Annotated in this window: 50 protein-coding genes (1 of these 50 cut by a window edge); 18 read left to right on the forward strand and 32 right to left on the reverse strand. The window is 61.8% G+C overall.

Going from position 1 to position 57,671, the window contains the following annotated elements; translation table 11 throughout:
- The 4 genes from clpX to ACFWHB_RS12080 all read right to left on the reverse strand — a co-directional run.
- Positions 1-304 carry the beginning of an ATP-dependent protease ATP-binding subunit ClpX gene (gene clpX / locus ACFWHB_RS12065; protein ID WP_005324108.1) on the reverse strand. It extends 971 nt beyond the left edge of the window, so 304 of the gene's 1,275 nt are visible here — the first part of the coding sequence; its start codon is at positions 302-304; its stop codon lies beyond the left edge, outside the window.
- Between the two features lie 70 nt (positions 305-374).
- A complete protein-coding gene (clpP, locus tag ACFWHB_RS12070; protein ID WP_005324106.1) occupies positions 375-998 on the reverse strand; it encodes an ATP-dependent Clp endopeptidase proteolytic subunit ClpP in 624 nt (207 codons plus the stop codon).
- A gap of 86 nt (positions 999-1,084) precedes the next feature.
- Positions 1,085-2,395 carry a trigger factor gene (tig, locus tag ACFWHB_RS12075; protein ID WP_106886931.1) on the reverse strand — a complete coding sequence of 437 codons (1,311 nt, stop codon included), beginning with the start codon at positions 2,393-2,395 and terminating at the stop codon, positions 1,085-1,087.
- A gap of 42 nt (positions 2,396-2,437) precedes the next feature.
- Positions 2,438-2,671: a hypothetical protein gene (locus ACFWHB_RS12080; RefSeq protein WP_395948498.1), complete on the reverse strand. Its 234-nt coding sequence runs from the start codon at positions 2,669-2,671 to the stop codon at positions 2,438-2,440.
- Between the two features lie 154 nt (positions 2,672-2,825).
- Here ACFWHB_RS12080 and ACFWHB_RS12085 point away from each other — a divergent pair, with 154 nt between their 5' ends.
- Positions 2,826-3,260, forward strand: coding sequence for a YccF domain-containing protein (locus tag ACFWHB_RS12085; protein ID WP_106886933.1), 435 nt, complete (start codon positions 2,826-2,828; stop codon positions 3,258-3,260).
- A gap of 90 nt (positions 3,261-3,350) precedes the next feature.
- Complete coding sequence (gene yfbR / locus ACFWHB_RS12090) at positions 3,351-3,941, forward strand: 5'-deoxynucleotidase (protein ID WP_395948499.1); 591 nt, start codon at positions 3,351-3,353, stop codon at positions 3,939-3,941.
- 100 nt (positions 3,942-4,041) lie between these two features.
- Here yfbR and lolE read toward each other — a convergent pair whose 3' ends face one another.
- From lolE to ACFWHB_RS12105, 3 genes are all read right to left on the reverse strand, one after another.
- Complete coding sequence (lolE, locus tag ACFWHB_RS12095; protein WP_106886935.1) at positions 4,042-5,283, reverse strand: lipoprotein-releasing ABC transporter permease subunit LolE; 1,242 nt, start codon at positions 5,281-5,283, stop codon at positions 4,042-4,044.
- A complete protein-coding gene (gene lolD / locus ACFWHB_RS12100; protein ID WP_042650389.1) occupies positions 5,283-5,981 on the reverse strand; it encodes a lipoprotein-releasing ABC transporter ATP-binding protein LolD in 699 nt (232 codons plus the stop codon). The genes lolE and lolD overlap by 1 nt, the downstream gene beginning before the upstream one ends.
- Positions 5,982-6,078: 97 nt before the next feature.
- Positions 6,079-7,314, reverse strand: a complete 1,236-nt coding sequence (locus ACFWHB_RS12105; protein WP_234570664.1) for a lipoprotein-releasing ABC transporter permease subunit — start codon at positions 7,312-7,314, stop codon at positions 6,079-6,081.
- 310 nt (positions 7,315-7,624) lie between these two features.
- On the opposite strand from ACFWHB_RS12105, the gene ACFWHB_RS12110 reads away from it, so the two are divergent.
- Together ACFWHB_RS12110 and mfd are read left to right on the forward strand one after the other, a co-directional pair.
- Complete coding sequence (locus ACFWHB_RS12110) at positions 7,625-8,200, forward strand: PilZ domain-containing protein (protein WP_106886938.1); 576 nt, start codon at positions 7,625-7,627, stop codon at positions 8,198-8,200.
- A gap of 40 nt (positions 8,201-8,240) precedes the next feature.
- Complete coding sequence (mfd, locus tag ACFWHB_RS12115; protein ID WP_395950200.1) at positions 8,241-11,693, forward strand: transcription-repair coupling factor; 3,453 nt, start codon at positions 8,241-8,243, stop codon at positions 11,691-11,693.
- A gap of 75 nt (positions 11,694-11,768) precedes the next feature.
- On the opposite strand, the gene fbp is transcribed toward mfd, so the two are convergent.
- Positions 11,769-12,803 (reverse strand): class 1 fructose-bisphosphatase, encoded by a 1,035-nt coding sequence (gene fbp, locus ACFWHB_RS12120; RefSeq protein WP_025326809.1) that lies wholly within the window; start codon positions 12,801-12,803, stop codon positions 11,769-11,771.
- A 361-nt stretch (positions 12,804-13,164) separates the two neighbouring features.
- On the opposite strand from fbp, the gene ACFWHB_RS12125 reads away from it, so the two are divergent.
- Positions 13,165-14,781 carry a peptide ABC transporter substrate-binding protein gene (locus ACFWHB_RS12125; RefSeq protein WP_395948500.1) on the forward strand — a complete coding sequence of 539 codons (1,617 nt, stop codon included), beginning with the start codon at positions 13,165-13,167 and terminating at the stop codon, positions 14,779-14,781.
- Between the two features lie 46 nt (positions 14,782-14,827).
- Here the strand turns inward: ACFWHB_RS12125 and ACFWHB_RS12130 are convergent, their stop codons facing one another.
- The 3 genes from ACFWHB_RS12130 to sixA all read right to left on the reverse strand — a co-directional run bounded on the left by ACFWHB_RS12130 (position 14,828) and on the right by sixA (position 16,753).
- Positions 14,828-15,748 carry a DMT family transporter gene (locus tag ACFWHB_RS12130; RefSeq protein WP_395948501.1) on the reverse strand — a complete coding sequence of 307 codons (921 nt, stop codon included), beginning with the start codon at positions 15,746-15,748 and terminating at the stop codon, positions 14,828-14,830.
- 197 nt (positions 15,749-15,945) lie between these two features.
- Complete coding sequence (locus tag ACFWHB_RS12135; protein ID WP_005324080.1) at positions 15,946-16,152, reverse strand: DUF1107 domain-containing protein; 207 nt, start codon at positions 16,150-16,152, stop codon at positions 15,946-15,948.
- Between the two features lie 133 nt (positions 16,153-16,285).
- Positions 16,286-16,753: a phosphohistidine phosphatase SixA gene (sixA, locus tag ACFWHB_RS12140; RefSeq protein ID WP_106886943.1), complete on the reverse strand. Its 468-nt coding sequence runs from the start codon at positions 16,751-16,753 to the stop codon at positions 16,286-16,288.
- A 162-nt stretch (positions 16,754-16,915) separates the two neighbouring features.
- On the opposite strand from sixA, the gene ACFWHB_RS12145 reads away from it, so the two are divergent.
- Positions 16,916-19,699 carry an insulinase family protein gene (locus ACFWHB_RS12145; protein ID WP_395948502.1) on the forward strand — a complete coding sequence of 928 codons (2,784 nt, stop codon included), beginning with the start codon at positions 16,916-16,918 and terminating at the stop codon, positions 19,697-19,699.
- Between the two features lie 313 nt (positions 19,700-20,012).
- Here ACFWHB_RS12145 and ACFWHB_RS12150 read toward each other — a convergent pair whose 3' ends face one another.
- The 9 genes from ACFWHB_RS12150 to ACFWHB_RS12190 form a co-directional block, all read right to left on the reverse strand.
- On the reverse strand, positions 20,013-20,660 hold the full coding sequence (locus ACFWHB_RS12150; RefSeq protein ID WP_395948503.1) for a thiopurine S-methyltransferase: 648 nt from the start codon (positions 20,658-20,660) through the stop codon (positions 20,013-20,015).
- A gap of 203 nt (positions 20,661-20,863) precedes the next feature.
- The gene (locus ACFWHB_RS12155; protein WP_395948504.1) at positions 20,864-22,225 is read right to left on the reverse strand and encodes a leucine-rich repeat-containing protein kinase family protein; all 1,362 of its coding nucleotides are present in this window, start codon (positions 22,223-22,225) and stop codon (positions 20,864-20,866) included.
- A gap of 515 nt (positions 22,226-22,740) precedes the next feature.
- Positions 22,741-23,727: a hypothetical protein gene (locus tag ACFWHB_RS12160; RefSeq protein ID WP_139745971.1), complete on the reverse strand. Its 987-nt coding sequence runs from the start codon at positions 23,725-23,727 to the stop codon at positions 22,741-22,743.
- A 162-nt stretch (positions 23,728-23,889) separates the two neighbouring features.
- A complete protein-coding gene (locus ACFWHB_RS12165; RefSeq protein WP_395948505.1) occupies positions 23,890-24,426 on the reverse strand; it encodes a hypothetical protein in 537 nt (178 codons plus the stop codon).
- 91 nt (positions 24,427-24,517) lie between these two features.
- Positions 24,518-25,309: a hypothetical protein gene (locus ACFWHB_RS12170; RefSeq protein ID WP_395948506.1), complete on the reverse strand. Its 792-nt coding sequence runs from the start codon at positions 25,307-25,309 to the stop codon at positions 24,518-24,520.
- 739 nt (positions 25,310-26,048) lie between these two features.
- On the reverse strand, positions 26,049-27,638 hold the full coding sequence (gene guaA / locus ACFWHB_RS12175; protein ID WP_005330318.1) for a glutamine-hydrolyzing GMP synthase: 1,590 nt from the start codon (positions 27,636-27,638) through the stop codon (positions 26,049-26,051).
- 83 nt (positions 27,639-27,721) lie between these two features.
- Positions 27,722-29,185, reverse strand: a complete 1,464-nt coding sequence (guaB, locus tag ACFWHB_RS12180; RefSeq protein WP_041205879.1) for an IMP dehydrogenase — start codon at positions 29,183-29,185, stop codon at positions 27,722-27,724.
- A 268-nt stretch (positions 29,186-29,453) separates the two neighbouring features.
- Positions 29,454-30,089: a YitT family protein gene (locus ACFWHB_RS12185; protein ID WP_106886946.1), complete on the reverse strand. Its 636-nt coding sequence runs from the start codon at positions 30,087-30,089 to the stop codon at positions 29,454-29,456.
- Between the two features lie 630 nt (positions 30,090-30,719).
- Complete coding sequence (locus ACFWHB_RS12190; RefSeq protein ID WP_395948507.1) at positions 30,720-33,926, reverse strand: alpha-amylase family glycosyl hydrolase; 3,207 nt, start codon at positions 33,924-33,926, stop codon at positions 30,720-30,722.
- 433 nt (positions 33,927-34,359) lie between these two features.
- Between ACFWHB_RS12190 and ACFWHB_RS12195 the strand changes: the two genes are divergently transcribed.
- The 5 genes from ACFWHB_RS12195 to xseA all read left to right on the forward strand — a co-directional run bounded on the left by ACFWHB_RS12195 (position 34,360) and on the right by xseA (position 38,957).
- Positions 34,360-35,127 carry an energy transducer TonB gene (locus tag ACFWHB_RS12195; protein WP_395948508.1) on the forward strand — a complete coding sequence of 256 codons (768 nt, stop codon included), beginning with the start codon at positions 34,360-34,362 and terminating at the stop codon, positions 35,125-35,127.
- A gap of 3 nt (positions 35,128-35,130) precedes the next feature.
- Positions 35,131-35,886: a MotA/TolQ/ExbB proton channel family protein gene (locus ACFWHB_RS12200; RefSeq protein ID WP_395948509.1), complete on the forward strand. Its 756-nt coding sequence runs from the start codon at positions 35,131-35,133 to the stop codon at positions 35,884-35,886.
- Positions 35,886-36,308, forward strand: a complete 423-nt coding sequence (locus tag ACFWHB_RS12205; RefSeq protein WP_234570431.1) for an ExbD/TolR family protein — start codon at positions 35,886-35,888, stop codon at positions 36,306-36,308. The genes ACFWHB_RS12200 and ACFWHB_RS12205 overlap by 1 nt, the downstream gene beginning before the upstream one ends.
- Before the next feature lie 208 nt (positions 36,309-36,516).
- Positions 36,517-37,431, forward strand: a complete 915-nt coding sequence (locus tag ACFWHB_RS12210; protein WP_395948510.1) for a DMT family transporter — start codon at positions 36,517-36,519, stop codon at positions 37,429-37,431.
- Between the two features lie 161 nt (positions 37,432-37,592).
- On the forward strand, positions 37,593-38,957 hold the full coding sequence (gene xseA / locus ACFWHB_RS12215) for an exodeoxyribonuclease VII large subunit (RefSeq protein WP_395948511.1): 1,365 nt from the start codon (positions 37,593-37,595) through the stop codon (positions 38,955-38,957).
- Positions 38,958-39,015: 58 nt separating this feature from the next.
- On the opposite strand, the gene hutW is transcribed toward xseA, so the two are convergent.
- The 12 genes from hutW to pspA form a co-directional block, all read right to left on the reverse strand.
- Positions 39,016-40,389, reverse strand: a complete 1,374-nt coding sequence (hutW, locus tag ACFWHB_RS12220) for a heme anaerobic degradation radical SAM methyltransferase ChuW/HutW (protein WP_395948512.1) — start codon at positions 40,387-40,389, stop codon at positions 39,016-39,018.
- Positions 40,390-40,653: 264 nt separating this feature from the next.
- Positions 40,654-41,142, reverse strand: coding sequence for an OmpA family protein (locus ACFWHB_RS12225; RefSeq protein ID WP_106887963.1), 489 nt, complete (start codon positions 41,140-41,142; stop codon positions 40,654-40,656).
- A gap of 34 nt (positions 41,143-41,176) precedes the next feature.
- On the reverse strand, positions 41,177-42,418 hold the full coding sequence (locus tag ACFWHB_RS12230) for a diguanylate cyclase domain-containing protein (RefSeq protein WP_395948513.1): 1,242 nt from the start codon (positions 42,416-42,418) through the stop codon (positions 41,177-41,179).
- Positions 42,415-42,963, reverse strand: coding sequence for a YfiR family protein (locus ACFWHB_RS12235; RefSeq protein ID WP_395948514.1), 549 nt, complete (start codon positions 42,961-42,963; stop codon positions 42,415-42,417). The genes ACFWHB_RS12230 and ACFWHB_RS12235 overlap by 4 nt, the downstream gene beginning before the upstream one ends.
- A 195-nt stretch (positions 42,964-43,158) precedes the next feature.
- Positions 43,159-44,706, reverse strand: a complete 1,548-nt coding sequence (tyrR, locus tag ACFWHB_RS12240; RefSeq protein ID WP_395948515.1) for a transcriptional regulator TyrR — start codon at positions 44,704-44,706, stop codon at positions 43,159-43,161.
- Between the two features lie 146 nt (positions 44,707-44,852).
- Positions 44,853-45,191, reverse strand: coding sequence for a 4a-hydroxytetrahydrobiopterin dehydratase (locus ACFWHB_RS12245; RefSeq protein ID WP_111910999.1), 339 nt, complete (start codon positions 45,189-45,191; stop codon positions 44,853-44,855).
- Between the two features lie 40 nt (positions 45,192-45,231).
- Positions 45,232-46,026 (reverse strand): phenylalanine 4-monooxygenase, encoded by a 795-nt coding sequence (gene phhA, locus ACFWHB_RS12250; protein WP_395948516.1) that lies wholly within the window; start codon positions 46,024-46,026, stop codon positions 45,232-45,234.
- A gap of 222 nt (positions 46,027-46,248) precedes the next feature.
- Positions 46,249-47,280: a YcjF family protein gene (locus tag ACFWHB_RS12255; RefSeq protein WP_395948517.1), complete on the reverse strand. Its 1,032-nt coding sequence runs from the start codon at positions 47,278-47,280 to the stop codon at positions 46,249-46,251.
- Between the two features lie 30 nt (positions 47,281-47,310).
- Entirely contained in the window at positions 47,311-48,717 is a 1,407-nt protein-coding gene (locus tag ACFWHB_RS12260) for a YcjX family protein (protein ID WP_395948518.1), read from the reverse strand.
- Positions 48,718-48,793: 76 nt separating this feature from the next.
- A complete protein-coding gene (gene pspC, locus ACFWHB_RS12265) occupies positions 48,794-49,195 on the reverse strand; it encodes an envelope stress response membrane protein PspC (RefSeq protein WP_106886959.1) in 402 nt (133 codons plus the stop codon).
- Positions 49,192-49,428, reverse strand: a complete 237-nt coding sequence (pspB, locus tag ACFWHB_RS12270) for an envelope stress response membrane protein PspB (RefSeq protein ID WP_106886960.1) — start codon at positions 49,426-49,428, stop codon at positions 49,192-49,194. The genes pspC and pspB overlap by 4 nt, the downstream gene beginning before the upstream one ends.
- A 3-nt stretch (positions 49,429-49,431) precedes the next feature.
- Positions 49,432-50,109 carry a phage shock protein PspA gene (gene pspA, locus ACFWHB_RS12275; protein WP_106886961.1) on the reverse strand — a complete coding sequence of 226 codons (678 nt, stop codon included), beginning with the start codon at positions 50,107-50,109 and terminating at the stop codon, positions 49,432-49,434.
- Between the two features lie 195 nt (positions 50,110-50,304).
- Here pspA and pspF point away from each other — a divergent pair, with 195 nt between their 5' ends.
- From pspF to ACFWHB_RS12310, 7 genes are all read left to right on the forward strand, one after another.
- Positions 50,305-51,348, forward strand: a complete 1,044-nt coding sequence (pspF, locus tag ACFWHB_RS12280) for a phage shock protein operon transcriptional activator (protein ID WP_106886962.1) — start codon at positions 50,305-50,307, stop codon at positions 51,346-51,348.
- 259 nt (positions 51,349-51,607) lie between these two features.
- Complete coding sequence (gene sapA / locus ACFWHB_RS12285; RefSeq protein WP_395950201.1) at positions 51,608-53,203, forward strand: ABC transporter substrate-binding protein SapA; 1,596 nt, start codon at positions 51,608-51,610, stop codon at positions 53,201-53,203.
- A gap of 76 nt (positions 53,204-53,279) precedes the next feature.
- Positions 53,280-54,239: an ABC transporter permease gene (locus ACFWHB_RS12290; RefSeq protein ID WP_395948519.1), complete on the forward strand. Its 960-nt coding sequence runs from the start codon at positions 53,280-53,282 to the stop codon at positions 54,237-54,239.
- Between the two features lie 242 nt (positions 54,240-54,481).
- Positions 54,482-55,375, forward strand: coding sequence for an ABC transporter permease subunit (locus tag ACFWHB_RS12295; RefSeq protein WP_005325348.1), 894 nt, complete (start codon positions 54,482-54,484; stop codon positions 55,373-55,375).
- Between the two features lie 82 nt (positions 55,376-55,457).
- Positions 55,458-56,456 carry a peptide ABC transporter ATP-binding protein gene (locus ACFWHB_RS12300; RefSeq protein ID WP_005325353.1) on the forward strand — a complete coding sequence of 333 codons (999 nt, stop codon included), beginning with the start codon at positions 55,458-55,460 and terminating at the stop codon, positions 56,454-56,456.
- The gene (locus ACFWHB_RS12305) at positions 56,453-56,794 is read left to right on the forward strand and encodes a hypothetical protein (RefSeq protein ID WP_395948520.1); all 342 of its coding nucleotides are present in this window, start codon (positions 56,453-56,455) and stop codon (positions 56,792-56,794) included. The genes ACFWHB_RS12300 and ACFWHB_RS12305 overlap by 4 nt, the downstream gene beginning before the upstream one ends.
- On the forward strand, positions 56,791-57,576 hold the full coding sequence (locus ACFWHB_RS12310; protein WP_111910994.1) for a peptide ABC transporter ATP-binding protein: 786 nt from the start codon (positions 56,791-56,793) through the stop codon (positions 57,574-57,576). The genes ACFWHB_RS12305 and ACFWHB_RS12310 overlap by 4 nt, the downstream gene beginning before the upstream one ends.
- The last annotated feature ends 95 nt before the right edge of the window (positions 57,577-57,671 follow it).

The following is a 57,671-nucleotide window of genomic DNA, read 5'->3' on the forward strand; positions in this document are numbered from 1 at the left end:
CGCTGCGCAGACGCTTGTAGTGGTTGTAGACGGCAACTGCCAGCACCTTCTTGGCGTACTCCTGCCCGATCACGTAGTCGTCCAGATGGGCGCGGATTTCATGAGGGGTCGGCAGCTCGCTACCATCGCGCTTGGGAGAGATCTCGCGGATCTCCTCGCGGATGATGTCGTTGCACAGCTCGACACACTCATCACATACGTAGACGGAAGGGCCAGCGATCAGCTTACGCACTTCATGCTGGCTTTTGCCGCAGAAAGAGCAATAAAGCAGCTTGTCGCCCTCACCCTTGCGTTTCTCTGTCATTCAGCGACCTCGTTTTATCAATAGAGGATGGATCGTCCTGTTGAGTTTACAACAGGACGGGATACCCTGCTCAGCCGCGCTGGCTCAGGATGCCGTCAACCAGACCATAGGCCACGGCCTGCTCGGCCGACATGAAGTTGTCACGGTCGGTGTCGCGTTCGATGGTGGCCATGTCCTGTCCGGTATGGAAAGCCAGACGATCGTTCAGGGTATTCTTGATTTTCAGGATCTCCTGGGCATGGATCTGGATGTCAGATGCCTGGCCCTGGAAGCCGCCCAGCGGCTGGTGGATCATCACGCGAGCGTTAGGCAGGCAGAAACGCTTGCCCTTGGCACCGCCAGCCAGCAGGAAGGCGCCCATGGAGCAGGCCTGCCCCATGCAGACGGTGCTGACGTCCGGCTTGATGAACTGCATGGTGTCATAGATGGACATCCCCGCAGTGACGGCACCACCCGGCGAGTTGATGTAGATGCTGATGTCCTGATCCGGGTTCTCGGACTCCAGGAACAGCAGCTGAGCCACCACCAGATTCGCCATGTGATCCTCAACCTGACCGGTCAGGAAGATCACCCGCTCTTTGAGCAGACGGGAATAGATGTCGTAGGAACGCTCCCCTTTCGCCGTCTGCTCGACCACCATAGGGATGAGCGCATTGCGTGGGGATTCAGTCACATCGTTATAGTTCTTGTACATAAGGCATTGTCCCTAAAATAAAATGGCCCGAGTGGAGATCACACGAGCCATTATACTTAACAGTTTTGACCTTAAGTCAAATGTTCTTAGGCAGCGGCACCGGACTTGTTGATCACTTCGTCGAAGGCAACTTCTTTCTCGGTCACTTGCGCCTTGGACAGGATCAGGTCGATGGCTTGATCTTCGATGGCCAGGTTACGAACGCCGTTCAGCATCTGCTCGTTCTTCTGGTAGTACTCGATCACTTCCTTCGGATCTTCGTAGGCAGTGGCCATGGACTCGATGATGCTGGTCACACGGGCGTCGTCAGCCTTGATCTCGTTGGTGCGGATGACGTCACCCAGCAGCAGACCGACGCGTACACGACGCTCGGCTTGCGCCTGGAACAGCTCGGCCGGCAGCTCGGGAGCGTTGCCGCCCTGGAAGCCACCGAAACGCTGCAGGGCTTGCTGACGCAGGGTGTCGATTTCCTGGGCAACGGCAGCCTTCGGCAGATCGATCTGGTTGGCTTCAACCAGGCCGTTCAGCACTTGCTCTTTCACGCTGTTTTTCAGGGCTTGAGCCAGTTCGCGCTCCATGTTCTTGCGCACTTCGGCTTTCAGCTCTTCAACGCTGCCGCTCTCGATGCCAAAACGCTTGACGAACTCTTCAGTCAGCTCAGGCAGTACCTGCTCTTCAACCTTGTTCAGCTTGGAGGCGAACTTGGCCGCTTTGCCCTTCAGGGCTTCGGCGTGGTAGTCAGCCGGGAAAGTCACCTCGATGGTGAACTCGTCGCCCGCTTTCTTACCCAGGATGGCGTCTTCGAAGCCAGGGATCATGCGGCCGGCGCCCAGTTCCAGAGTGAAACCTTCAGCCTTGCCACCGTCGAACTCTTCGCCGTCGATAGAACCAACGAAGTCCAGGGTGACACGCATGCCATTGGCGGCAGCGGCATCGACGTCAGACCAGGTGGCGTGCTGCTTGCGCAGGGTGTCGATCATGTTGGCCAGGTCGGCATCCTTGACGGAGGCAACCGGCTTCTCAACCTTGATGCTCTCGAGACCGGCAACTTCAAACTCCGGGTACACTTCGAAAGTGGCGGTGAATTCGAAATCCTGGCCTTCCTTGATCTCTTTCGGATCCATGGTCGGCGCACCGGCCGGGCTCAGTTTGCTCTCGATGATGGCCTTGATGAAGTTGTTCTGCATCATTTCATCGGCAACGCGGGCATGGGCCATGGCGCCGAACATCTTCTTGATGATGGCAACCGGAGCCTTGCCAGGACGGAAACCGTCGATGCGACGAGTCTTGGCCAGGCCATTCAATTCTTTACGCACGGCAGCGTCAACGGTAGCAGCCGGTACAGTGATGGTAAGACGGCGTTCCAGACCTTGGGTTGTCTCTACAGAAACTTGCATTCTTTTACCTCGTTCAACTCAGCACTGTGTGCTGACCCTTTATTACCCCTGGGCAAAGCCCGGAGTCTTCCTGTTTATAAAGACAACGACTGTCTTTGTGATGAGAAAATATGACGCGACATTATAGCGGCGCACATTGGTCGCGTCGAGCCGCACATCCCCCATCCGGGGCACAGACAGCACAATTTGCGCAAGACTGCCTCCTATATGGGGAAGCCTTGCGCCGAGTTCAAGCATCAGGTTCGCAATAATTTGCACTTGCTCACCTTTTTGCATGCCACCCTATGCTTTTTTCATCTTTCGGCGTCGCCGGGAGCGGTGCGCTCAGGGGGTCTGCGACCCAAATTGTCCGCCTTCTCGCATCAGCCATTGCGTCCCTCGGCGCCGCTCGCTATGGTGACTGCCAATTTATGAGTCTGGAGAGACCCACATGTCCTTTTTCCGCTTCTTGTTCAATCTGCTCTGGTTTGTACTGGGGGGCGTCTTTATGGGGCTGGCCTGGTGGCTGGCCGGGCTGCTCTGCTTCGTCTCCCTGATAGGGATCCCTTGGGGACGGGCCTGTTTCGTCATCGGTACCTTCACCTTCTTCCCGTTCGGCAAGCAGGCGGTCAACCGCAAGACAATGACGGGGCAGAGCGACATCGGCACAGGGGCCCTCGGGATGATTGGCAACATCCTCTGGTTCCTGGTGATCGGCGTCTGGCTGGCCATAGGCCACATCGCCTCGGCCCTGGCCTGCTTCGTGACCATCATCGGCATCCCGTTCGGCATCCAGCACCTCAAGCTGGCCCTGATTGCCCTGGCCCCCATAGGCCAGATGATAGTCACCAACCACGAGGCCGAATCCGGTCGCTATATTCGCTAAACAAGAATGCACCGCCAGGCTATGCCTGGGATGTCAAAAAAGGGCAGACTAGGGTCTGCCCTTTTCCATTGCCCCAGTTCGAGGTCCCCCATGCTGCCCAGCCACTTCTTCGCCAACCTCGCCCGCATGCGGCTCATCTACCGCTGGCCCCTGATGCGCAACATACAGCCGGAGAACATCGCCGAGCACAGCCTGCAGGTCGCCATGGTGGCCCACGCCCTCGGCGTCATCAGCAACCGGCTGTTTGAGGGCAAGGTGGATGCCAACCATGCCGCCGTCATGGCCCTCTACCACGACAGCAGCGAGGTGCTGACGGGCGACTTGCCGACCCCCGTCAAATACTTCAACCCCGAGATAGCCCGCGAATACAAGAAGATAGAGCTCGCCGCCGAGCAGCGTCTGCTCGGCATGCTGCCCCCCGAGCTGATGGAAGACTTTCGCCCCCTGCTCGACTCCGGTGCCCAGGACGACGCCCTCGCCCGGCTGGTGAAGGATGCCGACACCCTCTGCGCCTATACCAAGTGTCTGGAGGAGCTGAGTGTCGGCAACCGGGAGTTCGAGCCCGCGCGCAAGCGCCTCGAGCAGATGCTGGCCGCCAGGATGAACCCGGCCATGCGCTACTTTATCGATGTGTTCGTGGCGAGCTTCTCGCTGCCGCTGGATGAGCTCAACGCCCACTGAGCCAGCCCGAACGACCAGAAGACAGAGGGGCCCGCCGGTCTGCACCGGCGGGCCCCTCTTTTTCAGCATCTTGTCAGGCTTGGCAAACCTGGCCCTAGGATCAGTGGCCCAGCTCCCGGGAGGGCACCAGACCGCTCGCCCGCCAGGCGGGATAGAGGGTGGCCAGCAGACTCATCAGGATGGCGGCACTGGTCACAATCACCAGATCCTGCATGTGCAGCTCTGTCGGCAGGAAGTCGATGAAATAGATGTCCGGGTTCAAGAAGCGATGGCCGATGAGCTTCTCGATAACGCCCAGGATCTGGGTCAGCTTGCTCGAAAGCAGGCCCCCCAGCAGGGCACCGAGCAAGGCGCCCGCCACCCCGTTCACCATGCCCTGGATGACGAAGGTGAGCCGGATCTGGCCCGGGCTAGCCCCCATGGTCTTGAGGATGGCGATCTCGCTGCGCTTCTCGTTCACCGCCATCACCAAGGTGGAGACTATGTTGAAGCAGGCCACCGCCACCACCATCAGCATCACCACGTACATGACGGTGCGCACCATCTGGATGTCCTGATAGAGATAGCCCTGGCGACTCATCCAGCTGCTGATGTAGACGTAGTGCGGGAATTTGCGGGCGGCCGCCACAGTGATGGACTGCGCCTTGAGCACGTCGTTCACCTTGAGGCTGAAGCCCTCTACAGCGCTGCCCATGCCGGTGATGGACTGGGCATCGGCCAGGTGCATGAACCCGAGCACGCCGTCGAGCTGGCCGCCTATTTCCAGCAGCCCCACCACGGTCAGGGTCTCCCGCCGGGGATTCTTGATCCCCGTCTCGTCTCCCCCTTGGGGCAGCAGCAGAGTCACGGGGTCACCTATCTTGACCCCCAGCTTGTCGGCTATGGTCTTGCCGAGGATCACCCCGTGCTCGCCCGCCTGCAGTTCACGAAACCCCAGCCCCGTCATGTAGTTGCCCGCATCCGACAGGTTCGCCTCGAGCTCGGGCAGCACGGCACGCACCTGCACCCCCTTGATGGCGGAGCCGTGCTCCAGAAGGCCATCGAGGCGGATGACAGGGGCCGCGGCTTCGATCCCGGGCTGGGCCAGCAGGTAGTCCCTAAGCCTCGGCCAGTCCGGCAGTGGCGCCTCCATGCCGATGAGTTCCCCGTGGGGCACCACCGAGAGCACCCTGTTTTTAAGTTCCCGCTCGAAGCCGTTCATGGCGGAGAGGCCAAGAATGAGGGCCATCACCCCGAGAGCTATGCCAATCAGGGAGGAGGCGGAAATAAAGGCGATAAAGCCGTTGCGACGGCGGGAGCGGCTGTAACGCAGGCCCAGAAAGAGGGGCAGCGGCTTGAACATCAGGCGACCTCCGCCATGATGCCGCTCACCAGGGTCACCCGGCGGTGCAGCTTGGCGGCGAGGCTCAAGTCATGGGTGACCACCACGAAGGCCGTGCCCAGCTCCCGATTGAGCTCGCAGAGCAGCTCGTACACCGCAGTGGCGCTGGCGTGATCCAGGTTGCCGGTGGGCTCGTCCGCCAGCACCAGGCTCGGCTCGTTGACCAGGGCACGGGCGATGGCCACCCGCTGGCGCTCGCCACCGGAGAGCTCGGAAGGCCTGTGATTGAGACGATGGGAGAGCCCCACCCGTCCCAGCATGCGGGTCGCCTTGTCGGTGGCGCTCGCCACCGATTCACCCGCGATCAGCAGCGGCATGGCGGTGTTCTCCAGCGCGGTGAACTCGGCCAGCAGGTGGTGGAACTGGTAGACGAAGCCCAGCTCCTGATTGCGAAAACGGGCCTGGGTCTTGCTGTCCCAGTGGTGGATGTCCTGCCCCTTGAACAGCACGGCGCCGCTCGAAGGGTTGTCCAGCGCCCCCATCAGGTGCAGCAGGGTGGTCTTGCCCGAGCCCGAGCTCCCCACCACCGCCAGCATCTCGCCGGGGGCGACGCAGAGATCTATCCCCTTGAGCACCTGGGTTTCCAGATTGCCCTCTTTATAGACATGGTTGAGGGCCTGGCAGCGCAGCAGAGGCTCGCAGGACTGGGGTTCATTCATAACAGGGGCTCCACTTATACCGGTGACAACATTGGCACCGGCCACAACGCCGGCACTCGCACCGGAGGTAACAACAGAAGATGATGGATTCACGGCGCTATTCATAACGTAATGCCTCGGCCGGTTTGACCCGGGCCGCACGGGCCGCCGGATAGAGGGTGGCACTGAAGCTCAGCAGCACGGCACCCAGCAAGATGGTCATGACCTGGGCGGGTTCGACGATGACCGGCAGACCGCTGCCCCCCGCCGCCATATAGAGGTTGAGCCCCGCCGCATCGAGCAGGGGGTTGAGTCCGAACGACAGGGCCAGCCCCGCCAGACCGCCAAACAGGGCACCGATGACGCCGCTCGACGCCCCCAACACCATGAAAATCTTGACTATCCCCGACTCGCTCATGCCCATGGTACGCAGTATGGCGACCTCGCCTTCCTTGTCGGTAACCACCATCACCAGGGCGGAGAGGATATTGAAGGTGGCGACCGCGATGATCAGCACCAGCATCAGCCCCATCATGCGTTTCTCCATGGCCACGGCCTGGAAGAGTTCACCTCGCTCCCGGCGCCAATCCTGCCACTCCATCCCGTCCGGCAGCGCGGTTTTCACCACCTCGTCGGCGGCGAAGGGATCGTCGAGCCAGAGGCGGATGCCGCCCACCGTCTCCTCGGGCAGGCGCAGCAGGCGCTGGGCGTCCCCAAGGGCAATCAGCGCCACCTGGCTGTCCACGTCGGCACCGACCCCGAAGATGCCGGAGACGGTGAAGAGCCGCTGGGCCGGCACCCGGCCAAAGGGGGTGAAGCGGGTCCCTTCGGTCAGGATGAGACGCACCTCGTCGCCAATGGAGACCTTGAGGCGGTTGGCCACCCCCTGCCCCAGCACTATGTGGTATTGGCCGCGTTGCAGGCTGTCCAGCCGCCCCCCCAGCATCTGGGCATGGAGGATGTCATCCTTGGGCCAGCGGGCCGGGTCTATCCCCTGCACGCTCACGCCGGTGAGCTGGCCCGGGCTTTGCAACATGCCTTCGCTGTCGAGCATGGGGGCCGTGGCCACCACGTGGGGCAGCTTGTCGAGATCGGGCAGGCCTGGCGGATGGGCATCGATGCGCCCCGCCGGATTGGTCACCACCACGTGGGGGATCACCCCGAGAATGCGCCCCTTGAGCTGCCCCTCGAAACCGTTCATCACCGAAATGACCACCATCAGGGCCGCAACCCCGATGGCGATGCCAAAGGTGGAAAACAGGGAGATAAAGGAGACGAAGCGGTTACTGCGTCGTGAGCCTGCATAACGCAGGCCTATGGCCAGCGAGAGTGGCTGAAAAAGTCCAGTCTTCAAGGATATCTACGTTGCCAACAAAATAAGATGCCGGATAATAGGGTCTGTTGACGCCTCAACGCAAGCCGCGTTGCCGCAGCAGATGACGCAGGGGCAGGCGCAATGGCCCATTCTCCTGAGCCTTAAAGGCAGCCCATGGCGCCATGTTTCGCCCAATGCGCAGGCCCCCGCCGCCATGCTGCGCCCCGTCGTGACGGGAGCACCCAAGGTACGGCCAGACATGGCGTCTCACGCCAGGCCGGGGACGCCGCCGCGGGGCAAGGTCAACAGCGCCGTTAAAAATCGTCTATGACAACAAGGGATAGCCTCCATGCAGGAACAGTTCTTCAGCGTCACCCATGCCACGCCGGTCAATGTGATCCCCATGCCGGCCGACTTTCACCTGCCGACGCTGGAGGCCCTTGATGCCGAGCTGCCCGAGCCCTTTCGCATCGCCTCCGCCATCACCTCCATCGATCTGGTGAGCAGCCGCCTGCTGCGCAACCAGAACGAGTCCATGCACGACCTGGTGGAGATCATCAACCAGCAGTCCCGCAAGATCGACATGATCATGGGCTTCGTGCTGGCGGCGCAGGATCACCCCGAGCATCGCTTCCACACCCTGCGCTTTGGCGCCGGCCAGCTCACCTACCTGCACCCGCGCCAGGGCCACGGCGAGCCGCCGCAGCTGCACCAGCTGGTACGACTCAAGATCTTCCTGCGGGAAGAGGCCTCCGCCGTCTACTGCTATGGCGAAGTCAAGCAGCGGGAGCCCGGCGAGCACGGCACCCATGTGGTGCTCGACTATGTGCGGATCCGCGAGGATGACAGGGAGCTGCTGGTGCGTGCCAGCCTGCATGTGCAATCCAAGCAGCTCAAACTGCGTGCCCAAGAGCGTCAGCGCTAATCACAGCCAACGTCAACGTTAAAAGAATCGAACGATGCCAATGAAACTCCCCGCCTTGCCCGCCAAAGCGGGCCAGAAAATAACCCTGGGCCAGCTGGTCGGCAGCAGCCTGGCGCTGGTTGCCGCCCGCCTCACCCGGGAGGCCAACCGCCCCGTCCTGCTGGTGACCGCCGATACCCCGAGCGCCCTGCGCCTCGAACAGGAGCTCAGCTTCCTGCTGGCCGATCAGGGTTGCCCCGTGCTGATGTTCCCGGACTGGGAAACCCTGCCCTACGACACCTTCTCCCCCCATCAGGACATCATCTCCCAGCGGCTCGAGACCCTCTATACGCTGCCGCAGATGAGCAGCGGCGTGCTGATAGTACCCATCTCCACCCTGATGCTGCGCACGGCGCCCCAGGCCTATCTCGACAAATACAGCCTGATGGTGACCAGCGGCCAGCGCCTCAACCTGCAACAGCTGCGGGGACGGCTGGCCGAGGCGGGCTATGTGGCGGTGGAGCAGGTGCTGGAACACGGTGAGTTCGCCGCCCGCGGCTCCCTGCTGGATCTCTTCCCCATGGGCAGCAGCCGCCCTTATCGCATCGACTTCTTCGACGATGAGGTGGACTCCATCCGCCCCTTCGATCCCGAGAGCCAACGCTCCAGCGAGCCGGTCAAGAGCGTCAGCCTGCTGCCCGCCCGGGAATTTCCCACCGACGAGGCCGCCATCGAGCTGTTTCGCGGTCAGTTCCGCGAGCAGTTCGAGCTGTCGCGGGCGGAGGGATCCGTCTATCAGGAGGTGAGCAAGGGGCGCTGGCCCGCCGGCATCGAATACTATCTGCCGCTCTTCTTCAGCCAGACCGCCAGCCTGTTTGACTACCTGCCAGACAACACCCTGCTGCTCACCGTGGGGGAGATCTACCCGGCGGCCCAGCGCTTCTGGAACGACATAGGCCAGCGCTATGAAGACAGGCGTTGGGACAATACCCGCCCCCTGCTGCCTCCCCAGCAAATTTACCTGCCGGTAGAGCAGCTCTTCGCCGCCCTCGGCCAGTACGGCGCCGTGCGCCTGCAGGAGGCGGCTACCGACGGCGGCGCGGGCCAGCACGACTTGCCCATAGCCCCCCTGCCCGACTTGCAGCTCGATCACAGCAAGGAGCAACCCCTGCTGGCCCTCAGCCAGTTCCTGCAAGGCTTTGCCGGCCGCACTCTGTTCGCGGTGGAGTCTGAGGGGCGGCGCGAGGGGCTCGGCGATCTGCTCGCGCGGATCAAGCTGCAACCCAAGGAGTTCGCCTCCCTCGAGGAGTTCGTCGGTAGCAAGGCGCGTCATGGCCTGCTGGTCAGCCCGCTGGAGCGGGGCTTCCTGCTCGAACCCGCCGGGGCAGAGGCCCTGGCCCTCATCACAGAGACCGAGCTGCTCGGCGGCAAGATCAGAAGCAAGCGGCAGCGGGAGAAGAGCAAGAACCTAAGCTCGGATGCGGTGATCCGCAACCTCGGCGAGCTGACACAGGGCCAGCCCGTGGTGCATCTGGATCACGGGGTCGGCCGCTATCTCGGGCTCGAGACCCTGGATGCCGGCGGCCTGCCCACCGAGTTCCTCACCCTGGAGTACGCCGGTGGCGACAAGCTGTTCGTGCCGGTCACCAACCTGCACCTTATCAGCCGTTACACGGGTTCGGATAACCCCCCCAGCCACAAGCTAGGCGGCGAGGCCTGGGTCAAGGCGCGGCGCAAGGCGGCGGAGAAGGTGCGCGACGTGGCCGCCGAGCTGCTCGATGTCTATGCCATACGCGCGGCGCGGGCCGGCTTTGCCTTCAAGCACGACAAGGAGAGCTACCGCCAGTTTGCCGCCAGCTTCCCGTTCGAGGAGACAGAGGATCAGCTCAACGCCATCAATGCGGTGCTCGGCGACATGTGCCAGGCCAAGAGCATGGACCGGCTGGTGTGCGGCGACGTGGGCTTTGGCAAGACGGAGGTGGCGATGCGGGCGGCCTTCGTGGCGGTGCACGGCGGCAAGCAGGTGGCCGTGCTGGTGCCCACCACACTGCTGGCCCAGCAGCACTACGACAACTTCCGCGATCGCTTCGCCAACTGGCCGGTGCGGGTGGAGGTGCTGAGCCGCTTCCGCTCCGCCAAGGAGCAGACGGCCGTGCTCAAGGAGCTGGCCGATGGCAAGGTGGACATCATCATAGGCACCCACAAGCTGCTCGGCTCCGACCTCACCTTCAAGGATCTGGGGCTGCTCATCGTCGACGAGGAGCACAGATTCGGGGTGCGCCAGAAGGAGAAGATCAAGGCGCTGCGGGCCGATGTGGACATCCTCACCCTCACCGCCACCCCTATCCCGCGCACCCTCAACATGGCGATGTCCGGCATGCGGGATCTCTCCATCATCGCCACCCCGCCCGCCAAGCGGCTCGCCATCAAGACCTTCGTGCGCCAGCACGAGCCGGCGGTGGTGCGCGAGGCGGTACTGCGGGAGCTCAAACGGGGAGGTCAGGTCTACTACCTGCACAACGACGTGGAGAGCATAGATAAGTGCGCCAGCGATCTCGCCGAGCTGGTGCCGGAGGCACGCATAGGCATCGCCCACGGCCAGATGCGCGAGCGCGACCTTGAGCGCATCATGTCGGACTTCTACCACCAGCGCTTCAACCTGCTGGTGTGCACCACCATCATAGAGACCGGCATAGACGTGCCGAGTGCCAACACCATCATCATGGACAGGGCGGATCACCTGGGGTTGGCCCAGTTGCATCAGCTGCGGGGCCGGGTCGGCCGCTCCCACCATCAGGCCTATGCCTACCTGCTCACCCCCCATCCCAAGCTGATGACCAAGGATGCCATCAAGCGGCTGGAAGCCATCGCCTCCCTTGAAGATCTCGGCGCCGGCTTTGCGCTCGCCACCCACGATCTGGAGATCCGCGGCGCGGGCGAGCTGCTCGGCGACGATCAGAGCGGCCAGATCGAGTCGGTCGGCTTCACCCTCTACATGGAGATGCTGGAGCAGGCGGTGGAGGCCCTCAAACATGGCAAGGAGCCGTCCCTCGAGCAACTGATGAGCCAGCACACCGAGGTGGAGCTGCGCCTGCCCGCCCTCTTGCCGGACGACTACATCCCGGACGTCAACATGCGCCTCTCCATGTACAAGCGCATCGCCAGCGCCGCCGACGAGCAGGAGCTGCGCGAGCTGAAGGTGGAGCTTATCGATCGCTTCGGCCTGCTGCCTGAGCCGACCAAGACCCTCATGGAGATCGCGGCCTTCCGCCAGCGGGCCACGGCCCTTGGCATTCGCCGGGTGGAGATGAGCGATCGCGGCGGCTATCTGGACTTCACCCAGGAGACCCGCGTCAACCCGACCTATCTGGTAAAACTGCTCTCCAGCCAGCCACGTATCTATAAAATGGATGGACCTACCCGCTTGCGCTTCCAGGTACCGAACCAGGACAGGGCCATGCGCCTGAAACTGGTGGATGCCCTGCTGACGGATCTCGCCAACAACAGCCTCTAATGGCAGCGAGTGCCAAACAAAACGGGAGCCAAATTGGCTCCCGTTTTTTATTTGCTATCTGTCAGCTGCGTACTATCAGCCCTGGTTGGCCGGATCTTCGTGGGCGGAGAATTCCCGCATAAAGGCCTCGGCCCGCTCCACCATCCTGGTGGAGCCGACGAAGTAGGGGGTACGCTGGTGCAGCGCCGTGGGCTGGATGTCCATGATGCGGCCAAAGCCGTCGGACGCCTTGCCACCGGCCTGCTCCACCAGGAAGGCCATGGGGTTGCACTCATAGAGCAGCCGCAGCTTGCCGTTCGGGGAGTTGGTGCCGGACGGATAGATGTAGATGCCGCCCTTGAGCAGGTTGCGGTGGAAATCCGACACCAGAGAGCCGATGTAACGGGAGGTGTAGGGTCTGTGGGTCGCCTCGTCACGCTCCTGGCAATATTTCAGGTACTTCTTCACCCCGTCCGGGAACTTGATGTAGTTGCCCTCGTTGATGGAATAGATCTTGCCCTCCTCCGGGATGCGGATGTTCTCGTGGGAGAGGCAGAAGCAGCCGATGGAAGGGTCATAGGTGAAGCCGTTGACCCCGAAGCCCGTGGTGTAGACCAGCATGGTGGAGGAGCCATAGACCACGTAACCGGCGGCCACCTGGCGGTTGCCCGGTTGCAGGAAGTCCTCCAGGGTCACCCCGGCGCCCGGCTTGCTGACCCGGCGATAGATGGAGAAAATGGTCCCGACCGAGACGTTGACGTCTATGTTGGAGGAGCCGTCCAGAGGGTCTATCAGCACCACGTACTTGGAGTGACGGGAGAGCTCGGAATCGAAGGAGACGAAGTCCTCCTCCTCCTCGGACGCCATGCCGCACACCTCGCCACGAGCCTCCAGCGCCGCCTTGAAGCGCTCGTTGGCGTAGACATCCAGCTTCTGCTGCACCTCCCCCTGCACGTTTTCGGCCCCCATGGAGCCGATGATGTCCGCCAGCCCCGCCTTGTTGATCTCCCGGTTCACCACCTTGGCAGCCAGACGAATGGAGCTGAGCAAGGAGGTCAGCTCGCCGGTCGCGGTAGGGTAGTCCGCCTGCTTTTTGACGATGAACTCGCCCATGGTGATCATGTTTCGCATTCTTGTTCCTTTAAGATCGTTTCCGTTGGCCGTTGAAAACGTTTGCAAGTGTCGGCAAAAAAAGTGCCGATCCTCGGCAGCGTTGTTTTGTAACCTAATGTAACGCCTGTTTTTTGTTTTTGCAGCGAATTAAGCCGCCGTATAAATCGCCAGAAAACCCCGTCGACAGGGGGCCTAGCGCTGAAAAACGGGCTTCAATCGGCGTCTTTCATCATGTTAATTCGTGACAAGAATGCCATTTCACCCCGCCCCTCCCCATCCGGTTCTCTCCCCCGACGCCAGCCGCGCCCCCTCTTGAGATCTCCTCCTCAATCCAGCACACTGGCTCGGCTTTGGAAGCAAAAAAACATAAGGATATTCAATGAAAAGGACTCTCATTGCCGGCGCGGTTGCCGCCCTGATCTCCCTCCCCGCCCTGGCGGCCCAGGTGCCCGCAGGCACCAAGTTGCTACCCAGTGCCCAGCAAACCTTCGTGCGCAACATAGGCACAGAGCCCGCCTCCATCGACCCCCAGATGGTGGAAGAAAGCGCGGGCAGCGACATCGTCAACGATCTGTTCGAGGGGCTCTACACCCTGGATGGCGACGGCAAGCTGCAGGCGGCCGGGGCACTCGGTTACGAGCTAGATGACACCGGCACAATCTACACCTTCAAGCTCAGACCCGATGCCAAGTGGTCCAACGGCGAGCCGGTGACGGCGGCGGATTATGTCTATGGCTGGCAACGGGCGGCGGATCCCAAGAACGCCTCCAACTACGCCTGGTTCATCGAGCTGACCGGCGTCACCAATGCCAGCGAGGTGGTGCAGGGCAAAAAGAGCCCGGATGCCCTGGGGATCAAGGCGCTCGATGATCACACTCTGCAGGTAACCCTCAAGGCCCCGGTCCCCTTCTTCCTCAAGACCCTCTCCCACTACACCACCTTCCCGGCCCCCAGGGCCACCATAGAGAAGTTCGGCCACGAGTGGGTCAAACCGGGCAACATAGTCTCCAACGGCGCCTTCGCCCTCAAGGAGTGGACCCCCAACGAGCGGCTCATCGCCGAGCGCAATCCCCACTACTGGGACAATGAGCACACAGTGCTGAACAAGGTGATCTATCTGGAGATCGTCTCAGATACCGCGGCCTACAACCGCTATCGCGCGAGCGAATTGCACTACACCACCTATCCCCTGGAGCAGTATCAGCAGATCAAGCGCCAGAGCCCGGACGATCTGGTGAGCGCCCCCATGCTCGCCACCTACTACTACGTGTTCAACACCCAGCGCAAACCCTTCGACGACGTCAGGGTGCGCAAGGCGCTCTCCCTTGCCATCGACAGGGACACCATCACGGAGAAGATCCTGGGACAGGGGCAGCTCTCGGCATTCAGCCTGACCCCGCCGAGCGTCGATGGCTTCGAGCTCAAGCGCCCGGCCAGCGAGCTGATGAGCAAGGAGGCACGCATCACCCAGGCCAAGGCGCTGCTCGCCGAGGCGGGCTACGGGCCGCAAAACCCGCTGGATGTGGACATCCTCTACAACACCAACGAGGGGCACAAGAAGATAGCGCTGGCCATCTCCTCCATGTGGAAACACAACCTGGGGGTCAAGGCCGAGCTCAACAACATGGAGTGGAAGACCATGGTCTCGGCCCTGAACGAAGGGGATTTCGGGGTCAGTCGCTACTCCTGGAACGGGGATTACAACGATGCCTCCACCTTCCTCGACATCATGACCTCCAGCAGCAGCGCCAACAGCGGCAAGTGGTTCAACAAGGCCTATGACGCCCTGCTGGCCAAGGCCCATGACGCCAAGGATCCGGCCGAGCGCAACCGGCTCTATCAGCAGGCCGAGGCACTGATCGACGAAGAGGCCCCCATAGCCCCCGTCTACTTCTATGTGAAGTCACGGCTGCTCAAGCCCTTCGTCAAGGGCTACCCCTACCATAACCCGCAAGATCTGGTCTATGCCAAAGACCTCTATCTGACGGCGCAGTAAGCGCCCCCCAGATAGCAAAAGACCGCCTCCAAGGCGGTCTTTTCGTTCAATCTTCCTGGCAGCCGGCCATCGCGAGCCGGGCCCGCCGCCGCACCCTCACAGGTTTGACCAGCAGCTGTGCCAGCAGCACCCCCAGCAGTGTCATGCCGCCGCCGATCAGGTGATAGCTGGTGAGCGTCTCTCCCAGCCAGCTGATGGCCAGGGCTGCCGTCATCACAGGCAACAGGTTCATGAAGATGGCGGTGCGGCTGGCCCCGAGCAGGGCTATCCCCTGCATCCAGAGCCAGGGGGAGAGGGCCGAGGTCGGGATCCCCGCATAGAGGATGAGCCAGAGCGCGCTGCCATCAGGCCACTTGCCGTCCACCAGCAGGTAGAAAGGGGTGAGGAACAGCAGGCTGCAGAGCACCTGGCCGTAGAGCATGGACCAGTTGTCGAGCCCCAGATCCCAGCGCTTGAGCAGCACGCTGTAGAGCGCATAGGTGGCCGCCGACAGCAGCATGTAGACGGATCCGATGTGAATGCCCTGGGTGAACAAGCGGGTTGGATCCCCTTGCCCCAGCAAGATAGCGAGCCCCAGGATGGAGATGACACCTCCGACGAGGGCGCCCCAGGTGGGGCGCTCGCGCAGCAGCCAGATGCTGAGCAGCACCGTCATCAGCGGCGTCAGCCCCATCATCAGCCCGATCTCGGTGGCTCCCAGGGTCTGGGCCGCGTAGTAGCCGAAGGTCTGGTTCAACACCATGCCGAGCAGGGCCAACATGGCCAGCCGGGAGAAACCGGCCCGCAGCTTGTCACGCATGCGCCAGGCCCGCCGCGCGAGGAAGGGGGTCAGCACCAGGGCCGCCACCATCCAGCGCGACCAGGCCAGGGCGGCCGGCGAGAGCACCCCCACCGCCAGCTTGCTGACGATGCCGTTGCCGGCCCAGATGGCCATGCAGGAAAAGGGGAACAGGAAAGCAAGGGGCATCGCTATGTCCAGAGAAAGGGGGCGGATATTTCGCGGGAGTATAGAGAGGCAAACAGGATAAGCAAGCACCCTGATGCGGGACGCAGCAACCTTATTCGAAAATCGATTTAAGAGGCCTGAGAGGTGTCACAGAGGCCCAGATGCAATCATGCCCGCACTGGGCGGGCATGAGGGGGAGATGACACCATAGATGCGATTCAAGCGGCATCCATGTGCAGCCTCGATATCAGCTCGTTGACTTCGAGCACCGTCTGACGGTGGGGAATATCGGCTTGCAGTGGCATCATCAGCAGGCCCGACTGGAAATCGAAGCGCCCCCTGCCGTGGATGTAGATCCGTCCCTTGAAGAAGGTTTTTACATGCTTTGCCACCATCAGTGGCAGGTACTTCTTGAACACTCTCATCGTTTGCAACCTCTTGCAGTTGTATCCGTATGACAGCAGCTTATGCGAGATAATTCCGTTAAATTTGTATAAAAAACCGGAAAAATCGACTCTCTCTTCCCCAAAAAACCAATCTTTAACTTTTTATTAACTTTTACCGTATTGTATGCGGTCCTTCCAACCAGAGCAAGGCCCCCTTGCCATCTTGCCACTCGATGCAGGCCAGACCCGAGGTGGCAAACATGGGCGCACCCGCCGCCGGACAGAGGCTCTGCACCAGATACCCGACCAGGGGCAGGTGGCTGACCATCAGGATGTTGTCGTGGGTCGCCGCCAGCGCGGTGAGATAACTCGCCACGAAGGCCGGATCCCCATAGGGGGTGATCTCGCCGCTCTCCTCGATCTTGAGGGCCTCGGGCAGCTCGGCAGAGATGGCCTGCCAGGTCTGTCTGGCACGCAGGTAGTTGCTGTGGATCACCAGGCTCAGGGAGCCGGCCAGCTGAGGGGCCAACCAGCTCGCCATGTGGATGGACTCTTCGATGCCTTGCTCGGTCAGTGGACGCTGTTCATCAGTCTTTGCGTTCATGCCAGCCTGGCCATGACGCATGATGTAGATTTTCATTACAACCTCGCCCAGGGGGCCTGTTTAAATAGCGGGGGGATCTTACCCCGCCATGCAGGGGGAAACAATTGCGCTACCTCTCAGAAAAGGGTTTGCCTCGTGAGATAGCGGGGTCGATAATCATGTTTAAATTCAAATAAATTCACCGCGAGTCACGCCCCAATGAGCCCATATGCCAGTCCCAACGACCATCGGCGGTATCACTATCTGGAGCTGGCAAACCGGCTCAGGGTCTTGCTGATCTGCGATCCCGAGACCGATAAATCGGCCGCCTCCCTGGCCGTCAACACCGGCCACTTCGATGACCCTGTCGATCGCCAGGGCATGGCCCATTTCCTTGAGCATATGCTGTTCCTCGGTACCCGTACTTATCCCAAACCCGGCGAGTACCAGCAGTTCATGAGCCGCCACGGGGGCAGCAACAACGCCTGGACCGGCACCGAGTTCACCAACTTCTTCTTCGACATCGACAACGGCTTCTTCGAAGCGGGGCTGGATCGCTTCTCCCAGTTCTTCATCTGCCCCACCTTCGCCCCCGAGTGGGTCGACAAGGAACGCAACGCGGTCGACTCCGAATACCGCCTCAAGTTGCAGGACGATGTGCGCCGCAGCTATCAGGTGCACAAGGAGACGGTCAACCCGGCCCATCCCTTCTCCAAGTTCTCGGTCGGCAACCTGGATACCCTGGCGGACTTGCCCGGCCGGGATCTGCGCTCCGACCTTATTGCGTTCTACGAAACCCACTACAGTGCGGATCGCATGGCGCTGGTAATGCTCTCTCCGGCATCCATTGAAACCCAGCTGGCCTGGTGTGATCGCTTCTTCAGCACAATTCCGGATCGCCGCCTGGGCCCCCCCGCCCTCACGGCGCCCCTCTACCGTCTCGATGATCTCGGCATCCGCATCCAGATAGCGCCGGTCAAGGAGACCCGCAAACTGGCGCTGACCTTCCCGCTGCCGAGCGTGGATGCCCTCTACGACAAGAAGCCCCTCACCTTCCTGAGCCACCTCATCGGCTACGAAGGGGAAGGCAGCCTGCTCTCCCTGCTCAAGGCGAGAGGCTGGGTCAACCAGCTCGCCGCCGGAGGCGGCATCAGCGGCGCCAACTTCAAGGACTTCGGCATCAGCTTCGGCCTCACGCCCCTCGGGCTTGCCCATGTGGACGACATCATCGCCGCCCTGTTCGGCTACCTGAAACTCATCGAACGCCATGGCCTGCAGGCCTGGCGTTATGACGAGAAGCGCAGCGTGCTGGAATCCGCTTTCCGGTTCCAGGAGAGAGGCCGGGCGCTGGACACCGTCTCGGGGCTGGTGCTCAACCTATTCAGCTATGCCCCTGACGATCTGCTCCATGGCGACTACATGATGCGCGAGTACGATGAGCCCCTGATCCGGCGCTTCCTCGCCAAGCTGACCCCCCACAACCTGCGCGTGACCATACAGGCGCCGGAGGTGAGCACGGATCGCCTGGCCCGCTGGTATCAGACTCCTTACAGCGTCCAGGCCATCACCGAGGCCGAGAAGATCCGCTGGCAGCAGAGCGAGCCGGATCCCGCCCTGCATCTGCCCTCCCCCAACCCCTTTATCAGCAACCGCCTCGACGCCAGAACGCCGTCCCTCAGTGCCGACATGCCGGCCTGCCTGGTCGACCGCCCCGGCTTTCGCCTCTGGCACCTGCACGAGCATCTATTTGGGGTGCCCAAGGGGAGCCTCTATATCTCCATCGACAGCGAGCATGCGGTCAGAAGCCCGCGCCACATCGCCATGGCCAGGCTGGCGGTGGAGCTGCTCACGGATCACCTCAATGCCCTCACCTACCCGGCCGAACTCGCCGGGCTCGGCTACCAGATCTATGCCCATCAGGGGGGCTTTACCATCAACCTGAGCGGCTTTGCCGACAAGCTGCCTCTGCTGCTCGACATGATCCTCGGCAACCGTACCCTGGGCTACCCGGATCCGGCGCGCTTCAGCGAAATCAAGGAGCAGCTCATCCGCAACTGGGAGAACCAGTCCAAGACCAGACCCATCTCCCAGCTGTTCAACCAGCTCACCAGTTTGCTGCAACCGAACAACCCGCCGTTCGAGCAGTTGCTGCGCCACCTGCGCACCATAGCACTCGACGAAATGCCCGACTTCGTCGCCCGACTCTTTGCCGAGGTGCACATAGAGACCCTGGTGCATGGCGACTGGACCGCCGCCGAGGCGCTTGAGCTGGCCGCCCTGCTGGAGCGTCACCTCGGCGTCAGCAGCCAGCCCAGCGCCGAGACCCGCCGTCCCCTCATCTCCATTCAGGACAGAGGCACCCTCATTCGCGAGCAGGGGTGCGATCACGAAGACTCGGCGCTGCTGGTCTATTACCAGTCCCGCACCACCCGGGCGCGGGATCTCGCCTGCTTCACCCTGGCCAACCACATCATGTCCTCCACCTTCTTCCACGAGCTGCGCACTCGCCAGCAACTGGGCTACGTGGTGGGCGCCGGCAACCTGCCCCTCAATCGCCATCCCGGCCTCATCTTCTATATACAGTCACCGGTGGCGGGGCCGCAGATCCTGCTGGATGCGGTGGAGGAGTTCATCGATCTCTTCCCGCTGGCCATGCTGGAGTTCACCGAGCAGCAGTGGCAGGACAGCAAGGCGGGCCTGCAGGCCCAGCTCAGCGAGCGGGATGCCAACCTGCGCAGCCGTGGCCAGCGGCTCTGGGTCAGCATAGGCAACAAGGATCTGGGCTTCGATCAGCGGGAGCGGGTACGCGAGGAGGTGGGCAGGCTCAGCCGCGCCGATCTGGTGCGCTTTATCACCCAGCTGCGCTCGCGTACCTCGGATCGGCTGATCCTCTGCAGCTATGGCCTGGGCCACGAGCACGACGAGCACGACGAGCGGATCACCGGCCAGTTCATCGACGATCCCAAGGCGTTCCGGCTCAATGCCGCCACCTTCGAGGCCTGATCAGGCCTCGATACCCGCCCCATTTCCCCGTTCCACGGCAAATTGCAGACAATAAAAAGCCGACCCCTGGGGGTCGGCTGGAAAAACCAAAATCAATTGCGACCAGAGCCGCCAAAAGTGAACATGAGCGTGAAAATCAGACACTGAGTCGATGAACGGCCGAATGGTTCAAACCAGAGCGTATCGGTCGACACCTGCAGTGATTGAGAAACAGCCTTATCTTAGGCATTCCCCCGATTTGTCACGTTGATCTATGTCAAAGGAGGTAAAGAAGCGCGTTTCTCCTCTTCATTGACGGGATCACGCAGTCACCTCAGCCCCGACGGATCAGGCGATAGGCCACCTCATCGAAATAGGAGAGCTGCCCCGAGAGCACCCTGGGGTGATCCAGCTCGGCGGCGCGCCCCAGCACCTCCACGCTAAAGTCGCGCTCGAACAGGGTGCGCACCTCCATTTCACCCACCGAGAACGGCGGCTGCACCTGCTGCTCCGGCTGATACTCGAGGGTCACCAGCAGCACCTGACCACCAGCCTCCATCAGGCGGCTCATCAGGGTCGCATACTGGCGGCGCATGGCCGTCGGCAGGGCGATGAGGGCGGCCCTGTCATAGGCGAGCCGGTAGCGGCGCCCCAGCTCGGGGGCGGCGAAAAAATCCCCCTGATAGATGCGCAGGTCGTCGTGCTGGTGACACTGATAGGGGCCCACCTCGCTCAGGGTCTCGGTCAGGCCGTTCTCGCTGAAAAACTGGCTGATGGCCAGGGCCGAGAGTTCGAAACCATCCACCGGATGCCCCTGACCGCTCAGCCAGAGCAGGTCGCGGGACTTGCCGCACAGGGGTACCAGCACGGGCTCACCCTGCTGCTGGGCCGACCACCAGGATTGCAGCCAGCGGTTGAAATCTGCCTGATGAAAGCCAATCCGGTTCTCTCTCCACTTCTGATGCCAAAACGCCGCTTCCATCATCATCCTCTCGTCATCTGCAATGATGCATCAATATCACAACTTCATCGGGGCGGTGCAACCCTTGTAGCCCCCTGCCCCGCCTTTTTGCAAAACCGAGGGTTACAACAGTAACGGGGGCTGCAAAGAGTCGCTCCGAGATATTCATCCTGGTCAGGGTCTATATCGGGAGCGACGGCCCGGTGACGCCCAGGCGGCCTCACTCAGGCACAGATGGGCTCCACCGTCATGGTGGTCGCCACGGCGTCTATCCGGGCAGCAATCTCAGCAAACGAGGGGCGCTGCAACACAGCCGCCAGGAGACACTCTTCGGCCAGTGAGTGAAGCGCCCCAAGCGCCTCGACCCTGGGGTGGCAGCGCGCCAGCAGCTCCTCCAGCAGGCAGCCAAAGGCCCTGACTTCCAGGCGCTCAAGCCGGGCAGCCCGCTCACGGTCGGCGCTGTCATAACAGGAGGCGGCGCCGAAATCCCCGAGCAGCACCCGCCCCTGTTCCTGAACAGAGTGCAGCAGAGAGTGCAGCATGTTGTGGGCGTAGAGATCCCCGTGCAGTATCCCCCGCTCATGCAGATGGCGGGCGGCGGCGGCCACCCCCTGCACCATGGCAATCAGGGCGTTCGGGGTGAAGGTCAGATCCGCCGGATAGATATCCCGGGTGCAGGAGTCCAGACTCGGCGGCCCGGCCAGATTGACAAACCGGGGGTCTATCAGCGTCATCACCAGGGTCGGCATGCCGGAGGGGTGATCGCTGACTCGGCCCGCCACCCCGATGAGATTGGGGTGCCTGCCTGCGGCGAGCGACACCGCCAGCTCGCAGCGAGGCAGGCCATCGCTGGTCACGGCCCCCTTGAAGAGCTTGACCGCCACCCCCTGCGTCCCCTCATCGGAGCGCAGTGCTGCGCTGTGGATAACCCCGGACGCCCCCTGCCCCAGTTGCTCCCCCAGCGTCAACGCCTGCCAGGGGATCTCGGCCGCGGCTGCCGTCTCGCCGAGTCGGCGCTCTTGCTCGTCGCTAAAGGGGTTGCCTGCATAGGCCAGCCAGGCGAGGCGCGGCAAACCGAGCAGCCACTCGGGAAACGCCTCCAGCCGGTTGGCGGCGATGCGCAGCAGCTCGAGCCGATGGCAATTGGCCAGAGTCTCTGGCAAGGCGGTCAAGCGGTTGCCCGCCAGCATCAGCTTTTGCAGGGCGGCGCACTGGCCTAGCTCGTCCGGCAGTCGTTCGATAACGTTGTCGGTCAGGATCAACCAGCGCAAGCCAGCAGGCAGGGATGCGGCCGAGACAGTGGCAATCCGGTTGGCCTTAAAGCCCACCATGGTGAGCAACCGGCAGCGCCCCAGCACCTCGGGCAACTCGGTAAAGCGGTTTTCGGAGCAGAATATGATGCGAAGCTTCTTGAATTCGGCCAACTCGTCCGGCAGCGTGCTCAACTGGTTGCCGGTGAGATCCAGCACCTCCAGCGTCTCTTTAAGGCTCAGGATCTCGGGGGGGAAAACCGAGAGGTTTTCAGCGAGTTTGAGGTGGCGAGCGCCGCAGAGTTCGCCCGCGCGCAGCTGTTCCAGGGTATGCATAACCGTTTCTCAATCCTGATGACCGCTCTGACGGCGCAACCAGCCATCAGAGCGCGCCGAACCTGCGTCCAGCGGTTTTAAAGGGGGGCATTATAAAGAATTCGGGGCGCAGATCGCCCCTTTTGTTGCCTTGGCAAGGTATAGCGCTTAGCCCCCCAGCGGATTTACGAAACACGTAGGGTGCAATAAGCGCAGCGCATTGCACCATTTGCTGAACGGCTTTTGTGCACGATATGAGGCACAAAATTAGAGGTGCAATTTCATTGCACCCTACGGTACTGACAAGGGAAACACAGAGCGTGCGGGCATAAGGCAACAGACCATCAGATATCGCCGGACAATCGTCCGGCGATATCAAGGGGCATGATAGGGGGAGAAGGCCCCTTTCTGTTGCTTTATCACGGGGCATGGTTGTGTTCGGCCTGTTCCGCGAACATAAAGATGTTGAAAGAAAAACCAAATTGAACCAAAACCACCGAGCGTTGCGAATCCGTCTTAAACCGTTTGTTAGGTACTTATTCCCATGTGGCACTTTTTAATGTTGAGGCGAGAGCTTCGGGATTATCCCATTCTGATGAAAACTGCTTGAGGTTAAATATTCTAGCCCCCATAATACCGCCACTAGAGATTTTTTTAAAATTAGTTAACTGCAAATCTCCACAAAAAAACCTATGCCCAGAGCCAATACTGTAACCACAAACAACCTTTGCATCAGAAATGATACCCATGATCTTTTCATCATATTTATCTGTAGGTTCACAATCGACATACGACTTAATTAGCTTCCCATCTATAATATCAACATCAATAATACCATCTAATTCCCATAGAGCTTGCACGCACTTTTTTGCATATATACCTAAATAACGATGATCAGAATATCCTCGATCAGATGGTTGAAAATAGACACCATATTTTAGATTGATAGAGACACTATCCCCGCAAGGAACTACACGCATTGTATGACGAGTTCTATCAAAGAGGTGCGTATAACTACAATACTCGCGATAATCCTCAACCAACTCATTCATTTGATACTCATGGTCTTGGAAGAGACCTTCACACGCATTACAGATATCTTCGTAGGTTATGTGCTGGAAGACAACTGAAGGATGTTCTGACTTGACGGCAGTAGTAATTTTTTCGGATTTTGATTGGGTCAGAGGTGCTTTAGTTAAAAGTAATAGGATCTGAACCTCTTCACCTTTAAAACCTTTAGCATGACGAAGTAGCTGCCCTGCGCTTACTGGCGAATCCACTTTAGATTCAAGTAGTATTTTAAAACTTCTTTGCATTATTGTCGCATCAGGAACCGAGTTGGCTTCCTTCTGCTGCTGTGTGATTTCCAGACCAATTTCAATCGACTCGTCGGTCAAATCCGTCAATAGTTGGGAAGCCTTGATCGGTGAGTACTGATAGATCCGCGATATTAACTGTAGAGTATTATTTGTAACTGTATTTTCAACTGAACTATAACGCTGAAAGTAATGAATTTTTCCCATTTTCCCCTCGAATCCTGAAGTATACCTAACGCCCTGTTAGGGGGTGAGAAACGAAATACAAAAGGCGCCAGATACCACCTTAAAAACTTAAATCAACGCATGATAAAAATGCCACGCGTTGCGAATCAATCTTGAACTTCTTGTTATGTTACGGTCTGATTTTTATGCTAATTTTTGATTTAAGCGATCTGAAATACTCTTTGATACACCTAACCACTCCATTGCTTCAGTCTTAGTAAGATCAATTCCACTCACATGCACAATTTCATTTCTTAAACGATACATTTTTAAGATTAAATTGGCTAAGCCACTGTCAATTTTATATGAACTTTGTAATTGCTGAACTAATTTGTAAATTGGCTGACGCTTACCATCGGAACCCTTAGTTATAAGGATATTCTCGATATTTTGCCAAGATTGTAAAAAAACCCATTCAGGTGCTATCTGCACTAATTCCAAATCGCTAGCACTATAAGAAGAGCTAGGATAAGCAATCGTAATTCCGAGTTCTATTGCATCACCCTTGACCTCATTGATAGCTTCAACCAGATCAATTTCTATATCCCCATATTTTGCTTTTTTAACTCGTTGCAATAGCTTGGCTACATCTTTTTTGAAATACAAAAATGCGCCTCCAACTACTCCCGGCCAAACCAAATGACCTACAAGATCAACAACCAACTTAAAATACTCGATCATTTATTCTTCCACTTTAGTAAAATAACGCCGTGCTCCACGACAAGTCTAGAGCGAAACGAAAAATTGTCCGACAGCAGCACCTTGTTAGTACCTATTGCTCAGGTGTAATAAAGACTGTGACCGGAACACTATTAATTTCTTTTGTAAGGTCACTTTCAATCCCTCGGGGATTTGCGACACGCCCTTCCGGATCATAAACAAAGCATACTAAAGTGTTACAATCCGGATGAGCTTGATATCGCTGTGAGTCGATTATAAGCTGCTCACCAACTTCTTTTGCAGACAAACCTTGTCTAGTCTTCTTAATCTCGATAATTATTTTTTCTTGCTTCAGCAAAAAATCGACTCGCGACGAAGCACCCGCGTAACTGGGTGTGTACTCCTCAGCCCTTACATCATCAAAGTAGATTCGCAATAGAGAGTGAAAAAGGTCTTGAACATCATATTCATCTTCGATTTCGATTGTTTTTCTCGAACCGTGTCTAGATCGAAGCTGTCGTGCTACTCTGTGGAATCGGCGAATTAGCAATTCAACTTTATCAATAGCGAATGACTCTTGTATATAAGATTCTGGTTCATTCTCCCAATATTCTTTCACCTCATCGATTAGTGACTCCAATACAGAGATAGCAGTTCTTACCCCACCACGATAGGCATTTTCAAATGAGGAATCTGGAGTCCCTGATGTAAACATCATTAATGAATAGTGGATGTCTGTAAAATCTTTCAAATGCCTGGTCCCCTCACCAAAAATACGCTCTATAGCCACTTCCGTATCTCGGTGCCATTTTTTGAAGTCTTGACTCCCTCTTGGCATGCTAGCTAATTGAGCGGCTCTCGCCTTTAAACTATCTAGCCTTTCAACAGCTTCAGATTTGTTCAATTCTTATTCTCCTTGAATACTAACAGTAATTAGATAGAATGCGGTACTAATCCAATAGCAGAACCTTCCGTATAATTCCGCTTCATCTTCATAACCTTCAAATAATTCATTTAAAATAATAATATTACCAAACTGTCACTGGTATCAGACCGCATTCTATTCCATCCACTACGGTCCTACTGCACTCGGGGTGCTCGCGCTTATCCTGAATAACAGCAAGGGCTACCGCCCGACAGCGTCCAGTTTGCAGCCTTTGATCCACGAGATGTCGCTGGCGTGACTCATAGGTGACTCCAAAGAGGCCATATCCAGACGGCTATCCTAGCGAGCGTGAGAGACAAGAAAAAGAGTAGGGTGAGCGTTTCCCAAGCCAGATCAAGAAATTAACCCATCTTGGGGGCGTATCAGCAGCTCGCGTCACCATCCTGCATCAAGATGGGGCATCGAAGCGGCGGGTATCCGGCGCCATTGCCCGCATGGCACCTGGCGGACAGGGGGAGCACCCCCTCCCCTGTTTGGATAAACCACAGCCTGCCGCCATATGTGGACGCATAGATGATGCTCTGCCGATCGACTCAGGAACTCACCACGACAACATCGGCAACACGGCTTCCATCCTCCTGCACCAAAGGAAAAACTTTCGCGCAAACGCTTGAAAAAAGAAAAGACGCCTCAAGGGCGTCTTTTTGACAGTTTTGCGTTATCGGCAGGAAAGCGTTAGCCGCTTATTCCCACGCCTTTATTCCCATTCAATGGTCGCGGGCGGCTTGCCGGAGACGTCGTACACCACGCGGGAGATGCCGTTGATCTCGTTGATGATGCGATTCGACACGTGACCCAGGAAGTCATAGGGCAGATGGGCCCAGTGGGCGGTCATGAAGTCGATGGTCTCGACGGCGCGCAGGGCAATGACCCAGTCATATTTGCGGCCATCGCCCATGACGCCGACGGAGCGCACCGGCAGGAAGACGGCGAACGCCTGGCTGACCTGGTTGTAGAGGTCGGCCTTGCGCAGCTCTTCGATAAAGACCGCATCGGCCTTGCGCAGCAGGTCGCAGTACTCTTTCTTCACCTCGCCAAGCACCCGCACACCCAGACCCGGACCCGGGAAGGGGTGACGGTAGAGCATGTCGTAGGGCAGGCCGAGTTCGAGACCGACACGGCGCACTTCGTCCTTGAACAGCTCGCGCAGCGGCTCCACCAGACCCATCTTCATCTCTTCCGGCAGGCCGCCGACGTTGTGGTGAGACTTGATGACGTGAGCCTTGCCGGTCTTGCTGGCGGCGGATTCGATGACGTCCGGGTAGATGGTGCCTTGCGCCAGCCACTTGGCGTTTTTCAGCTTCTTGGCTTCGTCGTCGAACACTTCCACGAAGACGCGGCCGATGATCTTACGCTTGGCTTCCGGCTCGTCTTCACCTGCCAGGGCAGAGAGGAAGCGCTCTTCGGCATCGACCTTGACGATCTTGAGGCCGAAGTGATCGCCAAACATCTCCATGACCTGGGTGCCTTCGTTCAGGCGCAGCAGGCCGTTGTCGACGAAGACGCAAGTCAGGCGATCGCCGATGGCGCGGTGCACCAGCATGGCGACCACGGAGGAGTCCACACCGCCGGAGAGGCCCAGGATCACTTCATCGTCACCCACCTGCTCGCGGATGCGGGCGACGGCGTCGTCGATGATGGTGGCCGGGGTCCAGAGGCATTCGCAGCCGCAGATCTCCTTGACGAAGTGCTCCAGCATGCGGGCACCCTGACGGGTGTGGGTCACTTCCGGGTGGAACTGCACGCCGTAGAAGCGACGGGCCTCATCGGCCATGGCCGCATGGGGGCAGGTCGCGGTCTGGGCTATGGTGGTGAAGCCGGCGGGGATCTCGGTGACCTTGTCGCCGTGGCTCATCCAGACGTCCAGCAGGGCGTGGCCGTTCTCGGCGATGGCGTCTTCGATGTTGCGCAAGAGGGCGCTGGTCTTGCCGGAGTGGCCCAGCACTTCGACCTGGGCATAACCGAATTCACGCAGGGTGGAGGATTGCACCTTGCCGCCGAGCTGCTCGGCCATGGTCTGCATGCCGTAGCAGATGCCGAACACCGGCACACCGGCGTTGAAGACGTACTCGGGGGCACGGGGGCTGCCCGCCTCGGTCACGGATTCCGGGCCGCCGGAGAGGATGATGCCGCTCGGATTGAATTCGCGGATCTGCTCTTCGGTTACGTCCCAGGCCCACAACTCGCAGTAGACGCCGATTTCACGGACGCGACGGGCGATAAGCTGGGTGTACTGGGAACCGAAATCCAGGATGAGGATGCGGTGCTGGTGAATGTCTTTAGTCATTTTATTCCTGCATCAGGCTGATTTGTCACAAAAAGCGTGGGGATAAAAACGTGTTAAAGAAACGGGGCCAGAGCCCCGTTTCATCAGCCCATCCGGTAGTTGGGGGCTTCTTTGGTGATGGTCACGTCATGGACGTGGGACTCTTTCATCCCGGCGCCCGAGATGCGCACGAACTCGGCCTTGGTGCGCATGTCGTCTATGGTGGCGCAGCCGGTCAAGCCCATGGAAGAGCGCAGGCCGCCCATCTGCTGGTGAATGATCTCTTTCAGGCGGCCCTTGTACGGCACGCGCCCTTCGATACCTTCCGGCACCAGCTTGTCGGCGGCGTTGTCGGTCTGGAAGTAGCGATCGCTGGAGCCCTTGGACATGGCGCCGAGGGACCCCATGCCGCGGTAGGACTTGAAGGAGCGACCCTGATAGAGCTCGATTTCGCCCGGCGCCTCTTCGGTACCGGCAAACATGGAGCCCACCATGACGCAGCTTGCGCCCGCGGCTATGGCCTTGGCCACGTCGCCGGAGAAGCGGATGCCGCCATCGGCAATCACGGGTACGCCGGTGCCTTCCAGGGCGTCAACGGCGTCGGAGATAGCGGTGATCTGGGGCACGCCAACACCGGTCACGATGCGGGTAGTGCAGATGGAGCCAGGGCCTATGCCGACCTTGACGGCATTGACGCCGGCAGCGACCAGCGCCAGGGCACCGGCGGCAGTGGCCACGTTGCCACCGATGATTTGCAGCTCAGGATAGGCATCGCGGGTCGCCTTGATGCGATCCAGCACGCCCTGGGAGTGGCCATGAGAGGAGTCAATCAGCAGCACGTCCACACCGGCTTCCACCAGGGCGGCGACGCGCTCCTCGTTACCGGCACCGGCACCGACGGCGGCACCGACCCGCAGACGGCCGCGCTCGTCTTTACAGGCGTTCGGCTTGCGCTCGGCTTTCTGGAAGTCTTTGACGGTGATCATGCCCTTCAATTTGAAGTCGGCGTTCACCACCAGCACCTTCTCGATACGGTGTTTCTGCATCAGGGCAACCACCTCTTCGCGAGGGGCCCCTTCACGCACGGTGACCAGACGATCCTTCTGGGTCATGATCTGTTCAACGGTCTGGGAGAGATCGATCACGAAGCGCACATCACGGCCGGTGATGATGCCGACAAGCTGGTTGCCGTCAGTGACCACAGGGTAACCGGCGAAACCGTTCTTGTGGCTCAGCTCCTTGACCTGGGCAATGGTCATGTCAGGGCGTACGGTGACGGGGTCGGAGACCACGCCGCTCTCGTACTTCTTGACCTTGCGCACTTCGGCAGCCTGCTGCTCGATGGACATGTTCTTGTGAATGAAGCCGATACCGCCTTCCTGGGCCAGTGCGATAGCCAGACGGGCTTCGGTCACTGTGTCCATGGCAGCGGAAATCATCGGGATATTCAGGGAGATAGCAGACGTGAGCTTGGTACGCAGGTCGGCGGTATTCGGAAGAACAGTGGAGTGTGCTGGAACCAACAGTACATCGTCGAAGGTCAGCGCTTCTTTGGCAATCCTGAGCATGGCAATATCTCACCGTTGAGGAGTGGGGGTGTAAAATATTGCCGACAAATTTTACTCATGCATTGGTCACTGGTAAAGAAGTTTTTTGAATTTTTTATGGTGTAGCCCGGTTTAACGCCGCCAACGGGGCAAAAAACCAATAAATTCAGGCGTAACCATGCCTTTTTTCGCGACAAGATGATCTTTTTTGCCGTTGGCAGCCAAATGCCCGCCAGGCGCCCCTAGGGTCACTTTTTAACAATTCCCCTCCCCCTCTCGGGACCGCCACTCAGCCCCCCTGATAACGACCGGGTTTGTGCCAGTTCATCAGCATGGCGTTCATGGCGAGCGCGCTCAAGGTGGACCAGAGCAGCAGGGAGAGCGGCAGCGTGAGCAGGGAGAGCGCAAACACCAGCACATCGAGCAGCATCTGGCTCTTGCCTGCGTTGATGCCGGTGCGCCTTTGCAGCCAGAGCGTCACCACGCCTATGCCCCCCACCGAAGCGTTGTGGCGGGCGAGGGAGAGCACCCCCATGCCGAGGAAGGTGCCCCCCACCAGGGCGGCAAACAGCGGGTGGATGTAGCTCACCGTCAAGAGCAGCGGCACCCCCTGGGTGGCAGCCGAGAGCGCCACATTGACCACCAGCGTCTTGAGCATGAAGCCCCGCCCCATGGTGAAGTAGCTGAACACCAGAAAAGGCAGGTTGGCCAGGAAGAAGAGCACCCCTATGGGAAGGCTGCTGACGTGGGCGAGCAGCAGGGCTATGCCCGCTATGCCGCCGGTGATCATGCCGGAGCACTTGAGCAGGTTGAGGCCGACCGCGATGAACATGACCCCGAGGATCATACCGTAGACGTCGTCCTTGAGGGTGTGGGCCAACCCTCTGCCCACAGCCGCCGGCTGCATGGTCATTTCACCTTCCATATGACTCCTTGACACGAATTGATTGTGGCGTCCCTTGCCCGAAAACCAGGCCGTTCCGGCACGGATGGCGGCGGTACATTCAGCCTGCTGGCACCAGCCCCCGACCTTGCGGCCCCCTGCCCCTGACATCGCCATTATGGGCATGACAAGTCACAGCAAAAAGAGCGCCAATCAAAACAAGAGTCCGATATACCATCAAAAATCGAATTTAAATTCCGCATAGCCATCAAAAAACAGATGGATCATACCAATCCAGGGATCAGCTCCCATGCTGGATCAGCATGTTTACCCAATTAACCCAAAAACATGTCGTGGTCCTTCCTGATTAATTCGTTTATTCGGTTGATCATGCCGATAAAATGTCACTTTACAGCATGGAAGATGCCCGTCAGGAGGGCGCCATGGGGCTGTCTGACATGTTTCTGCGGGATTGGGCGCAAGGGCAAACAACAAGGAAGTGCACCATATCAGGGCGGGCGCACCAAAAGTGTGCACCCAGAGGCCAGGCGCTTGCCTCGCCCGACACGACCCGGGTGGGGTGCACCCGCCCTCATGCACCCGCTTCATGCCTCGGCGCCATAAAAAAGCCGGCCCGAAGGCCGACTCGCTGCACAGAATCACAGGGGTTCCTTATTTGAGGTACTTGCCGTCTGCCCCCACCTTGCCGGGGCCAGCCAGCACCCAGACTCGTGCCGAGTAGGCGGGCACCGCGAAGCTCAGGCTGCCGTTGCTGACGCTGACCGTGGTACCGGTCACCGCGTCCCTGTAGGTGCCATTCTTCAGGCCGCTCAGGCTTATCTGCTGGGCCGAGTTGGCCGCGAGGCCCACGGCGGCGTAGCTGCCTTGAGCGCTCAGGTCACGCACAAAGCTGATGCCGCTCCCCCACTCGTTCACCTGGCTCATGGGCGCCTTCTGCAGGGCGGGCACCGCCTTGCGGATCTGGTTCAGGCGCTTGATGTGCTGATAAAGCGGGTGGCTCGGGGTGGCCGGGTTGTCCAGCACATTCCCAAAGTAGGCTCGGCCGGTCTGATCCACCGTCATGGTGGCGCCGTCGATGTCCTGGGGCTTGCCGGCCTGGAACATCACCTCCTCCCCGTAGTAGAGGGTCGGGATGCCGCGGGCGGTCCAGAGCAGGTTGTAGGTCATGGCCGCATTGCCCTCTTCCCCGCCGTAGCGGTACTTGAAGTCATTGTCCGGCCCCACGTCGTGGTTCTGGAAGAAGGTGATGAGCTTGGTGGCATCCCCATAGACCCAGTCCATGGCGAAGATCCCCCCCACTCCGCCAAAGCTCCCCTTGGTGACGTTGTCACGGAAGGTGGAGAAGAGGGAGAAGTCCAGCACCGAGAGACCCGAATCTCCGCCAGCGCGAGGGTTGGCCGGGTTCGGGGTGGTGCGGGTGTACCACCAGGGACGGATCACCGCGGAGGCGTTGTCGTTGGCGAGTTCGGATCCCCAGCCAGTGCCCTTCACCAGGTTTTCGCCGAACACGAACAGCCCCGGCTTGTGGGCCTGCCAGTCGTGCACATAGGTCAGCAGTTCGTCCCGCTCTATGTGCTTGAGGGTATCGATGCGGATGGCATCCACCCCCATGTCGAGGTACTGACGAATGGCGCCGTTGAGGTAGTCCTTGACGTTCTGGTTGCCGGTAGCGAGATCGATGCAGTCCCCCGCCATGTGCTTGCGCTGCAGGGCGAGCGGGTTTTCCCAGTCGCCGCCGGACATGAAACCGTCCAGGTGATACCAGCTGGGATCCAGGGTCTGGGCATCGATGCCGAAGAAGCGGTTCGGATTGTAGCCAGCGCTCGGCACGTTGGCCCCTGTCTTGGGATCGATCAGGGGCTGGGTGCCGGCCGGATCGGACTGGCAGCGGGCCTTGTACCAGTCGGGGGCGGCGGGGTTGTCATCGTCACAGCGGTTGGCGCTGGCGTAGTCCCCGAGGTTGCCCTGATAGGGCCCATTGTTGATGAGCCCCTGGCTGGAGCCTGCCGGCACGTAATATTTGACCGGCAGGCGATCGATCCAGGTCTTGCCACGCAGGCCGTACTGGCTGGAGTGGTTGATCACCACATCCTGTATCACCTTGATCCCCTTGGCGTGGGCGGCCTGGATGAACTCCCGGTAGCCCGCCCCCGGCGACTCCAGCCGGGGATCGACCCGATAGAAGTCGTAGGCGTGATAGCCGTGATAGTCGAGGCCGGAGCGGTTCTCCACCGGCGGCGTCACCCAGATGGCGGTGAAGCCGAGATCCTTGATGTAGTCGAGCTTCTCGATGAGCCCCTTGAAGTCGCCACGCCAGTGGGGATCCCCCGCCTTGTAGCGGTCGCGGTTATGGTAGTTGTTGCTCCCGTCCCCATCGTAGAAGCGGGCGGTCAGCAGGAAATAGATGCTCTCGCCACGAAAATCGCCCCCCGCCACCGGGGTCTCGCCAATCTGATAGCTGAAGCTCTGCTCCCCTTGATTGCCGGTCCCATCGACACTCAATGTCTTGATCACCAGATCGGTGCCGCTGCCCTTGTCGCTGGCGACAATGGCCTGGCCGGCGTAGAGGGGGGACGCCGTGGTGGGCTGGCTGCCGTCCGTGGTGAAATGGACTCTGGGGGCGCTGTCATTATCGTCGCTCACCGAGAGGGTAATGGACTGCGCCTCTGCATAGCTGCCCGGGGCCGGGGTGGCGGTCACAGTGGGCGCCTGATTGTCGGCGCCGGCCAGAGGTGCCGCCTCCAGCGTCTTGTCCTGGCTATCGAAGCAGATGCGGTAACTGGTGTTGGCACTCACCTTGTAGTCCTGGGTCGGGTAGGCTTCGGTCCAGTCCCCCTTGCGGTCAATCTTGAAGCGGGGGTTGCTGCTGCCAAAGGCCTGCTCGGTACAGAAGGTCACTCCGTCCTCGCTGATCATGGCGGTCAGGCCCCAGTTGTTGGGGGTACCGCGGAAATACCAGTTGCCTCCGGTCTGGGGGGCGGCCACCAGGCTCACGCTGCTGCTGCTCTTGGCCCCCTGATCGTCGGTGACCGTCAGGCCATAGGTGAAGGTGCCCGCCTGAGCCGTATTGACGCTGATGCTCTCCGTGGTTTCGCCGCTGCTCCAGAGATAGCTGGCAATCTGGCCATCGGGATCCGTGGAGTCGCTGCCGCTCAAGGTGAGCGCATCCCCCACTGCGACATTCAGGGTGCCGCCCGGGGTGATGACAGCTATGGGGGGCTGATTGTCGTCCCCGAGGGGCGTGATGCTGTAGGCCTGGGTCTCGTCATTGACCTGGAAGCGCACCATTCCGGTGCCGCTCCAGAGGATGTCGCCGCCGCTGCGCTCCAGCACACCATCGGCGTTGCTGTCGCCGAAGTTGATGGCCCAGTCGCCCGCCTGATCGAACTTGAGCCGCTGGTTGGTCTTGCCATCCATGTAGGCCTCGGCCTGCCACAGGTGGTCGGCCACCAGCGTCATGGGCAGGCTGGCCCAGCCATTGAAGGTGCCGCGCACCTGAAGCTGCGGCAGCGTCCTGGCAAACCCCGAGGCCTCGCAACTCGCCACCGCCGTGGTGGTGATGGCCTGGGTGCCGGCATGGATGCGGATCTGATAGTGGGTGTTGGCAGTGACCGCGTAGTCGGCGGTCGGGTAGCTCTGCTGCCAGTTGCCGTATCGGTCGATCTTGAAGCGTGGGCCGCCGCTGGCGTCCCCGCTCTGGAAGAACTGACAGGTGTCAAAGTTGAGCCCATCGGTCGACACCATGGCGGTCGCCGCCCATCCATTCGCGGTGCCCCGGAAGAACCACTCCGCCGCCGCCCCGCAGGGCGCCGTGATCAGGGTTCCCAACAATCCGGCCGCGAGTATCCATCTAGCCATTGATAGTCCTTTATTTTCATTGTTTTGTGTGTGACGCCGGTGTGTCCCGGCATTCCCCATCCGCTACATTCCCGCCTTCGAATGAGTCACGCCAGTCTAGGGCGTGCACAGGCCGACTCATGGTCGATACGTATGAAATGTGACCTGAATCGCCCCGCAAATAATGCATATGTGATTGATAGCGCTTTCATTTCTGCTTAGGCCGCGGGCCAGAATGAAGCCCGGCGCCTGCCACTAGCATCCCACCTCTTTATCGCGCCCCTGTCAGGGTCCGGCACTGTCTGTTTACTGAGGGTTGCGATTAAAACGCGATTGATAATGTTTCTTGTTTGCAGGCTATCCGATGGCGCATGCTGGGCGCCAAGGCCCGGATCCGGGGCCAATCCCATGGGCATTTGAGTACGAATATGACGACCAGCAAGGAGGCAGGCTGATGGATGCCTGCGCAATGAGGCCGACTCACGGCCGCGACCAGCAGGCATTGGGCCCGGTTCACCTTGCCTGCCTGAGCGTCGCCCTTGTCTTGCACCTCGCCCTCCTGTGGCTGATGCAAGGCAGTCGCCCCGCCCCCGTCACGCCCCCCGAACCCATTACCCTCTCTGCCCGCTGGGCCGGGGAGTCGAACCAGCATGACGCGCCGGGCAAACCGGCGGCGCCAGCGCCCACCCCGGCCCAGCCGAAGGTCGTCAAGCTGCCCACGCCCGTTAAGCAGAAGCAGCCCAAGCCGGTGGTCAAGAAGCCCGCCCCCAGACCGATGCCCAAGGTGCCGCCAGCGCCCGTGGTCAAACCTGTCGCCAAGGCCCAGCCGGTGACGACGCAGGCGGCCCCCGCTGCACCGCTGACCGCGGCCAATCCCTTGAGTCGCGGCAGCAACAGCGCCCCGGCCAAGACGAGCCAGAGCGGGACAGGCGGGGGCAGCAGCGCCCCCATCGCCCGGGACGCCAGATTGAACAACCCCGAGCCCCCCTACCCCCCGGAGTCACGCAGACGGGGAGAAGAGGGGCGCGTGGTATTGAAGGTCCGTGTCAGCAAAGAGGGCACGGCGGAGTCGGTGGAGGTCGAGCGCAGCAGCGGTCATCGGCGCCTGGACATGGTTGCCCGCAAGACGGTCAGCCGCTGGCGTTTCATTCCGGCCAGGCAGAATGACAACGCCGTCGCAGCCTGGGCCGGGGTCACCATTATTTTCAAGTTAGGGGCATAAGTCATGAATCCGGAAATCGAAACAAGCGGCATGGGCATGGCTCATCTGCTCAGCCAAAACACTGGGGTGGGCCTGGTCCCGCTGATCTTGCTGGTCCTGATGTCGCTCGGCACCTGTTATTACGGGCTGCTCAAGCTCTGGCTTGACCATAGCGAGCAACGCCTTAACGCCCGCTTCCTGGGCGAGTTCTGGCAGCATGAGAGCGTGCAGGCGATGGCACACCAACTCGCCCAGACGCCCCCCCGGGAAGCCTGCGGCAGGATAACGAGGGCGGCGCTGACGGCGGTTGCCCAGATTGAGCGCTCCCAGGGACGGGCCGCCTCCCTCACACTGAGCTCCCCCGACGAATTCTTGCTGCGCGCCCTGCGCCAGGCCATCAGCGCCGAGCGTCTTCGCCTAGAGCAGGGGCTGACCTTCCTCGCCTCCGTCGGCTCGGCGGCCCCCTTCATCGGGCTCTTTGGCACCGTCTGGGGCATCTATCACGCCCTGCTGGCCATAGGAGCGGCGGGCCAGAGCAGCCTGGACAAAGTGGCAGGCCCGGTCGGGGAGGCCCTCATCATGACCGGCTTCGGCCTCGCCGTCGCCCTGCCGGCAGTGCTCGTCTACAACCTCTTCGTGCGGCGCAATCGCCTCAAGCTGGCGGCTCTGGACGAGTTTGCCTATGACCTGTTCGCCCTGCTGGTGACCGGCGTCGAGCAGACCAACGCCAGGGTGACGCCGCTGGCCGCCGTCGACAGCACCAGACAGGGGCAGATGTAATGGCCTTTGGCAAACTCCCAGGTGACTCGGACGATCAGCCGCTGTCCGAGATCAACATGATCCCCATGATAGATGTCATGCTGGTGCTGCTCATCGTCTTCATGATCACGGCCCCCCTGCTCACCAACGCGGTCAAGCTCGAGCTGCCCGAGGCCAGCAGCCAGGTCCATCAACCCAGGCAAAAAGATGTGGTGCTCTCCATCGACGGCGCCGGCAAGATCTACTGGAACGACCAGGCCGTCGATGAGCAGACCCTGCTCACTCGGATGAGCGAGGCTGGCGAAACCAAGCCCGAGATCCCCGAAATACAGCTGCGCATCGACAAGGGGGTCGAGTACGGCCTCATCGCCAGGGTCATGGCCCAGGCCTCCCGGCACGGGCTGCACAAGATTGCCTTCGTGAGTCAGCCGGAAAACGAGTGAGGCTTGGGGCCAGCGCCAGATGATCGGGACGAGCCAGCCACACAGACGGATCCCCAAGATGGGGACTGGACGGCCGGCGCCACCGGGCATCGGATGATGCCTGGTTCATTGCCCCCATTCCCCGGTTGCCAAGAGAGGGACACCCCCGCATGATGCGGACTCTGCATTCAGGGTCCCGGGTGCAAGCCCCTCATTTCAAGGAGAGAAAATGAGAACATCGGATTACGTGCGACTGCTGGTGCTGGCGGCCATCTGGGGCGCCAGTTTCCTGTTCATGCGCATAGCGGCGCCCGCCTTTGGCTCGGTCAACACCACCTTCCTGCGGGTCTTCTTCGCCCTGGTCGGGCTCGCCGTCATGCTGTTGCTGCTGCGCACCCCCATGCAGTTCCAGGGCAAGCTCAAATCCATCATGGTGCTCGGCATCATCAACTCGGGCGTGCCCTTCCTGATGTACGCCATCGCCGCTCTCTGGCTGCCCACCGGCTACTCGGCCATCCTGAACGCCACCACACCGCTGATGGGGGCCCTCATCGGCTTCTCCTTCTTCAACGAGACGCTGACCTTGCGCAAGTGGAGCGGCGTCATGCTGGGGCTGATGGGCATAGCCCTCATCACCACCACGGGAGAGGTGAACCTGACCAGCAATCTCGTCACCGGCGTGCTGGCCTGCCTCATCGCCACCGCCTGCTATGGCTGCGCCGGTTTCCTGACCCGGCGCTGGATCAGCGAGCGGGGCGGCCTCGACGCCAAGCTGGTGGCCTTTGGCAGCCAGCTCGGCGCCTGCCTCTTCCTGCTCCCCTTCTTCGGTTACACCCTGGTGACAGGCCCCGCCGTCAACTGGGCCCTCCCCAAGGTGTGGGCCAGCGTGCTGGCGGTCGGCTTCATCTGCACCGCCCTCGCCTATCTGATCTACTTCAGGCTGATCGCCGATATCGGGCCCCTGCGCTCCCTGACGGTCACCTTCCTGATCCCGCCCTTTGGCATCTTGTGGGGCTATCTGGTGCTGGGCGAAACCCTCACCGGTGGTTTCGTGGCGGGCGGCGCCATCGTCTGTCTCGCGGTCTGGCTGGTGGTGAGCCCGAGCAGGGCCACCAAACCGGCCAAGGCGCAGCCACAGGGCTGAACGCCATCTGCCGGGCCCAGTGGCTCGGCAGATAGCACAGGCAGACTGGAGCCAGACGCCGCTTCTGCCACAGACACGGACTCGGCGGATGGGCTGAACTGGGGTAAGATGTGCACCATCGTTTTCTCCCCGCTCCGGCGGACACAGCAGCAGGGCCAGCCTTGAACCACCTCGACGAATCCAGCCAGAGCAGGCAACAGCAGATCTTCACCGTCACCCGCCTCAACAGCGCCGTGCGCATGATACTGGAGCAGGATCTGGGGCTGGTGTGGCTGACGGGGGAGCTCTCCAACCTGGCGATGCCAAGCTCGGGCCACTGGTACTTCTCCTTGAAAGACATCTCGGCCCAGGTGCGCTGCGCCATGTTCAAGGGCAACAACCGCCGGGTGCCGTTCCGGCCGCAAGATGGCATGCAGGTACTGGTGCAAGCGCGGGTCTCCCTCTATGAGCCCCGCGGTGACTACCAGCTCATCATCGAATCCATGCAGCCCGCCGGGGACGGCATGCTGGCCCTGCGCTTCGAGGAGCTCAAGCGCCGCCTCGGCGCCGAAGGGCTGTTCGACGAGGGCCGTAAGCGCCCGCTCCCCCGCGAACCCCGCGCCGTGGGACTGGTCACCTCAGCCACCGGCGCCGCCCTGCACGACATGCTGACGGTGCTTGAGCGCCGGGCGCCGGATCTGCCGGTCTTCATCTACCCGACCCAGGTGCAGGGCAGCGCCGCCACCGCCCAGATAGTCGCGGCCATCACTCTTGCCAACCGCCGCGCCGAGGTGGATGTGCTCATCGTCGGTCGCGGCGGCGGCTCCCTTGAAGATCTCTGGTGCTTCAACGAGGAGGCGGTGGCCCGCGCCATCGCAGGCTCCGCCATTCCTGTGGTGAGCGCGGTGGGCCACGAGGTGGATGTCACCATCAGCGACTTCGCCGCCGACTTGCGCGCCCCCACCCCCTCCGCCGCCGCCGAGCTGGTGGCACCGGACAGAAGCGCCCGCGCCCAGCGCCTGCTTCACCTCAAGCAGCGTCTGCTGCAGGCCATCTCCCGGCGCCAGACCGCCGCCCGCCATGGCTTCGCGCTGCTGCAAAAGCGGCTCGACCATCAGGATCCCAAGCGCCGGCTGGAGCAGCAGTCCCAGCGTCTGGACGAGCTGTCCGGCCGCCTGCAGCAACTGCTCAATCTGCGCCTGCATCAGGGGGAGCGGCGCCTCGCGAACCTCGAGCTGCGGCTGCAGGCCAGGAGCCCTTCAACGCTGCTGGCCGCCGGCAAGCGCCGCCACCAGCTGGCCGAGGAGCGGCTCCATACCCTGATGAGCAAGCGCCAGGATCTGGCCGCCCACCGCCTCGCCATGTTGAGTGCGCGGCTCGACGGGATAAGCCCGCTGGCCACCCTGGGGCGGGGTTACTCCATCACCCGCACGCCAAGTGGCGAGGTGATAAGCCGCGCAGCCCAGGTGAGCCCGGGCCAGCAACTGGTCACCATGCTCGCAGAGGGGGATCTGCGGGTGCGGGTGGAGGAAGTGCACAACCAATAACGAAAGGGGGCCGTCAAGCGGCCCCCTTTCGTTCCCTCCTTAGTCTTGCCCCTGCCCGCTACACCCGCGAATGATGCCGGGCCCCGCCCGGATGAGCGGCGGGGGTTGCCGCCTCCCCTCCCAAGGGATTTGACTGCAGATATTCGAACAAACCTGCCTGCAGATTGACGTTCCAGAAGCGCCCCGCCAAGGTCAGCGCCAGTGTCTCCCCGGTCAGCTCGGCCAGGCCATGCTGCTGCCAGCGCTTAAAGAGCGGCAACAGATGCGCCCGCACGGGGGATGGCAAGCGCCCGAGGGCAAGCCAGCCGGTATCGAGGCCACCGCGCAGCAGGCCGTCCATGGGCCCGTTGGGGTTGGGCCTCATCACCATGCCGGGCGCTCGCAGATCGGCGGCCAGCGCCTGGTGCCAGGCCCCTAGATCCCGGCCATACATGAGGCCGTGGCCATGAATGCTGCCCCCCGCCCCCGCACCGAAGGGGAGGATCTCGGCGCCGCGCTTGGCCATCTGGTTGTAGCGGCTCTGCTCGGCCTCGCTTCGCCGCCAGTGGCTGCAGGAGAGGCGCTGCCAATCCCCCTGCTCCAGGGTGCGGGCGCCATAGGCATACATGGTCGCCCGCTGCTGGCCATCGGCGGACCAGCCGAGTCGGACCTTCTCCTGCGCCCGCTCCAGATTGGTGCCCTGCATGGGGATGAGCTGATAGAGATCCACCCCGTGCACGCCGCTGGTCATCACATCCGCGATGTCCTGGCGCCACAGGGCCTCATCCTGCCCCGGCAGGCCGAAGATAAGATCCGCCACTATGACGGCGGCGTCATCCCGGGTCAGATCCCCCAGCCGGGCGAGCAGTGTCTCCCTGTCGTCGAAACGGGCCGCCTGCTGACGCACTTCAGTGTTGAAGCTCTGCACCCCGAACGAGAAGCGGTTGAAGCCCCCCGCCAGGGCCGTCTGCCACTTGTCGTCATCAAAGCCGTTGAGCCGCCCCTCCAGGGTCACTTCCGCATCGGCCGTCAGCGGAAAACGGCGGATCGCCTCGGCGAGGCACGCCAGATCGTCCGCCGCCATGTCGGTGGGGGTGCCGCCCCCCACGTAGACAGCCGAGAAGGGCTTGCTCTGCACGAGCGGCGTCTTCGCCGCCCGACTTAGCTGGTCACACAGGGCCGCCATATAGCGGCTCATGCGCGCCGGGTTGGCGCCATTTTCGAAGAAGTTGCAGAAGCTGCAGCGCTTGCGGCAGAAGGGAACATGGATATAGAGCGCCCGCTCCCGGGCCTCGCTCGGCCGTTGCCACCAGGCTTGCCAGCCGGCGTCGTCCAGCGTCAGGGGGCCTGCGCCGCCCCGGCTGGCATGGGCCGAGGTCTTGGCGCCAAAGGCGAACTTCAGGGGATCCGGGGTGGCGAGCCCCGTCATGGTCGGGGTGAACTGTGGCGTCATCACTGGCAGGTTACCGTCTGGAAATAATGCAAATGATAACGAATATCAGTTAAGCCTTGTGTTGTGCTGGATCAAGTCAGGGGCATTGAGAGGACGTCATCTCCCCCTCTGCCTGGGCGCGAGAGCAGATGTAAAGCGAGATAATGCAGGAGGCGTGGCAGGAAGAGAGCCACTCTCCGGCGGGAGAGTGGTGGCACACACGCGGTCAGGCCAGAGGAAGGATCCCGGCGGCGGGATCAGGGCGCTGACGCCGGGCTGGGCAGATCAGCCGTTGTCTATGATGATGGCGACCCGGCGATTCTCCGCCCGTCCGGCGGCGGTGCCGTTATCGGCGATCGGCGCTTCTTCACCGCGTCCACGGATATCCAGGTTGGCCGCGGGCATACCCACAGACGCCAGCACCTCGGCCACGGACTGGGCCCGTTTCAACGAGAGCTGCTCGTTGTAGGCCGCCTCGCCGTTGGAGTCGGTGTGACCGTCCACCCGGGCCCGGTTCAGCCCCACCTCAATCAGGGCCCTGCCCAAGGCTTCCACCACCTGGCGGGTGCCGGGATTGAGGGCCCCCACGTTGTTGGCAAAGAGCACCTTGTTGGAGATATCCAGGGTCCAGCCCTCGTCGGTCAGGTGAAACCCCTGCTCCTTGAGTGCGGCGATCTGCGCCTGCGTGAGGCCCTGGGGAGCGCTCTGGCAAGCCGCCAGCCCACCGAGCAAGAGTGCGAACAGACCTGCTCTCATCAGGTTGAAAAACGTCATCATTCTTGTCCTTTCATTATTTTTCATATCAATTTCACGTGGTTGTCTGGTTGTCTCTGTGTCCCTCCCTGCGTTGTCGTTTGGATTCATACATGGCACCGTCGGCGGCCTGCAACAAGGCATCCGCCGTCTCCCCCTGTTCGGGGTAGAGGGCGGCGCCGACGCTGATGCCGACCCCCAGATGACGGCCATCGCTCAAGACCACGGGGGTGCTCATCGCTTGCTGGATCCGCATCATCACCTCCTGCACCTCACTCCCCTGATGCACCGGAAAGAGCAGGACCACAAACTCATCACCACCCAGCCGGCACACCAGGTCCATGGGCCTGAGCTGATGCTGCACCCGCCGCGCCAGGGTGATGAGCACCTCGTCACCGATTGCATGGCCCAGGTTGTCATTGATCTGCTTGAAGCGATCACAGTCCAGATAGAGCAGGGCGAAGCGCTCCTGCCGGGTACGCCCGGCCTGGATGGCTTGCTCCAGCCGCGCCTCGAACAGCGCCCGGTTGGGCAGACCGGTGAGGGGATCATGGGTCGCCTGGTGCAGCAGGGTGGCGTTCTCCCGCTTCTGATGGGCCTGCCAGGCTTCCAGCTCGTCGAGCAGTGAATTGAAGTCCTCCCCCAGCTCGTGCAGCTCAGCGATGTTGGCCTCCGGCACCCGCTGCTTGAGGGCGCGCTGGCGGCTGACGTTGTAGGCGACCTCGGTCAGGGCCTTGAGGGGCGCCGTGATGGAACGCTGCATCCGGCGCGCCACATAGAGCGCCCCCAGGATACTGAGCAGCAGGCACAGCAGGGTCGCCATCAGGGTCTGCAACAGGAAGCGCAGCAGGTGCTGGCCGTGACCTATCAGGTGAACCTGGGCTATCTCCTTGTTCTCCCGCACTATGGGCTGCTCCACAGGTCCCGGCAGAATAAGATGGGCCAGATGTTGCTCCAGACTGCTCCAGGGGGTCGTAATGTCCCGGCGCCAGCTCGCCAGCACCTGACCGCCGGGCAGCAGAATGCGGGCGCTGGCCACGTCCTCCCGGGAGGTGATGGCCTCCAGGGCATCCTTGGCCGCATCCTTGTCATCGAACACCACTGCCGCTTCCGCGGTGTAACTGATGGCCCGCGCCACCAGCTTGAGGTTGTGATCCGCATAGAGGCGCAGCGCCAGCAGCGCCGTGATCGTCAGGAAGAGGCCCGCCATGCAGACGGCGGTCAGGGAGATCATCATGTGGGTGCGCCCCAGGCTCTGGCGCAGGGTGAGCCGGGGGCTGGCGTGATTGATGGTCATCGCGCCTCCTCATCCGCTCTGGCGAGCTTGAGCACGGCCGGGTGCACCCGCACGCCGCTGCGGGCGAGCGCATCCAGGTTGACCCGAAAACGGACCCTCTCTTTGCCGGCCTGCAGGCAGAACACCGCATCGGCGATGCACTCGTGGCTCTGCTCGCTGATGCTGAGGATGGCGTACCCCCGCAGACGTTCGAACAGGGAGAGCCGCTGCTCGGGGACCAGCACCCCCAGATAGATCACATCGCAGCGTTGGATCAGCACCTCGTCGTCGACCTCGTAGCGATGCACATCGACCGGGCGGCCATTGGCCTGCTGGCGTATGGTGAGCAGCGACGCCGCATATTCCGTGGGCGCGGCGACGCAGAGCCGCAACCTGGCAGGCTCGCTGGGCCAGCGGGTGTAGCTCAGGATATCGAGCACGGTTTGCCGCACCAGCTCGCTGCGCACTTCCGCCGAGGTCGCCGGCGCCGCCTCGCAGGCCAGCACCCAGAGGCAGCACAGGGGCGTGAGCCACGCCAGGATCCGAAAAGAGGAGAAAAACTGCATGATGCCCGCGCTTATGCCCACGTCGGTACCTGGGTGGTCCGACGCCCATGGAGGGAGTGCCAGATAGGTGTCGCACCGAGCTTATCAGCCGCCCAGCGGCTGCCTATCCGTACTGGCATCGGCTGCGCCAGCAGCCGACGCAGCGAGCACAACGCCACAGACCAGGACGGGCGCCCTGGGGGCACGCCTTCAGGGTTACTTTTTGCCAATCCCATATTCGCGCAGCTTGTTGGCGATGGCGGTGTGGGAGACCCCGAGCCGCTTGGCCAGTTGCCGGGTAGAGGGGAAGGCCGGGTAGAGCCGCTCCAGCAGCCGGCTCTCGAAGCGCTTCACCGCCTCGTCGAGCCCCCCCTCGAACCACTCGTCGATAAGGGGCATAGCGTCGGCCGCCACCGGCAGATCCACGTGCTCGGGGCCTATTTCGTCCCCTTCCAGCAACGTCATGGCCCGGTAGAGGCAGTTGCGCAGCTGGCGCACGTTGCCGGGCCAGCGGTAGGCGGTCAGGTATTCGGCCATGTTGCGGGTAAAGCGCGGACGCGGGCGCTGCAACTCGCTCGCAAAGCGGGAGACGAACTGCTGGGCCAGGGCCATGATGTCCGCCTTGCGCTCGCGCAGGGGGGGCAGCGCCAGACTCAGCACGTTGAGGCGGTAGTAGAGATCTTCGCGGAACTTGCCTTCGTGCACCAGATCCAGCAACTGCTTCTGGGTGGTGCAGATGAAGCGCACGTTGACCCTCACCTCCTGCTCGTCCCCGACCCGGCGGAAGACGCCGTCTTGCAGTACCCGCAGGAACTTGGTCTGCAGATGGGGGGACATGTCGCCTATCTCGTCCAGCATCAGAGTGCCGCCGCTCGCCAGCTCCAGCACGCCGCGCTTGCCTTCGGTGTTGTTGCCAAAGGCGCCGGGGGCGTAGCCAAACAGCTCGCTCTCGGCCACGTTGTCCGGCATGGCGGCGCAGTTGAGCGCCATGAAGGGATGGCTGGATCTCAGGCTGGCGCCGTGGCAGGCGCGGGCCAGCAACTCCTTGCCGGTGCCGGTCTCGCCCACGATGAGCAAGGGGGCATCCTGCATCGCGAGCTTGGCGGCCTGGGCCAGCACCTCCTTCATCTTCTGGCTCTCGGCCTGCAGGTGCTCGAAGCCCCCGACTTCCACCGCGTGCAGCGCGCTGAAGTGCATGCCGACCCGGCGGGCGGATTTGAGCACCACAACGGCGCCGGCCAGGGCCTGTTTGCCCTTCTCCTCGGCCACGAACAGCGGCATCAGATCGCCGAGGTACTCCTCGCCGCCGAGGCTGAGTTTGCAGGTCTGGGGCTTGATCTCGCTCGCCTCCAGCCAGCGGGCGAAGGAGAAACCCTTGACCAGGGAGCCGAGCGCCAACCCGCGCACCTCTTCCGGCGGCAGCGCCAGCGTGGTGAGGGCGGCCTGGTTGGCCTGGGTCACCCGCCCCTTGCTGTCGAGGGAGAAGACCAGATCCGGCAGCGCCTTGAGCAGGGCCTCTATCTCGTGATGCTCCCGCTCGGAGGGCATATAGGGGATGGTCTTGACGTCATAGACGCCGGGAATGCGGCGGATCTCCGGCATCAGGTGCTGGAAATCGCGAAACTCCAACTCGGGGAAATTGAGATAGATGATGCCTGAGGTATCGATTTCGATGCCGCGCAGATCGATGTTGTGCTCCACCAGTCGGTCGAGCAGTTCCCGGGTCAGGCCCAGACGGTCTTCACAGCTGACTTCAAGACGCATTCGGCACACACTTCCTAGCTAACATTCTGAATAGCCGGATGATACAGACTCGATCCCGCCAGTGCGAGCGCTCCCCCATAAAAATGCGGGCCCGCCCCGTTTTCACCGGGCAGGCCCTCTCAATGGAGATGCAGAGGCGCAGGATCTCAGCTCAACAGCTCGTCCGTGCGTGCCGCCATGATGAAGTCGTTGCGATGTAACCCTCCTATCTTGTGGGTCCACCAGCTCACTGTCACCTTGCCCCACTCGAGCAAGATCGCCGGGTGGTGGAACTCCGCCTCCGCCAGCTCGCCCAACCGGTTGGTGAAGGCCAGCGCCTCCTTGAAGTTGCGAAAGGCAAATTCACGCCTCAGTTGCAGCTCGCCGTTCACCACCAGGGGCTGCCAGTCGGGGATGGCGTGCATCAGCTCGCTCAGCTCCTGCTCGCTCACCCTGGGGGCATCGGCGCGGCACGCTTCGCACCGCTGGTTTGCCAGTTCAGACATTCGGGACTCCTTTCATCAATGGAATGGGTTGAAAACGGGTTCAGCTCGCCTGCCGGCCAGAGGCCGGGGCAAAGCGGGGCGGACGCAGGCCGAGGCGACGGGCCTCGGCCACCGCCGCCATGATCTGCTGCGGCTCCAGGCGGTAGAGGCAATCCAGGCTTGGCAGCACGAAATAGACGGGCTGCATGATGTCGATGCGGTAAGGGGTGCGCAGCACCTCCAGCAGATCGAAGGGTTGCAGCACCGGCTTGCCGGAAAGGGCATAGGCGGTCTCGCCGATGGAGGAGAGGATGCCGCCCCCGTAGATGCGCAGCCCCTCCCTCTCCTGCAGGAGACCAAACTCCACGGTGAACCAGTAGAGCCGCGCCAGATAGACCCGCTCCTCCTTGCTGGCGTTCAGCCCGAGCTGGCCATAGAGGTGGGTGAAGTGGGCGAAGGCGGGATTGGTCAGCATGGCGCAGTGGCCGAAGATCTCGTGGAAGATGTCGGGCTCTTGCAGATAGTCGAGCTCGTCCCGGCGGCGGATGAAGGTGGCCACCGGGAACTGGCGATCCGCCAGCAGGGCAAAGAAGCGATCGAAGGAGATGAGCGCGGGCACGGCGGCCACCGACCAGCCGGTGGTGGGGCTCAGGGCGGCGTTGATCTCCCCCAGTTGCGGGATACGATCCCGGGGCAGTGCCAGCCTATCCAGCCCCGCCAGGTATGCGTCGCAGGCCTTGCCCTCGAGCGCCGCGAGCTGGCGCGCGATCAGGATCTGCCAGGTCCCCTGCTCTTCCTCCGAGTAGTGGATGCAGCCCTGATCGTCCGGTTGGTGTGCTGTGTAGCTACTTGCCATGATCCCTGCCATCTTCGGCCCCTAAAGGCCCCTTGTCGTTGCTCTTCAGGATCACTGTAACGGCTTGCCCATCAAAAAAGCAGCCGACCCCGAGGTCGGCTGACTGCCACAGATGTAAATAATTTGTGACATCTCGATGTGCTTTCCCGGGGCGCTGCCGTGGATGAGGCAAGCCGCCCGGGGGATGGCTCAGGCAGGGAGATCACCGCCCTTGAATGGCCCCTATGACTTGCGAAGATAGCCCGCCAGCTGGCCGATGAGCCGTTTGCGCAGCTCACCTAGCCTGGGTTTCTCGTCCGCACACCAGGGCAGCGGGCGGCACGCCTCTATGGTGCGCAGCCCCAGGCGGGCGGTGAGCAGGCCGGCCCCCACCCCTTGCGCGGCGCGGGCGGAGAGCTTGGCGGTGAGCTCGGCCCCCAGCAGATCCATGCCCACCTCTGTCACCAGCTCGGTGGCGCCAGCATAGAGCATGTTGCGAAACACCTGGCGGATGAGGCGAATGCGGCTCCAGTAGCCAAGCTCGATGGCGTAGACATCGGCGATGTCCTCGATCATCCGCAGATTGCGCCACAGCATCAGCATCATGTCGACAGTGGCGAGCGGGCTCAGGGCCACCAGCACGGCGGCCTCCCCCGACCATTTGGCGACCCGGGCCTGGGCTAGCTTGTCCCGCTCGCCCAGCACCAGCTGGCTGTAGAGGGTCAGCACCTCCCGATCGCTGTGGCTCTCGTCGAGCTGGCCGAGCCAGGTCTGATACCCCTCCCGCCCCTTGTCGCCACTCTTCTCGGCCAGGGCCTCGCAGAACGCCTGCCCCTGCCCCACCCCCTGATGGGCCAGCAGGTCCTCGGCGCGGGAGCGCACATCCTGGCGCCGCTTGAGGGTGCGCAGCCGCAGCCACTCGCGCCCGACCACCCCGGCCGTGCCCACCGCCACCAGGCCCGAAGCCAGCAGCCAGGCACCGCCCCAGAGCGGGGTGGTAAGAAACTGGTCGTAGAGGAAGGCGCCAAACTGGCCCAGAGAGAGCAGGCCGACCGCCCCCAGCCCCCAACCCAAGAGGCGATGGCGGCGACGGGGCCGCACCGTCAGGGCTTGGGCCACTTCGGTGAACTCATCGAGCTCCTCGAGGCGCTCGAAGCTCTCCTCTTCCAGCCGCTGGGCCGGAGCCGGGGGCGGCGCCTCGCTCGCCACCGACAGGGTCGGCTCCAGGATCACCTTGCCTTGCAGCGGCACCTTCTGTGTTGTCTGATCGTTCATCTTGTTCTCTGCTCCTTGGTGCGGCGCCGGTTATTCGAGGTGATCCCCGAGCAAAAACTCCAGTGCCGCGTCCAGCCGGATATGGGGCAGCGCCTGATGGGCGCTCATGGGCATGGGGCGAAATGCCTGAAAATCAAAACCTTGGCTTTGCCACCACTGGGCAGGCGGGATCTGGGGCGGTACCTCCCCGGGGAAAAGCAAGAGCGGTTCCCCTGCCAGGCTGGTGCCACGGATGGCCGGGAACTCGCGGCCATTGGCCTGCCCCTTGCCCACCTCTGTGGCCTTGATGGCGGCCAGCGCCAGGCATTCGGTCTCTATTCCCTCGAAGCGGGCCTGGCCCCGGCCGCTGCTCACCAGATGCTGGAGCAGGGAGACCAGGGGCCCATGCTGCTCCGGGGTGACGTGATCGGCCTTGCTCGCCACGAACAACAGCTTGTCGATGCGCGGGGAGAACAGGCGGCGCCACCAGTTGCTCTTGCCATAGGCGAAGCTCTCCATGATGCGGGCGATGGCCTGCTGCATGTCGCCAAAGCTGGCGGCCCCGGCGTTGAGGGGCGCCAAGCAGTCCACCAGCACTATCTGGCGATCGAAGCCGGCAAAGTGCTGCTCGTAGAAGCCCTGCACCAGGTGCTGCTTGTACTGCTCGAAGCGCTGCTTGAAGGTGGCGTAGAGGCTGCCATCGGCGGGCTCCTGGGCCGGTTTGTCCCAGACCCAGGGCACGAATTGCAGCAGCGGCGCCCCGGCATACTCCCCCGGCAGCACGAAACGGCCCGGCTGGATGAGGTGCAGCCCCAGCTCGCGCTTGCAGGCGTGCAGATAGTCGGTGTAACGCTCCGCCAGCTGGCAGGCCGGCCGCTCCTCGAAGGCTTGCTCGGCCTGCCAGCCGGGGGTCAGCCAGTCGGCGGCCAGGGCCTGCAGCTCGGGGCGACGCAACTGGCTTGCTACCTGCTCGCTCCACTGCTCGTAGTCGAGATCCAGCAGCGGCAAGTCCAGCAGCCACTCGCCGGGGTAGTCCACCAGATCCACATAAAGGGTGGAGATCTCCCCCAGGTGACGGCGCAGTGGATGGCGGGTGCGGTAGCGAATTTCCAGGCGCACCTCGGCCACCCCACGTGTCGGCTCTGGCCAGGCGGGCGGCTCGCCGAACAGGGCGTCTAGGCCCCGCTCGTAGGGGAAGGTGGGAATGTGGGCGTTTTGCTGGGGAACCCGGCGGGCGCCGAGGATCCGCCCCTGGCGCTGGGCATCCCACAGGGGCAGACGACCGTCGATGGCGGCGTGCTCCAGCTGATTGACCAACGCCGTGATGAAGGCGGTCTTGCCGCTGCGGGACAGGCCGGTGACCGCCAGCCGGATGTGGCGATCCCGAGCCCGGTTCACCACCTCAAAGGCCTTGTGCTGCAGCACAGACCACTTCTGCTCTAGTTTGTTGCGTATCAAGGCGGGTCTTTTTCTCCTGTCACAACCGAACCATGGGGATAAGGGCCGGGGCCAGGGCCCCGCGCCCTTGCGGTACTCAGAGCTTGCTGAACTCGCGCTGCAGGGTGAACTCCTTTGAGGTCACCAGCTTCTCGATGCGCTGCAGTCTGGGCTCGAGCGTGTCGAGCTCCTGGGCGATGCGGCCGAGCGCCTGATGGGGGGTGACCCCCGCCTGCCAGCTGCGCGCCTTCATGCGCACCTCGGCAAAATCCGCCTCCTGCTCCCCGTAGAGGGTGACCGGCTTCTTGTCGAGCAGAAACCAGGCGGCAATGTAGGCGGTAAAGGTGATAAAACCGGCGAAGATGAGGCCTGTGATGGCCAGCAGCCGCACTATCCAGGTCTCCACCCCGAAGTAGTCGGCAAGACCGGCGCAGACGCCGGCTATCTTGCCCTTCTGGGGATCCCGGTAGAGATTGCGAGAGTTATTCGAGGCGCTCATACCTTGTTCCTCCAACCGGGGACCTCGGCATCCAGAATGGATTCCAGTGCCCCGACTCTCTCCTGCATCTTCTCGGCACGGACCAGCAGGCCCTGCAACTGCTCCCGCTCATTGTCGGCGAGACCCGCACCGATCCGGCCCTTGGCGCGATAGTGCAGCACCAGCCAGATGGGGGCCACTATGACCATGAAGACGATGAGTGGCGTCGCCAATATCCCAAGAATGTCTTCCATTCATCACTCTCCTTTCGAGGCGGTGTCGCTCTGGCCGAGCTTCTGGCGCATGGCCTCGAGCTCGCGGCTGATCTGATCGTCCGCTTCCAGCTCGGCAAACTGCTGGGCCAGCGCCTTGTCGGACTGGCCGAGATCGGCGCGGGCCTCCATCTCGTCGATGCGGCGCTCCATGCGCTCGAACTTGCTGACCACGGCCTGGCTGTCGCCACGGGCCACCTGGCTCTGCACGTTCAAACGGCTGCTGGCGGCCTCGCTGCGAATGGCCATCGCCTTCTGGCGGGCACGGGCGTCTTCGAGCTTGGCTTCCAGCTGGCGGATCTCGTCGCCCAGCTTGTCGATGCCGCTGTCCACCGCCTGCTGCTCGCGATAGAGCGCCTCGGCAAGCTCGCTCTGCTTGTTCTTCTCGATGAGGGCGGCACGGGCCAGATCCTCGCGCCCCTTGGTCAGGGCCAGCTCGGCCTTGGCCTGCCATTCGTTCACCCGCTCCTGATGGCGGCTGACCTGACGGCCGATCTCTTTCTGGTTGGCGAGGAAGCGGGCCAGGTTGGAGCGCTCCTTCACCAGTTCATCTTCCATCTCCTGGATGATCAGGCGCACCATCTTCTGGGGATCCTCGGCCTTGTCCAGCAGGGACGTCAGATTGGAATTGATGATGTCGGCCAGGCGGGAAAAAATACTCATGGTTGTACTCCTGTGATGGGCATTGGGTTGTTTCTCCATTGACAATGGCAACTTGTGTGCCAATCTGGAACAATAATTAACTTGTTGATTTATATGGGCACTCTCCATGAGTTTCAAGACACCCGGAACAAGAGATGACTAAAATAACCAACTTTTGGTAAGATTAACCAGATTTTTCAACGAACAGGGATCAGGATGACCACGGCCACGGAAAGTCTGTTGGGTGAGTCCAACGCGTTTCTAGAGATCATCGAGCAGGCCTCGCGACTCGCCCCTCTGCGCAAACCCGTGCTGATCATCGGCGAGCGGGGGACCGGCAAGGAGCTCATCGCCCACCGCCTACATTATCTCTCGGATCGCTGGGATCAAAGCTTTGTCACCATCAATTGCGCCACCTTGAGCGAGAGCCTGCTGGAAACCGAGCTGTTCGGCCACGAGGCGGGATCCTTCACCGGCGCCGCCAAGCGTCATCAGGGTCGCTTCGAGCGGGCCGATGGCGGCACCCTGTTCCTTGACGAGCTGGCCACCACCAGCGCCCGGGTGCAGGAGAAGCTGCTGCGGGTCATAGAGTACGGTGAATTCGAGCGGGTGGGCGGCGCCAAGGCACTCAAGGTGGATGTGCGCCTGGTGTGCGCCACCAACGAGGATCTGCCGCAGCTGGCGGCCCGGGGACAGTTTCGTCACGATCTGCTGGACCGGCTGGCCTTCGACGTCATCACCCTGCCCCCGCTGCGGGAGCGGCGAGAAGATATCCTGATGCTGGCGGAGCACTTCGCCCACGGCATGACCCGGGAGCTGGGGTATCCGCTGTTTGCCGGCTTCTCCCGCAAGGCGACCCAGTTGCTGCAAGATTACCCCTGGCCCGGCAACGTGCGGGAGCTCAAGAATGTAGTGGAGCGCAGCCTCTACCGTCAGGGCAATCCGCAGTTGCCGCTCTCGGAGCTGGTGATCAACCCCTTCGACTCCCCCTGGCGCCCCCGTACCGGCAGCCCGTCCCCGGTCACCACCGAGGCGACCTCGGCAAGCGGCCCCCAGGCCATGAGCCTGCCACTGGATCTCAAGGGGGCGGTCGCGGAATACGAGATTAATTTACTCAAGCAAGCGATGCAGCAATCCCAGTATAATCAGCGCAAAGCCGCCCAATTGCTGACCCTGAGCTACCACCAGTTCAGGGGCATGCTGCGCAAATACCAGCTGCTCGAAGGGGATGACAACAATGGCAACATGGACAACGACTGACCCTCTGCCATCACCCGTTCCGGAGCATGCTGCGCAAATACCAGCTGCTCGAGGGGGATGACAACAATGGCAATGCGGACAACGACTGACCCTCTGCCATCACCCCCGTCGAGACATGCCAGGTAAATACCCGCTGCTCGAGGGAATTGACGAGGGGGATGCTTGCACACCCCGATGGGACGCCCTGCCCGGCAGGATCCCGCAACGCGCCCGCCCTCTGGCGGGCAACTCTGTCTGAAAACATGGTTCCAACATGAGAATGCTCACACCACTGCTGCTCGGCCTCCTGGTACTGGTCACCGGCTGTCAGAAACAAGACGATGCCTCCAGGACCGGGCTCATCTATTGTGCCGACGGGGCGCCCAGATCCTTCAACCCGCAGCTTGCCAATTCAGAGGCGACCCTGGATGCCAGCGCCCGCCCGCTCTACGATCGCCTGCTCGAGGTCAATGCCAATACCCTCAGCATCGAGGGGGGCCTGGCCACCCACTGGCGCAGCAGCGAGGACGGCCTCTCCTATACCCTGACCCTGCGCAAGGGCGTGACCTTCCATCGCACCCCCTGGTTCAATCCGACCCGCCACTTCAACGCCGACGACGTGCTCTTCACCTATCATCGCCTGCTGGACGAGCACCACCCCTTCCACAGCATCTCGGGTGGCGAGTACCCCTATTTTCACAGCCTGGGGCTGAGCAGCCTCATCAAGCGGGTCTACAAGAAGGGCCCCCATGAGGTGGTGTTCGAGCTGAACCGGCCGGATGCCTCCTTCCTCGCGACCCTGGCCAGCGACTACGCCATAGTGCTCTCGGCCGAATATGGCGAGCAGATGGACAAGGCAGGCACCCCCGAGCTGCTCGACAGCCGCCCCATAGGGACGGGCCCCTTCAGCTTCAAGGAGTACCGTCACAACGAGTTCGTGCGCTACCTGCGCCACCCCGGCTACTGGGGCGGCGAGGCGAAGATTGAGCAGCTCATCTACGACATCACCCCCAAGTCGTCCAAGCGGCTCGCCAAGCTGCTGACCGGCGAGTGCGACGTGATGAGCACCCCCTCCGCCAGCCAGCTGTCGGTGATAGACAAGGACTACCACCTCAATCTGTCGGTGCAGTCGGGCATGAACGTCGCCTTCCTCGCCCTCAATACCCGCAAGGCCCCCTTCAACAAGGTGCAGGTGCGCCAGGCGCTGGCCAGTGCCATCAACGTGCAAAACCTGTTGCAGGCGGTCTATTTCGAGACGGGTCAGCCTGCCGCCAGCCTGCTGCCGCCGCTCTCCTGGGGCTACAACCCCTCCCTGACCCAGCGCAAGCCCGATCTGAAGCTCGCCCGTCAGTTGCTCAGGGATGCCGGCTACCCGCAAGGGTTCGAGATGCAGGTGCTGGTGCAGCCCGGCGCCCGCCCCTACAACCCGGACGGTCTCAAGACGGCCCAACTGATGCGCAGCGATCTCGCCAAGATAGGGGTGAAGCTCAAGATAGTGCAGCAGGCCTGGCCGGTCATCGAGACCCGGCTCGCCCACGGGCAATATGACAGCCTGCTCTCCGGCTGGATCGCCGATAACGCGGATCCGGACAACTTCTTCCGCCAGCTGCTGAGCTGCGCCGCCGTCGAGCGGGGCAACAACTACAGCCGCTGGTGCAGCCCCGCCTTCGATCAGCTGCTGGACGACGCTGTGACCACACCGCAACTCGCCTTCCGCCTGCGCAACTATTACTATGCCCAGTCGCTGCTCAACGAACAGCTGCCGCTCATCCCGCTGGCCCATGCCCTGCGCACCCAGGTGAGCCGCAGTGACATCCAGGGACTGACCCTCATGCCCTTTGGCGGCACCACCTTCAACCAGGCCTATCGGGAGTGAACATGGCGGGCATCCATCCCATCGGTGGCATCTGGCCTCCCTTCCCATCGACGCACCCCTGCGCGGAGGCATAAGCATGTTTTTTTATATTCTGCGTCGCATCACATTGCTGGTGATCACCCTGCTGGTGCTGACCATGGGGGCCTACCTGCTGGAGTTTCGCCTCATCGGCCAGGTGCTGGACTTCTGGCACGGCTACCCGGACTTCCTGCAGCGCATCGCCGAGGGAGATTTCGGCCTCTCCAGCGTCTCCGGCCTGCCGGTGCTGGACGAGATCCGTCACTACTTCCCGGCGACCCTGACCCTCTGTCTCGCGGCCTTTGCCATCTCGCTGCTGGTGGGGATCCCGCTCGGGACCCTGGCGGCACTCTATCAGGGGCGCGGCCTGGATCTCTCCATCATGGCCGCCGGCCTCATCGGCTACGCCGTGCCCGTCTTCTGGCTGGCGCTGCTGATGGTGATGTTCTTCTCCCTGGATCTCGGCTGGCTGCCCTCTTCGGGCCAGATCAGCCTGCTCTACGACGTCCCCTCCATCACCGGGATCGCCATCGTCGACGTGCTGATGAGCCAGGAGCCCTGGCGCGAGGCGGCACTCCATGACGCCCTGCGCCACCTGGTGCTGCCGTCCCTGGTGCTGGCCGTGGTGCCCACCACAGAGGTGATCCGCCACGTGCGCAGCTCCCTCATCGATGTGATGAAGCAGAACTACATCAAGGCCGCCGCCAGCCGCGGTCTCTCCCGCCGCCAGATAGTCTGGCGCCACGGCCTCAAGAATGCCCTGCCCCCCGTGCTGCCCCTGCTCGGCCTGCAACTCGGCAGCGTGCTCACCTCCGCCATGATCACCGAGGTGGTGTTCGACTGGCCCGGGATCGGTCGCTGGCTGGTGAGCAGCATAGCGCTTCAGGACTATGCCGCCATCCGCGGCGCCTTCCTGGTGGTGGCCAGCTTCGTCATCTTCATCAGCGTCAGCACCGAGTTGCTGACCACCATCATGTATCCGGCACGGCGCAAAGAACTCTATGCAAAACAAGACTGAGTACGCCCACAGCGGCACGCACGCCAGCATGTCGGCCTCGCGCTGCTCACCGCCTTCATGCTGTATCCGGCACGGCGCAAAGAACTCTATGCAAAACAAGACTGAGTATGCACACAGCGGCACACACGCCAGCATGTCGGCCTCGCGCTGCTCACCGCCTTCATGCTGTATCCGGCACGGCGCAAAGAACACCATGCAAAACAAGACTGACCCCGCTCATGGCCAGGGCTGGAGCCTGCATCATGCACGATAAATCGAACATCTATCCGGAGCTCAAGATCCTCTCCCCCCTGGAGCAGACCTGGGCCTCCTACCGCCGCAATCCGCTGGCCATGGGGGGTCTCTGGTGCTTCGGCCTGCTGCTGCTCATCACCCTGGTGGGCCCCCTGGTGGTGCCCTACGGCATCGATGATCAGCACAGCGGCCGCCTGCTGCTGGCCCCCTCCTGGGCCAGCACGGGGAACATCGACTACTTCCTCGGCACCGACGATCTGGGCCGCGACATCCTCTCCCGCCTCGTGGTGGGGGCCCGCCTCACCTTCGGCAACGCCTTGCTGGTGGTGGTGATAGCGCTCCTCGTCGGCTCCGCCATCGGCATCCTGGGCGGCATGAGCAAGGGGGTGAAGTCGAGCGTGCTCCATCACCTGCTCGATACCCTGCTCTCCATCCCCTCCCTGCTGCTGGCCATCATAGTGGTCGCCATCCTGGGGCCAGGGCTGTTCAACACCCTGATCGCCATCACGCTGGCGTTGATCCCCCCCTTCATCCGGGCGACCTACAACGCCGTCCACGCCGAGATGCAGAAGGAGTACATCATCGCGAGCCGCCTCGACGGTTCGCCCCCCTTGCGGATCATGCGCCTCGCCATACTGCCGAACATAGTGGAAACCCTGGTGACTCAGACCACCCGGACCCTCTCTGCCGCCATCCTGGATATCTCGGCGGTGGGCTTCCTCGGCCTCGGGGCCCAGTCCCCCCAGCCGGAGTGGGGCGCCATGCTGGCCGATTCGAGCGATCTCATCTATCTGGCTCCCTGGACAGTGACCCTGCCGGGCATGGCCATTTTGTTCAGCGTGCTGGTGACCAACCTGGTGGGTGAAGGGATCCGCGAAGCGCTCAAAGAGGGGAACGATTGATGATACTGCGGCTCTATACCATCAAGGACGGCATGGCCCAGATGCAGCACGCCCTGCCACACCCCCATGAGGAGCGCCACTGATGCCCTTGCTCGACATACGCAACCTGACCATAGAGATCGACACCCCCCAGGGCAAGGTCAAGGCGGTGGACAGGGTCAGCCTGACCCTGAACGAGGGGGAGATCCGCGGCCTGGTAGGAGAATCGGGCTCGGGCAAGAGCCTGGTGGCCAAGGTCATCGTCGGCATCCAGAAGGACAACTGGACGGTGCGCGCCGACCGGATGCGCTTCAACGACATGGACTTGCTGACCATGGCCCCCAAGGAGCGACGCCGCATCATGGGCCGGGAGATCGCCATGATCTTCCAGGATCCCATCAGCTGTCTCGACCCCTCCGAGGAGATAGGCACCCAGCTGGAAGAGGCCATCCCCACCAGCGCCTTCGCCGGCAAGTTCTGGCAGCGCTTCCAGTGGCGCAAGAAGCGGGCCATCGCCCTGCTGCACAGGGTCGGCGTCAAGGATCACCGCAAGGTGATGCGGGCCTACCCCCACGAGCTATCGGATGGCATGTGCCAGAAGGTGATGATCGCCATGGCCATCGCCAATCAGCCGCGGCTGCTGGTGGCGGACGAGCCCACCAGTGCCATGGAGTCCACCACCCACTCCCAGATCCTGCGGCTGCTGGACAAGATGAACAAGCTGGGCAACACCACCATCCTCATCATCAGCAACGACATCGCCGCCATCGCCAACCTGACCGACACCATCAACATCATGTACTGCGGCCAGATGGTGGAAGTGGGCACCCGGGATCAGATCCTCGAATCCCCCCGCCACCCCTATACGGACGCCCTGCTCAAGTCCATTCCCGACTTTGACAAGCTGGTGCGCCACAAGTCCCGGCTCGAGACCCTGCCCGGGGTGATCCCCCCCCTGCAGCACCTGCCCATCGGCTGCCGCCTCGGCCCCCGCTGCCCCTATGCCCAGAAGCAGTGCGTGCAGACCCCGCTGATGAGCAAGGTAAAGGGACATCAATTTAGTTGCCACTTCCCCTTGAACATGGAAGAGCCGAAGAAATGAGCCCGAGTCATCACCAGCCCATGCTCAATCAGCAAGGTCAAGGGACATCCATTTCCCAGCTGCCACTTCCCGCTGAACATGGAAGCGCCGAAGAAATGAACCCGAGTCATCACCACTCCATGTCCCATCGGCAAGGCCAAGGGACATCCATGCCCCAGCTGCCACTTCCCGCTGAACATGGAAGCGCCGAAGAAATGAACCCGAGTCATCACCACTCCATGTCCCATCGGCAAGGTCAAGGGACATCCATTCCCCAGCTGCCACTGCCCGCTGAACATGGAAAAATCGAAGAAATGAGCCTGACCGTGAATGCCGCCATAAAGGAGCCCAGCCTGTGATCGAACCCGCCCTGTTGCAGGTCAGGGGCCTGTGCAAGACCTATCAGAACCGTACCGGCCTGTTCCGGCGCCAGGCGGTGGAGGCCATCAAGCCCCTGTCGTTTGATCTCGGTGTGGGCCAGACCCTGGCCATCGTCGGGGAGGCGGGCTCGGGCAAGAGCACCCTGGCGCGGATCCTGGCTGGCATGATAGAGCCGAGTGGCGGCGAAATCGCCATCGAGGGGCAGCCTCTGGTTCACGGTGACTATCAGACCCGCTGCAAGCTGCTGCGGATGATCTTCCAGGACCCCAATACCTCGCTCAACCGCAAGATCCGGGTCGGCCAGATCCTGGAGACGCCGCTGCGCCTCAACACGGCCCTGAGCGAGGAGGAGCGCCGGGAGAAGGTGGTCCAGACCCTGCGCATGGTGGGCATGCTGGCGGATCACGCGCTCTTCTACCCCCAGATGCTCTCCGCCGGTCAGCAGCAGCGGGTAGGGCTGGCGCGGGCGCTCATCCTCAATCCCAAGATAGTGGTGGCCGACGAGGCGCTCTCGACCCTGGACATCTCGGTGCGCTCCCAGATCATCAACCTGCTGCTGGAGATGCAGGAGACCACGGGGCTGAGCTATGTGCTGGTGGCCAACGATCTGGGCATCGTCAGCCACATCAGCGACGAGGTATTGGTAATGCACGAGGGCCGGGTGGTGGAGCGCGGCAAGACCCTCAAGGTGTTTGCCGATCCCCAGCACGACGTGACCCGCCGCCTCATCCAGAACTACAACAACGAATATCGCCGCTGATCCCCAGCCGTTCCCCCTCCGGCCCATGGGCCGGGCATAAAAAAACCCGGCCTGATGTGGCATCAGTCGCCGGGGGATTGCGCTCAAAAAAGTGA

The organism is Aeromonas mytilicola subsp. aquatica (assembly GCF_044336385.1).
Taxonomy (GTDB): domain Bacteria; phylum Pseudomonadota; class Gammaproteobacteria; order Enterobacterales; family Aeromonadaceae; genus Aeromonas; species Aeromonas rivipollensis.

Bases quoted from the DNA above. Each gene is read 5' to 3' on its own strand.
- ACFWHB_RS12160 (WP_139745971.1), bottom strand. From the start codon at position 23,727: ATGGGAAAAATTCATTACTTTCAGCGTTATAGTTCAGTTGAAAATACA.
- ACFWHB_RS12300 (WP_005325353.1), top strand. From the start codon at position 55,458: ATGCCCTTGCTCGACATACGCAACCTGACCATAGAGATCGACACCCCC.
- ACFWHB_RS12150 (WP_395948503.1), bottom strand. From the start codon at position 20,660: ATGGAAGCGGCGTTTTGGCATCAGAAGTGGAGAGAGAACCGGATTGGC.
- tig (WP_106886931.1), bottom strand. From the start codon at position 2,395: ATGCAAGTTTCTGTAGAGACAACCCAAGGTCTGGAACGCCGTCTTACC.
- sixA (WP_106886943.1), bottom strand. From the start codon at position 16,753: ATGAAAATCTACATCATGCGTCATGGCCAGGCTGGCATGAACGCAAAG.
- pspA (WP_106886961.1), bottom strand. From the start codon at position 50,109: ATGAGTATTTTTTCCCGCCTGGCCGACATCATCAATTCCAATCTGACG.
- hutW (WP_395948512.1), bottom strand. From the start codon at position 40,389: ATGACGCCACAGTTCACCCCGACCATGACGGGGCTCGCCACCCCGGAT.
- ACFWHB_RS12185 (WP_106886946.1), bottom strand. From the start codon at position 30,089: ATGGAAGGTGAAATGACCATGCAGCCGGCGGCTGTGGGCAGAGGGTTG.
- ACFWHB_RS12155 (WP_395948504.1), bottom strand. From the start codon at position 22,225: ATGCATACCCTGGAACAGCTGCGCGCGGGCGAACTCTGCGGCGCTCGC.
- ACFWHB_RS12080 (WP_395948498.1), bottom strand. From the start codon at position 2,671: ATGCAAAAAGGTGAGCAAGTGCAAATTATTGCGAACCTGATGCTTGAA.
- lolD (WP_042650389.1), bottom strand. From the start codon at position 5,981: ATGAATGAACCCCAGTCCTGCGAGCCTCTGCTGCGCTGCCAGGCCCTC.
- ACFWHB_RS12290 (WP_395948519.1), top strand. From the start codon at position 53,280: ATGTTTTTTTATATTCTGCGTCGCATCACATTGCTGGTGATCACCCTG.
- ACFWHB_RS12130 (WP_395948501.1), bottom strand. From the start codon at position 15,748: ATGCCCCTTGCTTTCCTGTTCCCCTTTTCCTGCATGGCCATCTGGGCC.
- ACFWHB_RS12145 (WP_395948502.1), top strand. From the start codon at position 16,916: ATGAGCCCATATGCCAGTCCCAACGACCATCGGCGGTATCACTATCTG.
- ACFWHB_RS12125 (WP_395948500.1), top strand. From the start codon at position 13,165: ATGAAAAGGACTCTCATTGCCGGCGCGGTTGCCGCCCTGATCTCCCTC.
- pspC (WP_106886959.1), bottom strand. From the start codon at position 49,195: ATGAGCGCCTCGAATAACTCTCGCAATCTCTACCGGGATCCCCAGAAG.
- guaA (WP_005330318.1), bottom strand. From the start codon at position 27,638: ATGACTAAAGACATTCACCAGCACCGCATCCTCATCCTGGATTTCGGT.
- ACFWHB_RS12165 (WP_395948505.1), bottom strand. From the start codon at position 24,426: ATGATCGAGTATTTTAAGTTGGTTGTTGATCTTGTAGGTCATTTGGTT.
- ACFWHB_RS12245 (WP_111910999.1), bottom strand. From the start codon at position 45,191: ATGTCTGAACTGGCAAACCAGCGGTGCGAAGCGTGCCGCGCCGATGCC.
- tyrR (WP_395948515.1), bottom strand. From the start codon at position 44,706: ATGCGTCTTGAAGTCAGCTGTGAAGACCGTCTGGGCCTGACCCGGGAA.
- pspB (WP_106886960.1), bottom strand. From the start codon at position 49,428: ATGGAAGACATTCTTGGGATATTGGCGACGCCACTCATCGTCTTCATG.
- ACFWHB_RS12195 (WP_395948508.1), top strand. From the start codon at position 34,360: ATGGATGCCTGCGCAATGAGGCCGACTCACGGCCGCGACCAGCAGGCA.
- clpP (WP_005324106.1), bottom strand. From the start codon at position 998: ATGTACAAGAACTATAACGATGTGACTGAATCCCCACGCAATGCGCTC.
- ACFWHB_RS12295 (WP_005325348.1), top strand. From the start codon at position 54,482: ATGCACGATAAATCGAACATCTATCCGGAGCTCAAGATCCTCTCCCCC.
- ACFWHB_RS12085 (WP_106886933.1), top strand. From the start codon at position 2,826: ATGTCCTTTTTCCGCTTCTTGTTCAATCTGCTCTGGTTTGTACTGGGG.
- ACFWHB_RS12205 (WP_234570431.1), top strand. From the start codon at position 35,886: ATGGCCTTTGGCAAACTCCCAGGTGACTCGGACGATCAGCCGCTGTCC.
- pspF (WP_106886962.1), top strand. From the start codon at position 50,305: ATGACCACGGCCACGGAAAGTCTGTTGGGTGAGTCCAACGCGTTTCTA.
- ACFWHB_RS12230 (WP_395948513.1), bottom strand. From the start codon at position 42,418: ATGACCATCAATCACGCCAGCCCCCGGCTCACCCTGCGCCAGAGCCTG.
- mfd (WP_395950200.1), top strand. From the start codon at position 8,241: ATGAAACTCCCCGCCTTGCCCGCCAAAGCGGGCCAGAAAATAACCCTG.
- fbp (WP_025326809.1), bottom strand. From the start codon at position 12,803: ATGCGAAACATGATCACCATGGGCGAGTTCATCGTCAAAAAGCAGGCG.
- ACFWHB_RS12235 (WP_395948514.1), bottom strand. From the start codon at position 42,963: ATGCAGTTTTTCTCCTCTTTTCGGATCCTGGCGTGGCTCACGCCCCTG.
- yfbR (WP_395948499.1), top strand. From the start codon at position 3,351: ATGCTGCCCAGCCACTTCTTCGCCAACCTCGCCCGCATGCGGCTCATC.
- ACFWHB_RS12305 (WP_395948520.1), top strand. From the start codon at position 56,453: ATGAGCCCGAGTCATCACCAGCCCATGCTCAATCAGCAAGGTCAAGGG.
- ACFWHB_RS12110 (WP_106886938.1), top strand. From the start codon at position 7,625: ATGCAGGAACAGTTCTTCAGCGTCACCCATGCCACGCCGGTCAATGTG.
- ACFWHB_RS12190 (WP_395948507.1), bottom strand. From the start codon at position 33,926: ATGGCTAGATGGATACTCGCGGCCGGATTGTTGGGAACCCTGATCACG.
- ACFWHB_RS12135 (WP_005324080.1), bottom strand. From the start codon at position 16,152: ATGAGAGTGTTCAAGAAGTACCTGCCACTGATGGTGGCAAAGCATGTA.
- sapA (WP_395950201.1), top strand. From the start codon at position 51,608: ATGCTCACACCACTGCTGCTCGGCCTCCTGGTACTGGTCACCGGCTGT.
- phhA (WP_395948516.1), bottom strand. From the start codon at position 46,026: ATGGCAAGTAGCTACACAGCACACCAACCGGACGATCAGGGCTGCATC.
- ACFWHB_RS12225 (WP_106887963.1), bottom strand. From the start codon at position 41,142: ATGACGTTTTTCAACCTGATGAGAGCAGGTCTGTTCGCACTCTTGCTC.
- guaB (WP_041205879.1), bottom strand. From the start codon at position 29,185: ATGCTCAGGATTGCCAAAGAAGCGCTGACCTTCGACGATGTACTGTTG.
- lolE (WP_106886935.1), bottom strand. From the start codon at position 5,283: ATGTTCAAGCCGCTGCCCCTCTTTCTGGGCCTGCGTTACAGCCGCTCC.
- ACFWHB_RS12255 (WP_395948517.1), bottom strand. From the start codon at position 47,280: ATGAACGATCAGACAACACAGAAGGTGCCGCTGCAAGGCAAGGTGATC.
- ACFWHB_RS12210 (WP_395948510.1), top strand. From the start codon at position 36,517: ATGAGAACATCGGATTACGTGCGACTGCTGGTGCTGGCGGCCATCTGG.
- ACFWHB_RS12200 (WP_395948509.1), top strand. From the start codon at position 35,131: ATGAATCCGGAAATCGAAACAAGCGGCATGGGCATGGCTCATCTGCTC.